34 protein-coding genes, 2 tRNA genes, 3 rRNA genes and 1 riboswitch (2 of these 40 running past the window's edge) are annotated in these 57,671 nt (G+C 32.1%); of the genes, 23 read left to right on the top strand and 16 right to left on the bottom strand.

The window, feature by feature from the left end; genetic code table 11:
- From WHD08_RS09110 to thrS, 7 genes are all read right to left on the bottom strand, one after another.
- A protein-coding gene (locus WHD08_RS09110; RefSeq protein ID WP_165733710.1) for a glucose-1-phosphate adenylyltransferase crosses the window boundary here: on the bottom strand, nt 1–542 show its beginning. It extends 724 nt beyond the left edge of the window; 542 of the gene's 1,266 nt are visible here — the first part of the coding sequence; it begins with the start codon at nt 540–542; the stop codon falls past the left edge of the window.
- A 4-nt stretch (nt 543–546) separates the two neighbouring features.
- Entirely contained in the window at nt 547–1,752 is a 1,206-nt protein-coding gene (gene glgA / locus WHD08_RS09105) for a glycogen synthase (RefSeq protein WP_208891054.1), read from the bottom strand.
- 210 nt (nt 1,753–1,962) lie between these two features.
- On the bottom strand, nt 1,963–2,541 hold the full coding sequence (locus WHD08_RS09100) for a hypothetical protein (protein ID WP_208891055.1): 579 nt from the start codon (nt 2,539–2,541) through the stop codon (nt 1,963–1,965).
- An 86-nt stretch (nt 2,542–2,627) separates the two neighbouring features.
- On the bottom strand, nt 2,628–2,972 hold the full coding sequence (rplT, locus tag WHD08_RS09095) for a 50S ribosomal protein L20 (protein WP_068450935.1): 345 nt from the start codon (nt 2,970–2,972) through the stop codon (nt 2,628–2,630).
- 112 nt (nt 2,973–3,084) lie between these two features.
- Nucleotides 3,085–3,282, bottom strand: coding sequence for a 50S ribosomal protein L35 (rpmI, locus tag WHD08_RS09090; RefSeq protein WP_165733707.1), 198 nt, complete (start codon nt 3,280–3,282; stop codon nt 3,085–3,087).
- A gap of 123 nt (nt 3,283–3,405) precedes the next feature.
- On the bottom strand, nt 3,406–3,924 hold the full coding sequence (gene infC, locus WHD08_RS09085; protein WP_166384504.1) for a translation initiation factor IF-3: 519 nt from the start codon (nt 3,922–3,924) through the stop codon (nt 3,406–3,408).
- A 115-nt stretch (nt 3,925–4,039) separates the two neighbouring features.
- Nucleotides 4,040–5,980 (bottom strand): threonine--tRNA ligase, encoded by a 1,941-nt coding sequence (thrS, locus tag WHD08_RS09080; protein WP_208891056.1) that lies wholly within the window; start codon nt 5,978–5,980, stop codon nt 4,040–4,042.
- Between the two features lie 1,531 nt (nt 5,981–7,511).
- On the opposite strand from thrS, the gene WHD08_RS09075 reads away from it, so the two are divergent.
- From WHD08_RS09075 to WHD08_RS09010, 14 genes are all read left to right on the top strand, one after another.
- Nucleotides 7,512–9,029, top strand: a 16S ribosomal RNA gene (locus WHD08_RS09075).
- A gap of 84 nt (nt 9,030–9,113) precedes the next feature.
- Nucleotides 9,114–9,187, top strand: a tRNA-Ile gene (locus WHD08_RS09070).
- A gap of 84 nt (nt 9,188–9,271) precedes the next feature.
- Nucleotides 9,272–9,348: transfer RNA gene (locus tag WHD08_RS09065), tRNA-Ala, on the top strand.
- Between the two features lie 218 nt (nt 9,349–9,566).
- A 23S ribosomal RNA gene (locus WHD08_RS09060) occupies nt 9,567–12,451 on the top strand.
- A 108-nt stretch (nt 12,452–12,559) separates the two neighbouring features.
- Nucleotides 12,560–12,669, top strand: a 5S ribosomal RNA gene (rrf, locus tag WHD08_RS09055).
- Together the 16S, 23S and 5S rRNA genes with 2 tRNA genes alongside form the textbook arrangement of a ribosomal RNA operon.
- A 1,536-nt stretch (nt 12,670–14,205) precedes the next feature.
- A complete protein-coding gene (locus tag WHD08_RS09050) occupies nt 14,206–16,587 on the top strand; it encodes a polysaccharide lyase 6 family protein (RefSeq protein WP_208891057.1) in 2,382 nt (793 codons plus the stop codon).
- A gap of 15 nt (nt 16,588–16,602) precedes the next feature.
- Nucleotides 16,603–17,676 (top strand): T9SS type A sorting domain-containing protein, encoded by a 1,074-nt coding sequence (locus WHD08_RS09045; protein ID WP_208891058.1) that lies wholly within the window; start codon nt 16,603–16,605, stop codon nt 17,674–17,676.
- A 275-nt stretch (nt 17,677–17,951) separates the two neighbouring features.
- The gene (locus WHD08_RS09040) at nt 17,952–20,261 is read left to right on the top strand and encodes a chondroitinase-B domain-containing protein (protein WP_208891059.1); all 2,310 of its coding nucleotides are present in this window, start codon (nt 17,952–17,954) and stop codon (nt 20,259–20,261) included.
- 382 nt (nt 20,262–20,643) lie between these two features.
- Complete coding sequence (locus WHD08_RS09035) at nt 20,644–22,911, top strand: alginate lyase family protein (protein WP_208891060.1); 2,268 nt, start codon at nt 20,644–20,646, stop codon at nt 22,909–22,911.
- Between the two features lie 27 nt (nt 22,912–22,938).
- Complete coding sequence (locus WHD08_RS09030) at nt 22,939–23,313, top strand: cupin domain-containing protein (protein ID WP_165733157.1); 375 nt, start codon at nt 22,939–22,941, stop codon at nt 23,311–23,313.
- A gap of 132 nt (nt 23,314–23,445) precedes the next feature.
- On the top strand, nt 23,446–26,700 hold the full coding sequence (locus WHD08_RS09025) for a SusC/RagA family TonB-linked outer membrane protein (RefSeq protein WP_208891061.1): 3,255 nt from the start codon (nt 23,446–23,448) through the stop codon (nt 26,698–26,700).
- 6 nt (nt 26,701–26,706) lie between these two features.
- The gene (locus WHD08_RS09020) at nt 26,707–28,278 is read left to right on the top strand and encodes a RagB/SusD family nutrient uptake outer membrane protein (protein WP_165733155.1); all 1,572 of its coding nucleotides are present in this window, start codon (nt 26,707–26,709) and stop codon (nt 28,276–28,278) included.
- A 13-nt stretch (nt 28,279–28,291) separates the two neighbouring features.
- Entirely contained in the window at nt 28,292–29,467 is a 1,176-nt protein-coding gene (locus tag WHD08_RS09015; RefSeq protein WP_240915472.1) for a hypothetical protein, read from the top strand.
- A gap of 21 nt (nt 29,468–29,488) precedes the next feature.
- Nucleotides 29,489–30,982 (top strand): PKD domain-containing protein, encoded by a 1,494-nt coding sequence (locus tag WHD08_RS09010; RefSeq protein ID WP_208891062.1) that lies wholly within the window; start codon nt 29,489–29,491, stop codon nt 30,980–30,982.
- Nucleotides 30,983–31,275: 293 nt separating this feature from the next.
- On the opposite strand, the gene WHD08_RS09005 is transcribed toward WHD08_RS09010, so the two are convergent.
- On the bottom strand, nt 31,276–31,419 hold the full coding sequence (locus WHD08_RS09005; protein ID WP_208891063.1) for a hypothetical protein: 144 nt from the start codon (nt 31,417–31,419) through the stop codon (nt 31,276–31,278).
- Nucleotides 31,420–32,378: 959 nt separating this feature from the next.
- Between WHD08_RS09005 and WHD08_RS09000 the strand changes: the two genes are divergently transcribed.
- The 5 genes from WHD08_RS09000 (at nt 32,379) to WHD08_RS08980 (ending at nt 40,463) form a co-directional block, all read left to right on the top strand.
- Complete coding sequence (locus tag WHD08_RS09000; RefSeq protein ID WP_165733153.1) at nt 32,379–33,080, top strand: FadR/GntR family transcriptional regulator; 702 nt, start codon at nt 32,379–32,381, stop codon at nt 33,078–33,080.
- A gap of 17 nt (nt 33,081–33,097) precedes the next feature.
- On the top strand, nt 33,098–34,399 hold the full coding sequence (locus WHD08_RS08995; RefSeq protein ID WP_165733152.1) for an MFS transporter: 1,302 nt from the start codon (nt 33,098–33,100) through the stop codon (nt 34,397–34,399).
- 26 nt (nt 34,400–34,425) lie between these two features.
- A complete protein-coding gene (locus tag WHD08_RS08990; RefSeq protein ID WP_165733151.1) occupies nt 34,426–35,190 on the top strand; it encodes an SDR family NAD(P)-dependent oxidoreductase in 765 nt (254 codons plus the stop codon).
- Between the two features lie 733 nt (nt 35,191–35,923).
- Nucleotides 35,924–39,115 (top strand): SusC/RagA family TonB-linked outer membrane protein, encoded by a 3,192-nt coding sequence (locus WHD08_RS08985; RefSeq protein ID WP_165733150.1) that lies wholly within the window; start codon nt 35,924–35,926, stop codon nt 39,113–39,115.
- Nucleotides 39,116–39,134: 19 nt separating this feature from the next.
- On the top strand, nt 39,135–40,463 hold the full coding sequence (locus WHD08_RS08980; protein WP_165733149.1) for a RagB/SusD family nutrient uptake outer membrane protein: 1,329 nt from the start codon (nt 39,135–39,137) through the stop codon (nt 40,461–40,463).
- Between the two features lie 579 nt (nt 40,464–41,042).
- Here WHD08_RS08980 and WHD08_RS08975 read toward each other — a convergent pair.
- From WHD08_RS08975 to metK, 8 genes are all read right to left on the bottom strand, one after another.
- Nucleotides 41,043–42,104, bottom strand: coding sequence for a polysaccharide lyase family 7 protein (locus WHD08_RS08975; protein ID WP_208891064.1), 1,062 nt, complete (start codon nt 42,102–42,104; stop codon nt 41,043–41,045).
- A gap of 53 nt (nt 42,105–42,157) precedes the next feature.
- A complete protein-coding gene (locus WHD08_RS08970; RefSeq protein WP_208891065.1) occupies nt 42,158–42,592 on the bottom strand; it encodes an RbsD/FucU domain-containing protein in 435 nt (144 codons plus the stop codon).
- A gap of 72 nt (nt 42,593–42,664) precedes the next feature.
- Nucleotides 42,665–43,435, bottom strand: coding sequence for an SDR family NAD(P)-dependent oxidoreductase (locus WHD08_RS08965; protein ID WP_208891066.1), 771 nt, complete (start codon nt 43,433–43,435; stop codon nt 42,665–42,667).
- Nucleotides 43,436–43,495: 60 nt separating this feature from the next.
- Nucleotides 43,496–44,611 (bottom strand): polysaccharide lyase family 7 protein, encoded by a 1,116-nt coding sequence (locus tag WHD08_RS08960; RefSeq protein WP_244183333.1) that lies wholly within the window; start codon nt 44,609–44,611, stop codon nt 43,496–43,498.
- Nucleotides 44,612–44,640: 29 nt separating this feature from the next.
- Nucleotides 44,641–45,360, bottom strand: coding sequence for a FadR/GntR family transcriptional regulator (locus WHD08_RS08955; protein WP_208891068.1), 720 nt, complete (start codon nt 45,358–45,360; stop codon nt 44,641–44,643).
- A gap of 45 nt (nt 45,361–45,405) precedes the next feature.
- The gene (locus tag WHD08_RS08950; protein ID WP_208891069.1) at nt 45,406–46,680 is read right to left on the bottom strand and encodes an Nramp family divalent metal transporter; all 1,275 of its coding nucleotides are present in this window, start codon (nt 46,678–46,680) and stop codon (nt 45,406–45,408) included.
- A 21-nt stretch (nt 46,681–46,701) separates the two neighbouring features.
- Entirely contained in the window at nt 46,702–48,600 is a 1,899-nt protein-coding gene (gndA, locus tag WHD08_RS08945; RefSeq protein WP_205860262.1) for an NADP-dependent phosphogluconate dehydrogenase, read from the bottom strand.
- A 450-nt stretch (nt 48,601–49,050) separates the two neighbouring features.
- Nucleotides 49,051–50,307, bottom strand: coding sequence for a methionine adenosyltransferase (metK, locus tag WHD08_RS08940; protein WP_208891070.1), 1,257 nt, complete (start codon nt 50,305–50,307; stop codon nt 49,051–49,053).
- Nucleotides 50,308–50,727: 420 nt separating this feature from the next.
- Nucleotides 50,728–50,851: riboswitch (SAM riboswitch) on the top strand.
- Nucleotides 50,852–50,974: 123 nt separating this feature from the next.
- Here metK and WHD08_RS08935 point away from each other — a divergent pair.
- The 4 genes from WHD08_RS08935 to WHD08_RS08920 form a co-directional block, all read left to right on the top strand.
- Nucleotides 50,975–52,249: an O-acetylhomoserine aminocarboxypropyltransferase/cysteine synthase family protein gene (locus WHD08_RS08935; protein WP_165733141.1), complete on the top strand. Its 1,275-nt coding sequence runs from the start codon at nt 50,975–50,977 to the stop codon at nt 52,247–52,249.
- An 88-nt stretch (nt 52,250–52,337) separates the two neighbouring features.
- Nucleotides 52,338–55,742, top strand: coding sequence for a bifunctional aspartate kinase/homoserine dehydrogenase I (thrA, locus tag WHD08_RS08930; protein WP_208891071.1), 3,405 nt, complete (start codon nt 52,338–52,340; stop codon nt 55,740–55,742).
- Nucleotides 55,743–55,909: 167 nt separating this feature from the next.
- The gene (locus tag WHD08_RS08925; RefSeq protein WP_208891072.1) at nt 55,910–57,079 is read left to right on the top strand and encodes an O-succinylhomoserine sulfhydrylase; all 1,170 of its coding nucleotides are present in this window, start codon (nt 55,910–55,912) and stop codon (nt 57,077–57,079) included.
- Nucleotides 57,080–57,216: 137 nt separating this feature from the next.
- Nucleotides 57,217–57,671 carry the beginning of a polysaccharide lyase family 7 protein gene (locus WHD08_RS08920; RefSeq protein ID WP_244183334.1) on the top strand. The gene runs 751 nt beyond the window's last position, so the window shows 455 of its 1,206 coding nt (coding positions 1–455); its start codon is at nt 57,217–57,219; its stop codon lies beyond the right edge, outside the window.

Here is a 57,671-nt window from a genome sequence, read left to right as displayed (position 1 = left end):
GGTTTTTCTATAAATGAAGTAATTATATTTTCTTCATTTGTTTTTAGTAAACCAAATGAGGTTGCATCTTTAGCCTCTACAGGATACGTTGCAATAGATATTTCTGCGCCACTATCTTCGTGCTTTTTAATCATATCATTAAAGTCCATCTGATATAATTGATCACCAGAAAGAATTAAAGCGTATTCAAAATCGTTTGCTAAAAAATGTTGCATACTTTGTCTTACAGCATCAGCAGTCCCTTGAAACCATTTATCACTTTTAATGGTTTGTTCGGCAGCCAATACATCTACAAAAGCAGAACTAAAGAAACTAAAATGATAAGTGTTTTTTATGTGTCTATTTAAAGAAGCAGAATTAAATTGAGTTAATACATACATTCTTTTAATATCAGAATTGATACAATTAGAAATAGGGATATCTACTAGTCTATATTTACCTGCAATTGGTACAGCAGGTTTAGATCTATCCTTTGTTAGTGGGTATAATCTGGAGCCTTGTCCACCTCCTAAAATAATTCCTAATACTTTTTCATTTATCATTGCGTTATTTTTTTAGTGATTTATATAATTCTTCTACTTGCTTAGCGATTGATATCCAATCAAAATGTTCTTCTACTCTTTTTCTTCCTTTTTGAGCCATCGTTTCCCTTAACTCAGGATCTCTAATAACTTTATTAACACCTTCTGCTAAGTCTCTAGCAAATTTATCTGGGTTTATTGGTTCAAAAGGGGCAGCGTCTTGCTGTTCTACAGGAATTAGAAAACCTGTCTCTCCATGAACAACAACTTCTTTAATACCACCAACAGCACTAGCTACAACAGCTGTATTACAAGCCATTGCTTCTATGTTGATAATACCAAAAGGTTCGTAAATAGATGGACAACAGAAAACATCTGCATGAGAATATAATTGAATAATTTCTTCTTTGGTGACCATTTTATCAATCCAGATTACATTTTTACGAGTTTTTTTAACCTCGTTAACGGCATCTTTCATTTCCGCACCAATTTCTGGAGTATCTGGTGCACCAGCACAAAGTACTATTTGAGTATCTGGGTCTATGTATTTTATGGCATTTACCAAATGAATAATTCCTTTTTGTCTTGTTATTCTTCCAACAAAAAGTACATAAGGTTTATTTTTATCTACACCATATTCATCTAAAGTAGCAGTTTCTGCAGTAGTAATGTATTGTTGTAAGTTAATACCGTTGTAAATAACCTTAATTTTAGATTCATCTACATTAAAATGTTTTAAAACATCTTCTTTTGTTTCTTCAGAAACAGCAATTAAGGCATCAGCCATTTCAATAGCTGTTTTCTCTATCCAAGAAGAAGCATCGTAACCACGACCTAGTTGTTCCCTTTTCCAAGGTCTTAATGGTTCTAAAGAGTGTGTAGTAATTACTAAAGGAATACCGTAGCAGAGTTTAGCTACAATCCCTGCAAAGTGCGAATACCAAGTATGGCAATGTACAACATCTGCATCTATAGGATCTGCATTCATATGAAGACCCGTACTTAAAGTTTTAAAGATGGCTTTAAGTTTATCGTCTGAGTTATCGAAAATTGGGTTTTCATAGGGAAAACCCTTTACTGTTGGATTGTTGTTACTGTCGTCCTGGTCTCCAAAACATCTAACTTCTACAGACATAAGCTTCGCTAATTCTGCAGCAAGATATTCTACATGAACACCAGCACCACCATATACATAAGGAGGATATTCTCTAGTATAAAAAAGGGCTTTCATAAAATTTTAGTAATTAAGTTGGTTTAGTTTTTTTTAGAAATTCTAAGTTAACAAAATACTATTTAATGGACTAAATAATTGAGGGTATTTTTATTTCAGTCATAAATATTACGAAAGTGATAATATTAAGGTGTAAATAGTGAGCCTTAATATAAAATTATCATAGATTTTAGAGTTTATGTTTAATTAATGAATTTTTTGTTTATGAAATTAACTATTTCTCTGTTTATTTATTTCATCTTGCAATTGTCTTCTAAGTTTTTGCTCTTTGTCTAATGTGTTTTTTCTGTGTTTTTCAAACTCTTCTTCTATCTCAGCTAAATTATCTTTGGCTTCTCTTGTTAACACGTTACTTCTAGTGAATTTAAATATAAAATAAGATAGTGCTAAAAGCAAGATAATTACAATACTCCAAAGTATAAGATTATACGTTACCTTACTTAATTGTAAACCAGCAACAGATATAGAATTTTCTTTTATTAAAGAAGCTTCTAAATCTAATTTTGTTTTAGATAGAAGAACCTTGTTTTTTTCAATATTCTCTTTTTCTGCATTTAATAATATATCTTTTTTTGATATAATCATTTTTGAAGACTTAAGAGAATCTAAAACATTCGACTTTAAACTCTGGTAACTATCTTTACTAATTACTTTATACGACTGATAAGTTGTAGATACTCTATAAATTTTATCAAACTGGTTTTCAATTGAGTTTGTTTCCTCTACGGTTTCTTGTGAAAAAGAAATAGTAGCAGTAAATATTAGTAAGGTAATTAATAATGATTTCATTTTTTTGTTTTTTGAAATGTAATGTAAGTCTATAAAAAAAACCCAAACGTAACTGTTTGGGTTTTATTATAAGCAAGTATTATTATTTATTTTATTTTTTCTACAACTGCCTTAAAAGCGTCTGGGTTGTTTACAGCTAAATCAGCTAAAACCTTACGGTTTAATTCGATTTGGTTAGCTTTCACTTTCCCCATAAACTGAGAGTAAGACATTCCGTGTAAACGAGCTGCAGCGTTAATACGCACAATCCATAAAGAACGGAAGTTTCTCTTATTGTTTTTACGGTCTCTGTATGCATAAAGCATACCTTTTTCAACTGCATTTTTTGCTACTGTGTAAACGTTTTTTCTACGTCCGAAGTAACCTTTTGCAGCCTTCAAGATTTTTTTTCTTCTTTTTCTTGAGGCTACTGAATTTACTGATCTTGGCATAATTTCAATGTGTTTTGTAAAGAGCGACGCTACTTACGTACTTTTAATTAAAAATGACTTTTAATTGCTACATTACATGGTTAATAATTAAATTTCCTGTTTAAACTTAAATTTACTTTAAGTTTAATTGTTGCTTGATATTCGATTCATCAGCTTTGTGAACTAATGCAGAATGTGTCAAGGCTAGCTTACGTTTTTTAGACTTCTTTGTTAAGATGTGACTTTTAAACGCGTGCTTTCTTTTGATTTTCCCAGTACCAGTAACTTTAAATCGTTTTTTGGCGCTAGATTTGGTTTTCATTTTAGGCATCTCTCCTTCGTTTTTAACTTGCTTATTATCTTTAGTATTAAAGTTATTAGTCCAAAAAGTTTTAAAGTTAAGTAATACCTAACTTTAAAATCTCTAAGAAGCTTTAAACTTTAAAAACTCTTTTTATTTTAGTTTTTTAGGAGCAATAAACATAATCATACGTTTACCTTCTAATTTTGGTAACTGTTCTACTTTACCATACTCTTCTAACTCTTGGGCTAATTTTAATAATAAAATTTGTCCTTGTTCTTTAAATATAATAGAACGCCCTTTAAAGAATACAAATGCTTTTAATTTAGCACCTTCTTGTAAGAACTTAAGAGCATGTTTCTTTTTAAATTCATAATCATGCTCATCAGTTTGAGGTCCAAAACGAATTTCTTTAATCGTCACTTTTGTAGCTTTCGATTTTAAAACTTTTTCACGTTTTTTCTGCTCATACAAGTATTTCTTGTAATCAATAATTTTACAAACAGGTGGCTTAGCTTTTGGTGATATTTCAACCAAATCCAATTCCTGTTCTCTGGCTAATTCTTTAGCTTTATCTAAAGGATATACACCAACTTCTATATTATCGCCCACAAGACGAACTTCGTCAACATATCTTATTTTCTCATTAATTCTATGTTGATCTTCTTTGATTACTCTTAACGGTCTTCTTGACCTGCTTCTACGAATTGCTATGACTTATAAATTTTAAATTTAACTAATGGTTGTTTTCCAACCTTTTTATTTTCTAGACGAATTTCAAAATTAATTAAAATTTCTTCAATGTTTTACTTTCTTCTGCTTTAATTAAAGAAATAAATTCTTCAATTGTAAAGGTACCAAGATCTCCTTCACCATGTCTTCTTACAGAAACTGTGCCATCTTGTTCTTCTTTTTCACCAACAATTACCATAAACGGTACTTTGCTAACTTCTGCATCTCTAATCTTACGACCAGTTTTCTCACTTCGGTTATCTACCAGGGCGCGAATTTCGGAATTTTCTAACGATTTTAAAACTTTTTCTGAATATTTTTCATATTTATCACTGATTGGCAATAAGATAACCTGATCCGGAGTTAACCAAAGAGGGAAGTTACCGCCCGTATGCTCTAGTAATACCGCAATAAAGCGCTCCATAGAACCAAACGGTGCTCTGTGAATCATCACTGGTCTGTGTAGCTGGTTATCGGCTCCTTTGTAGGTTAAATCAAAACGTTTTGGTAAATTATAGTCAACTTGTATCGTTCCAAGTTGCCAACTTCTTCCCAAAGCGTCCTTCACCATAAAGTCTAATTTAGGTCCATAAAAGGCAGCTTCACCTTCTTCAATCACAAAATCTAAACCTTTATCTGTAGCAGCGTTAATAATTGCTTGTTCTGCAGCATCCCAAGTTTCAGCATCTCCTATATACTTGTCAGGGTTACTTTTATCTCTAATAGAAACCTGAGCAGTAAAATCTTCAAAACCTAAAGAACCAAAAACATATAAAACTAAATCTATAACATCTTTAAATTCTTGATCTAATTGTTCTGGTGTGCAAAAAATATGCGCATCATCTTGCGTAAAACCTCTAACTCGTGTTAAGCCGTGTAATTCACCACTTTGTTCATATCTATATACGGTACCAAATTCTGCAAAACGCTTAGGTAAATCTTTATAAGAATAAGGTTTAAAGTTATAAATTTCACAGTGATGTGGACAATTCATTGGTTTTAATAAAAACTCCTCATCCATTTTAGGCGTTTTTATCGGCTGAAAACTATCTGCACCATATTTTTCATAATGACCAGATGTAACATATAGTTCTTTTTGACCAATATGTGGAGTCATTACTTCTTCGTAACCAGCTTTCTTTTGTGCGATTTTTAAGAAATCTTGTAAGCGATTACGTAAAGCAGTACCATTTGGTAACCACAAAGGTAAACCAGCACCAACTTTCTGAGAAAAAGTAAACAATTCTAATTCCTTACCTAGTTTTCTGTGGTCACGTTTTTTAGCTTCTTCTAATAACTCTAAATATTCAGTTAATAACTTTTGTTTTGGGAAACTAATTCCATAAACACGTGTTAACTGATTATTTTTTTCATCACCACGCCAATAAGCACCGGCAACACTCGTTATTTTAATTGCTTTTATAATACCTGTATTAGGTATATGACCTCCTCTACATAAATCTGTAAAATTGCTATGGTCACAAAAAGTAATTTCTCCGTCCGTTAAGTTTTCAATCAACTCAACTTTATATTCGTTATTTTCTGCTTTATATAAAGACAAAGCATCCGCTTTAGAAACGGAACGTAAAGAGAATTCATGTTTTCCACGAGCAATCTCTAAAAATTTCTTTTCTATACTAGGAAAATCCTTGTCAGAAATAACGTCATCACCTAAATCAATATCATAATAGAAACCATTATCAATAGCAGGTCCAATCGTTAATTTAGCCTTCGGATAAAAACTTAAGATTGCTTCTGCTAATACGTGCGCAGATGAATGCCAAAAAGCTTTCTTTCCGCCATTGTCATTAAATGTGTATAAAATTAAAGAACCATCCGTGGTTAATGGGGTAGAGGTTTCAATGGTTACGTCGTTAAAATTTGCAGAGATTACATTTCTAGCAAACCCTTCACTAATGCTTTTTGCAACATCCATCGGAGTGCTATTCTTAGCAAACTCCTTAATAGTTCCGTCAGGTAAAGTTATTTTAATCATTTAATGTCTAATATTTGAGAATGCAAAGATATTAGAAAACAATTTTTCACACAATATATATATGTACTTATTAAAGACTAGTTTTTTTTACGGGTGTTCCTGCGCTGAAAAAGCGCAGTCGGGCTTTACACTATATCTTTTTTGGATGTTATTTTCGCTTCAATAACATCCAAAAAAGGATGTCGCTTCAATCCCTAACACGAGTATTTGTCAACTTAATTCCCATTTTAGAATTGGTACCTTATATATAGATAATAAGTAGGTGTATATAAATGCAAATTTTGAAGTAACTTATTATATTGTCAGTTCGAGTGGAGTGGTGAACGATTAAACTCTAAAATAAGGTTATATTTCTCTCAACTAGATATATTGGTTGTTTTTAAGCTATTCCTATATATTTAAAAGAAACCTAACAATTTCGACTTTCGATAAACATGATTTTTGCATTCTTAAAATATATCCACAACTGCTAGATTTACCTGGTTGGGAGGAGCGAAGCAAAACCAACCCTTTCTTCATCTTAATGCTTAATAATCTTTCTTTTTAAAAACACTCTCTTATATATAAGATACAATAGTATTTATATTGAAAGAGTCTCTTGTTAGAAAAAAATACTTAGCCATTTTTAATATTGTAAATTGTATCAACTATTAGCAAAAGAATGGAACGGTTAGAATGTATAGTGCTTAAAAAGACTTTCTCATAACCAGTGAAGTCTACTTTAATCACACTATTTCTAAGATTCATTCACATTTTATCAAACCTCAAACAACCAAAAGACCTTTTTGAACTAAAATTACCCCTCCAACCAACCTATGATTTCTATGTTTCTATGTGTTAAAAACAAGCATGCACCTCCAAAACCACGACAATTACTAAAACCCAAAAAAAAACCTCAAAAAAACTTCCTTTATAACCCCTTAAAAACAAGCTCATTAAAACGGTATGTAAAATTAAATTAAAATAAAGGTAAAAAAATAGTTGTTAGATTAAAAATGAGTTGTAAGTTTGCACCCGCTAACAGTAATATCACACAGTTAGCAACGTTCATTGAGGAGTTGTAAGTAAGGTGAGGATTAGTCTTTTATCTAAATAAAATGTCAAAATTTTATTAAAAATAAAATAACAATTTCCTTAGGTTTATAATTAAAAAGAGTTGTATGTTTGCAGTCCGAAATTTTCGGCAAAAAAGTTCAGAGATTTTTAGTTTTACAGCAAACAAAAACAAATAAAAAAAAGTTTAATTTTTTTATTGTCAGATTAGAAATAGTTTGTATGTTTGCAGCCGCTAAGAATTACAGCAAAAACGATCAAAGAAAATTTGGAATGACTCTTAAGAAAGTCAGTTAGTTCGAGTCTAACATTTCTACAAAGTTTTAACCGATTAACATCTTTAAGTTGTTAATTAAGATTGAAACAAAGTTCATTGAAAATATTGAAATTGACAGCGTAATTAAAGAGTAGAATAACCATGTTTAGATTTATTTAAACAAATTCTTTTGAAACTTATTCATTAAAATATTTAAAATATACAATGAAGAGTTTGATCCTGGCTCAGGATGAACGCTAGCGGCAGGCTTAACACATGCAAGTCGAGGGGTAACATTGTGCTTGCACAGATGACGACCGGCGCACGGGTGCGTAACGCGTATAGAACCTACCTTTTACTGGGGAATAGCCTTTAGAAATGAAGATTAATGCTCCATGGTATTGAGTTTTGGCATCAAAACTTAATTAAAGATTTATTGGTAAAAGATGGCTATGCGTCCTATTAGTTAGATGGTAAGGTAACGGCTTACCATGACTTTGATAGGTAGGGGTCCTGAGAGGGAGATCCCCCACACTGGTACTGAGACACGGACCAGACTCCTACGGGAGGCAGCAGTGAGGAATATTGGGCAATGGAGGCAACTCTGACCCAGCCATGCCGCGTGAAGGATGACTGCCCTATGGGTTGTAAACTTCTTTTATACAGGAAGAAACACTGGTATGTATACTAGCTTGACGGTACTGTAAGAATAAGGACCGGCTAACTCCGTGCCAGCAGCCGCGGTAATACGGAGGGTCCGAGCGTTATCCGGAATCATTGGGTTTAAAGGGTCCGCAGGCGGTCAATTAAGTCAGAGGTGAAATCCCATAGCTCAACTATGGAACTGCCTTTGATACTGGTTGACTTGAGTCATATGGAAGTAGATAGAATGTGTAGTGTAGCGGTGAAATGCATAGATATTACACAGAATACCGATTGCGAAGGCAGTCTACTACGTATGTACTGACGCTGAGGGACGAAAGCGTGGGGAGCGAACAGGATTAGATACCCTGGTAGTCCACGCCGTAAACGATGGATACTAGTTGTTGGGCATTAGCTCAGTGACTAAGCGAAAGTGATAAGTATCCCACCTGGGGAGTACGGTCGCAAGACTGAAACTCAAAGGAATTGACGGGGGCCCGCACAAGCGGTGGAGCATGTGGTTTAATTCGATGATACGCGAGGAACCTTACCAGGGCTTAAATGTAGTCTGACAGCTTTAGAGATAGAGTTTTCTTCGGACAGATTACAAGGTGCTGCATGGTTGTCGTCAGCTCGTGCCGTGAGGTGTCAGGTTAAGTCCTATAACGAGCGCAACCCCTGTCGTTAGTTGCCAGCAAGTAAAGTTGGGGACTCTAACGAGACTGCCTACGCAAGTAGTGAGGAAGGTGGGGATGACGTCAAATCATCACGGCCCTTACGTCCTGGGCCACACACGTGCTACAATGGTATGGACAATGAGCAGCCATCTGGCAACAGAGAGCGAATCTATAAACCATATCACAGTTCGGATCGGAGTCTGCAACTCGACTCCGTGAAGCTGGAATCGCTAGTAATCGGATATCAGCCATGATCCGGTGAATACGTTCCCGGGCCTTGTACACACCGCCCGTCAAGCCATGGAAGCTGGGAGTGCCTGAAGTCGGTCACCGCAAGGAGCCGCCTAGGGTAAAACTGGTAACTAGGGCTAAGTCGTAACAAGGTAGCCGTACCGGAAGGTGCGGCTGGAACACCTCCTTTCTAGAGAAAGATGGTGAGTTACAAAAAAAGGTCATTTTTACTCTTTGCTGTTAATTTTATAATATAAGTATTTTAAGCTATTATAGTCTCGTAGCTCAGCTGGTTAGAGCGCTACACTGATAATGTAGAGGTCGGCAGTTCGAGTCTGCCCGGGACTACAAAAAGCAAAAAAGTACTAAGGAAATTCTGGAAGTAAGAGGATTCTACATTCATAATTTAGGATTTATTCTGAATTTCATAATGGGGGATTAGCTCAGCTGGCTAGAGCGCTTGCCTTGCACGCAAGAGGTCATCGGTTCGACTCCGATATTCTCCACCAGGTCAATTAACAATGACCATTTAACATTGATCAATTTTGAATTGATAATTGTTAACTGATAATTGTGTAATTGAAAGAAAGTTCATTGACATATTGGTAAAATGATATCGTAAGAATCAAATAGATAGAGAACAATTAGAGCAATCTAATTAAATAATTTTTTTATAAAAATATAAAAGAGTTCATTATAGTATGGAAACATACTGTAGCAAAAAGTACAATAAGTTAAGTAAGGGCGTATGGCGGATGCCTAGGCTCTCAGAGACGACGAAGGACGTGATAAGCTGCGAAAAGCTACGGGGAGGGGCACATACCTTTTGATCCGTAGATATCCGAATGGGGCAACCCGGCATGTTGAAGACATGTCACCACGTAAGTGGGGTAAACCCGGTGAACTGAAACATCTAAGTAACCGGAGGAAGAGAAAACAATAGTGATTCCGTTAGTAGTGGCGAGCGAACGCGGATTAGCCCAAACCTATTTTGTTACGGCAAAATAGGGGTTGTAGGGCCACGATATTCGAAGATAAGTGAATTAGAATTGTTTGGAAAGACAAACCATAGAGGGTGATAGTCCCGTAAAAGTAAGCGAATTTTAGATAGTGGTACCCTGAGTAGTGCGGGACACGAGTAATCCTGTATGAATCCACCGGGACCATCCGGTAAGGCTAAATACTCCTGAGAGACCGATAGTGAACTAGTACCGTGAGGGAAAGGTGAAAAGAACCCTAAGTAAGGGAGTGAAATAGAACCTGAAACCGTACGCCTACAAGCGGTCGGAGCATCATTTATGGTGTGACGGCGTGCCTTTTGCATAATGAGCCTACGAGTTACTGTTTCTAGCAAGGTTAATTGATTAAGTCAAGGAGCCGTAGCGAAAGCGAGTCTGAATAGGGCGATTTAGTTAGTAGTAGTAGACGCGAAACCGAGTGATCTACCCATGGGCAGGTTGAAGCTGTAGTAACATACAGTGGAGGACCGAACCAGTTGACGTTGAAAAGTCTTTGGATGACCTGTGGGTAGGGGTGAAAGGCCAATCAAACTCGGAAATAGCTCGTACTCCCCGAAATGCATTTAGGTGCAGCGTTGAGTAAAAGTTTTATAGAGGTAGAGCTACTGATTGGATGCGGGGGCTTCACCGCCTACCAATTCCTGACAAACTCCGAATGCTATAAAATGTTTCTCAGCAGTGAGGGCATGGGTGCTAAGGTCCATGTCCGAGAGGGAAAGAACCCAGACCATCAGCTAAGGTCCCCAAATATATGTTAAGTTGAAAAAACGAGGTGAAATTGCTTAGACAGCTAGGATGTTGGCTTGGAAGCAGCCATTCATTTAAAGAGTGCGTAACAGCTCACTAGTCGAGCGATTTCGCATGGATAATAATCGGGCATAAACATATTACCGAAGCTATGGATTAACGTTGAAAGACACGTTAGTGGTAGGGGAGCATTGTAATCAGCGTAGAAGGTGTACTGTGAGGTATGCTGGAGTGATTACAAAAGAAAATGTAGGCATAAGTAACGATAATGGGGGCGAGAAACCCCCACACCGAAAGACTAAGGTTTCCTCAGCGATGCTAATCAGCTGAGGGTTAGTCGGGTCCTAAGGCGAATCCGAAGGGAGTAGTCGATGGATAACAGGTTAATATTCCTGTACTTCTTATAATTGCGATGGGGTGACGGAGTAATGAAAGCACCGCGAACTGACGGAATAGTTCGTTGAAACATGTAGCTATTAGAACTGTAGGCAAATCCGCAGATCTAGGTGAAATGTGATAGTACCAAGCGTCTTCGGACAATTGGATAGCGTGCCTAAGGGCTTCCAAGAAAAACCTCTAAGCTTCAGATTATAAGAACCCGTACCGTAAACCGACACAGGTAGTTGGGATGAGAATTCTAAGGTGCTCGAGAGATTCATGGCTAAGGAACTAGGCAAAATAGACCCGTAACTTCGGGAGAAGGGTCGCCCATCTTCGGATGGGCCGCAGTGAAAAGGTCCAGGCGACTGTTTATCAAAAACACAGGGCTTTGCTAAATTGAAAGATGATGTATAAGGCCTGACACCTGCCCGGTGCTGGAAGGTTAAGTGGAGGGTTTAGCTTCGGCGAAGATCTGAAATGAAGCCCCAGTAAACGGCGGCCGTAACTATAACGGTCCTAAGGTAGCGAAATTCCTTGTCGGGTAAGTTCCGACCTGCACGAATGGTGCAACGATCTGGACACTGTCTCAGCCATGAGCTCGGTGAAATTGTAGTATCGGTGAAGATGCCGATTACCCGCAGCGGGACGAAAAGACCCCGTGAACCTTTACTATAGCTTAGTATTGGCTTTGGATAAGTAATGTGTAGGATAGGTGGGAGACATTGAAGCGGCGTCGCTAGGCGTTGTGGAGTCGTCCTTGAAATACCACCCTTTGCTTATCTAGAGTCTAACTCAGAGATGAGGACAGTGCTTGGTGGGTAGTTTGACTGGGGTGGTCGCCTCCAAAAGAGTAACGGAGGCTTCTAAAGGTACCCTCAGTACGCTTGGTAACCGTACGTAGAGTGCAATGGCATAAGGGTGCTTGACTGAGAGACATACAGGTCGATCAGGTTGGAAACAAGAGCATAGTGATCCGGTGGTTCCGCATGGAAGGGCCATCGCTCAAAGGATAAAAGGTACTCCGGGGATAACAGGCTGATCTCCCCCAAGAGCTCATATCGACGGGGGGGTTTGGCACCTCGATGTCGGCTCGTCACATCCTGGGGCTGGAGAAGGTCCCAAGGGTTGGGCTGTTCGCCCATTAAAGTGGCACGCGAGCTGGGTTCAGAACGTCGTGAGACAGTTCGGTCTCTATCTGCTGTGGGCGTTAGAAATTTGCGTGGATCTGACTCTAGTACGAGAGGACCGAGTTGGACTGACCTCTAGTGTACCTGTTGTTTCGCCAGAAGCATAGCAGGGTAGCTACGTCGGGAAGGGATAAGCGCTGAAAGCATATAAGCGCGAAACCCACCACAAGATGAGATTTCTTTAAAGGGTCGTTGGAGATTACAACGTTGATAGGTCATAGGTGTAAAGGCAGTAATGTCATAGCCAAGTGATACTAATAACCCATAGACTTATGTACGCTTCCCGCCGAAAGGCGGGAGCACAGACTCTTTATTTATTACGAAAAAAACGATATTATTTTACCATATGTCAACTTATACAGTTGAAGCAATTTAGCTGAAAATTTTAGGGTGGTTATAGCATTGGGGCTCACCTCTTCCCATCTCGAACAGAGAAGTTAAGCCCAATCGCGCCGATGGTACTGCATTTATGTGGGAGAGTAGGTCGCCGCCTTTCTTTAATACGGAATAAACTCCGTATCTATAAACCTCAATTCTTCGGAATTGAGGTTTTTTTTTGTGATAAACTGAAATTGTGTGTATGATTTTGTGACGGTACTCGTTGCAAACGAGCACTAGCCTTGAAAATATTTATTGTTAAATCTATCCATAAGATAAAGTTATTTAACTTGTCATTTTGACCGTAGGAAAACCTCATATTCTTGATCATAAACTATTTTATATTGTTATGTTATTTCTCCCGAAAAGTCAAAAAGACAAATTGGCGGTAGATATGTTACCCGTAATGGTACTCGTTATAAACGAGCACTAGCCTTACTTAAGTTGTATGGAAGAACAAAATAAGTGACTTAAAAATCATATAATATTTATGTTTATTAATTTTTTTATAAAATCACTTAGTCTAAGTTATTTTTATGATTAGGTTTATTTATGTAACTGAATTGCTATATTTTTTTACGATAAATAATTAAGTTATCATTGTTCAATATACTTAATCAGTATAGAAGTATTTATTTATCAAACTAAAGTATAATATGTATTTATCAGATTAGATATGACATTTACTATAATTATTTAAACCTATTAAGGTATTATCCTTTATTAAATTAGTGTTTAAATTTATCTTTTGTATTGTATTACGTTTTCAATTAATGCTTATTTTTTTTGTTATTCTATTTAATATTGCATCAATAATTTTTTGCTCTTGTCAATTTGTTTAACCAAGTCCTTTATTATTTTTATTATCACTAAATGTATATACTGAAAACTATGTTATCAAATTTTAGTCGCAGTTTGAGGTAAGTTACTTCCTGTATTGTTTCCATGCGCAAATGTATTCAAGTTAATTATAATTAATGGATATGATCATATCTCTGGAGCATACTAATAATACTATGAAAAGTTTCCATGTAAATTATCTCTTACTTTTATATTGGAATTCAATGAATTTGTTTTATCTTTTGTTAGTCCATCATGTTGTATTGAGATTGCTAAGTTTGGATCCTCCACTTCACCTTCATAAATATCATCTATTGCTAGATCATTTCCATCTCTATTACTAGTTTGATATAAAATTATCTTTGACAATTTCTGTTTGCCTCGCAGTTGGATTTGATGGATCCATATTCACATTAATTAATAAACTTGATGTTCCTACCTCTAAAATTACTTATTGCTTTATATCAAAAGTATAATGTTACATATTTTTGAAATTTACAAATAACTTATATGCTTTACCATTCTTTACACCTGTTAAGGCTTATTCTATTCTGTACGTTATATCATTTGTTGATTTTTAGCATTTACCCCATAAATTTGTTGTTACTAGTATGAGTTACAGAATTTGGCATGTTTGTTAACTTTTTTTAATATTCAAAACCACTTATTTAGTTAATCAATTTAGAGTTTTTCTTTATTTAATAAAAAACCGTACATTTGGTAAACCAATTTGGTAAACCAATATTACGTTTAAAATAAAAACGGTTCACTTTTTGATTTAGTTATAACTATAATAAATTATTACTCTCTTTTTATGAAAAACATAGTCTTTACTTTTATCACCTTTTTTACTTTAGGAATCTTTAGTTTTTTTGCACAAGAAAAATTAGTTTCTAATATCACAGAATATAACAAAACTATAAAATCGGCAAAACCAGGTACTATAATTGTATTAAAAAATGGAGTTTGGGAAGATGTAGAGTTACATGCTTATGGACAAGGTGAAGAAGGTAATCCTATTTTAGTAAAAGCAGAAACTCCAGGAGAAGTAATTATTACAGGAAACTCAACTTTAAATATTTATGGAGAATTTATAATTGTAAGTGGTTTGTGGTTTAAAGATGGTAATACAACCTATAAATCGGTTATTCAGTTTAGAAAAGATTCTAAAATATTCGCAAATAACTGTCGCTTAACAAATTCTACAATTTCTTATTTTAAATCTAAAGAAAATTTAAAAGACCATTGGGTAGATATTTGGGGTAAAAATAACCGAGTAGATCATAATAACTTTACAGGTAAAATTAGTGAAGGAACTACTTTGGTGGTTTGGCTTAAAGGAGAAGAACATGTAGAAAATAATCATAGAATAGATAATAACTTTTTTGGTAAAAGACCAGATTTAGGTAAAAACGGAGGAGAAACAATTAGAATTGGTACTAGTACAAACTCTAAAAAATCATCTAAAACTTTAGTAGAAAAAAATATTTTTTCAAGTTGTGACGGTGAAATAGAAATTATTTCTAATAAATCTGGAGATAATATTTATAGAGATAATTTATTTGTAGGTAGCCAAGGTGCGTTAACATTAAGACATGGTGATAATGCGTTGGTAGAAAGAAATGTTTTTTTAGGAAACGGTGTTTCTAAAACAGGTGGAGTTAGGGTAATCAACTCTAATCATATTATCAGAAATAATTTATTTGTTGGTTTGTTAGGAGATGGCTATAGAGGACCAATTGTCGTGATGAATGGAGTCCCAAATTCACCATTAAATAGATATGAACAAGTAAAGAATGTAGATATTCAGAATAATACGATTATCAATTCTGGGCCAATTTCCTTCGGAGAAGGTAAAGATGATGAAAAAACGTTGGCACCTATAAATACTAATTTTTCAAACAATTTAATTTTTAACGACAAGCCAGGGAAAAATATTTTATTTGTTGATGACGTTTCAGGAATCACTTTCAATAATAATTATATAGATGCGGCAACACCACAAGTTATTAATGGTTTTAATGCAACAAAAATAGATTGGAAAGAAATAGGTTCTTTTCCTCTGCCAACTGCTAAAAATAACGATTTGTTAGTGGTTACTAAAAATAGTAAAAGTCTAGAAAAAGATATCAATAATAATATAAGAGAAGTTTTTAATGCAGGCGCTTTTAATTTGGATGCTAACAATTTACCAAGAGCTTTAAAGTTAAGATCTGGTCCGGGGTGGACACCTAATATTGTTGCTCCAATTATTAAAGCTGAAGAAATTACCGTAGAACCTGGTATAGAAACTTTAAGAAAAGCGATTGATAAAGCGTCTCCAGGTTCTGTTTTAAATTTAAAAACAGGAGAGTATATTTTAGAAAAATCAATTAAAGTATCTAAGAATATTACTATTGTTGGAGATAAAGGCGGTGCTACCATTATAGCGGCCAAAAAAGATTTAGAAAAACCAATTAGTTATTTGTTTAGGGTAAATGAAGGGGTAAACCTACATATTAGCAATGCAATTCTAGATGGTGTAAATTCTGAATTAAAATATGCTATTGTTTCTCCTGATAAACAAGAAGGCGGACTTTATAATTTATTTGTAGATAATATTATCTTCCAAAACTTTACGAATAAAAATGGAGGAAGCGTTTTTAAAGCCTATAATGGTACAAAAGCAGACACGTTAAGTTTTATAAATTCTAGATTTGAAAACAACTATAGAGGGCTAAATTTATCTTATGATAAAGATATTATGGAACTATACAATGCGAATACTATTATTATAGACAACACTGTTTTTAAAAATATAGAAGAAGCAGCAATTAATTATTATAGAAAAACGGTATCGACAGAAATTCCTGGTGGAAATTTAATTATAAATAATTCAATATTTAGTAACGTTTTTAATAACGAAAAAGGTGAAATTATTAGAGCAGATGGAATTAGCAATGTTTCCATTACAAATTCTGTGATTGAAGATAGTTATAAGGTTGTAACACCTGTTTCTCTAAAAGGTTCTAATAATAGTATTTCTAATTGTTTAATTCACAAAAGTGGTTTTGTTAAAATAAGTGATAATGCTAAAAAGGAAAATTTAATTTATAAAAACCCTCGATGGGATGATAATTTCCTTTTTATTCCAAGTGATAAATCACCATTATTAAAAGTAAATAATGATGTAGGTAATATTGGTTTAAAGCAATAAATATATTTTCTGATCATGAAAAACTTTCTTTTTGGTATTGCTTTTTTGACTTTAGTATCACAAACAATTTTTAGTCAGGTTGTATTAAGTGCCGATGGTCCTGGAAATACCTATGAGTTGATAAATTCTGTTTTTGCAAATCCAAATAGAAGTGCTGTAGAGGCTCCAGATTGCAATCATGCAGATTTTGGAAATCATATAGATGAAGTTTTTGATACAGAATTAAATAAAAATGTTTTTCGTTTTCATATTCATGTAACTCCAGATAATGATCGTTGTAAAAAGTTTGATAGACAACGTAATGAAATAAAAACGTACGCAGATTCTCCTGAAACTTTAAAGGCGACAAAAGGAGAAACTGTAACATATAAATGGAAATTTAAGTTAAGTGATTCCTTTAAAACTTCAGCAAGTTTTACACATATTCATCAAATAAAAGCTGTTGGTGGCGCTTATGCATCTATACCTATGATTTCTTTTACTTTAAGAAAAGGAAATCCAGATAAATTAGAGTTAAGATATACAGCAACCAATAATCAGACTACTTTAAAAACGGCAAACTTAGATTTATTTAGAGGGAATTGGGTAGAAGTAACAGAGCATATTAAATTTGATGATGTAGGGAGCTATTCTTTAGAAATAAGAAAGGTTTCTAATAATGAAGAAATATTTAGTTATTCTAATAGCCCATTAGATACATGGCAAGATGGTGCAGAATTTGCAAGACCAAAATGGGGTATTTATAGAAGTTTAAATAATAAACAAGATCTGCAAGATGAAATAGTAAAATATGCAGATTTTAGTATTGAAGAAATTACAGGATTACTTTCTGTTGATGATTTAAAAGCGAAAGCAGAAAGTATTTTATTATTTCCAAATCCAGCGTCTAATGAGATAGAATTTAAAAATGCAGATTCAGATACGTATGATAAAGTTGCGTTGTTTGATAACACTGGTAGAAAAATTTCTATAGAAAAGAGGTTAAATAATAAAAAAATAGATGTTAGTGGTTTTTCTAAAGGATTGTATTTTGTTGTTTTTACAAAAGATTCAATAATAGTAAAAGTATTAAAATGCTATATTAAATAATGCTTTTAAAGCTTAATTAGTTAAACTTAAGTATTTATATTTATTTTTAATTTTTGAAACATAAAATTAATGAGTTCTTAATGAAACTATTAATTCTTCTTAAATAGTTTTAGCATTCCAAAATTAGTAACTATATTTGGTAAACCAATTTGGTAAACCAGTTTTTGTTTTGCCAAATAATTTATGTACTATTTTAAAAACAACATACTTTTTTAGGGTTAGCAGTCTCTAAAAATTTTATAATGGTTTACCCAAAACATATTAACTAAAAGAAAATGAAAAAAACACTTCTAATTATCAGTTTACTATTGCTAATCGTTTCTTGTCAGCAAAAAGTAACTAAAAGTATTGTTGTAACAAATTCATCCGAACTAATAGATGCAGCAAAAAATGCACAGGCAGGAGATAATATTGTTATTAAAGATGGAGTTTATAAAGATGTAGAAATTGTCTTTGAAGGAGAAGGAACAGAAGAAAATCCTATTGTTTTAAAAGCAGAAAATGCAGGTAAAGTTTTTATAGAAGGTGTTTCTAGTTTACAGATAGGTGGTAGTTATTTAGAAGTAAACGGATTGTTTTTTAGAAACGGATATTCTCCGTTTAAAAATGTTATTGGTTTTAGAATTACAGATGAAAATGTAGCAAACTATAGTAAAGTTACCAATTGCGTTATTTTAGATTATAACAGTTTAGAGCGAGATCAAGATAATTTATGGGTGCAACTTTATGGTACGCACAACGAATTAAGTAATAATTATATTGCTGGTAAAACAAATGGAGGACCAACCGTTAGAGTAGATCTAAAAGGAAACCAAAGCATTAGAAATTATCACCAAATTATAAATAATCATTTTGGACCAAGACCTAGAAAAGGTGGTGCAAGAGGAGAAACTATTCAATTAGGAAGTAGTTTTACATCTATGTCTCCAAGTAATACAACCATTGCAAACAATTTATTTGAAGAATGTAATGGAGAAGTTGAAATAATTTCTAGTAAGACAAATTTTAATATCATTAAAAATAACGTTTTTTATAAAAGTGAAGGTTCTGTTGTAACCCGTCATGGAAATTACGTTACTATTGATGGTAATTATTTTATTGGTGATGGTGTAAATAAACAATTTGGTGGAATTAGAATTGTAAATACCGGACACTGGATTATCAATAATTATTTTTATAAAATTATAGGAGAAAATTTTAGAAGTCCATTAGCTATTATGAATGGTATTCCTAAATCGCCATTAAATAGATACAATCAAGTTACCGATGTTGTAGTTGCATATAATACGTATGTAGATTCTAAATCTCCTTGGCAATTTGGTGTAGGTACCAATATTGCTCAAGCAGCTGTATTACCTAAGTCGGAAATTCGTTCTGCAAGAGCGCTTAGAACAGTTGTTGCAAATAACATTATTTACAACAGTGTAGGAGATGAAACTCCAATTATAGAACATGATAAAGCGGATGGAGTAAAATTTAAAAATAATATTATTAATAATCAGGGTGTAGGTTTCGATAATTCAGAAAGAATACAAGCTACCGAATTTGAATTAACAAAATTGAGTGAGCATATTTATATGCCAAAATTAACGAGTGATTTTGATGTTTACAACGGTTTTGGTTTTGAAACTATTAAACATGATATTTTTGGAAACTCTAGAGAAACCTCAAACTCTATAGGAGCAGCAGTTCAAGGATTAATGAAAGATCCCGCAATTTTAGATAAAACAAAATACGGAGCCTCTTGGTATTCTAATGTAGTAGAAGCTGCAACACCAAATGTTTTAGCGGTTACAAATGCTAAAGGTGAATTAGAAGCGGCAATAGCTTCTGCTAAACCAGGTGATGTTATTGCGTTGAGTTCTGGTACATATAAAGTTTCAGCATCTCTTGTTATTAATAAATCAATAACAATTCAATCTAAGGATGATGAAAAAGCGGAAATTGTTTTTGAGGGAGCAGATAATACGCCTTTATTTAACTTGAATCCGTACGGAATTTTAACCATTAATAACATTGTGCTTTCTGGAAACGGAAAACAGCAAGCTTTTGCAAACTTAAATAAAAACATGTCTAACCATTTTGGATTGACAGTTTCTGGATGTGATATTAATAATTTTGATTATGTGTTAAAAGCATACAAACAGACATTTGCAGAAGAAGTAACCTTTAAAAATAGCACCATTACCAATTGTGAAAACGGTATTGAGTTATCTGAAGAAACAAATGATAGAGGAGACTATAATACAGAGTATTTAACGGTAGATAACTGTCAGTTTACAAATGTTAAGCAAAATGTGATAGACTATTACAGAGGTGGTTATGATGAGTCTACTATTGGCGGAAACTTATTGGTTTCTAATAGTACTTTTACAGAATGTGGAAGTAAAGAAGAAAATGGTATGTTGTTAAATCATAGAGGTATTGTGAATGTAAACATTACTAAGAATGTATTTAAAAACAATAAAGTGGAGTTTGTTTCTATTTTATGGGGAGCAAAAAACAACATTGAATCTAATAATACATTAATCAATTCTGGTAAAATTAAAACTGAAGAGAATTTAGTGATGAAATTAATGTATTAATAAAATATATTATACCTCTAATCGTTCTTTTAATTTTTTTTCAATATCCGTTTACGAAGAATATATACAGACAAAAAAACAATTGAATTGTCTGATTTTCTAAATGAGTTTATGTTTTAAAGGTTATAAGTAATGACTTAGTAGGTTCTATAAAAATAATTATTGAGTAGTTTTTTGAATTATTACTTTAAAGGCCCATTTATTTAATATAAATGGGCCTTTTTTTTTGGTTTTTTATAACATCAATAATGTAAAAAGATGAAATTCTGCCTGTAAATTATGTTAAATTCACTATTTTATATACTATTATTTTGTTAAAATACTAATTAGCCATATATTTGGTACACCAATCTGGTTAACCAATTTTAATTTCAATTTATATATGAAAAAATTTAGCATACAATTAATAGCTCTTTTTTTTATTAGTTTTATTGCGATCTCTTGTAATAAAACAACAGAGAATGCTAATGATGACGTAGAAAATGAGGGTTCACATCCTAAATTGATTTTAACCAAACAAGGTGTAGATAACATCAGAAAAAACTTAGGCAATGTGCCTATTTTTGATAAAACGTTAGCAGATACAAAAGCAGAAGTAGATGCCGAAATAGAATTAGGAATATTAGTTCCTATTCCTAAAGATTTATCTGGAGGTTATACGCATGAACGTCACAAGAAAAACTTTATAATTATTCAAAAAGCTGGAGTCTTATTTCAGATTTTGAATGATGAAAAATATGCAAACTATGTTAAAGATATGTTGTTTGCGTATGCAAAATTATATCCAACATTACCTGTACATCCACAAACAAGATCTTATGCAAGAGGTAAAATATTTTGGCAATGTTTAAATGATTCTAATTGGTTAGTGTATTCTGCACAAGCTTATGATTGCGTTTATGATTGGTTATCAAAAGAAGAAAGAGAAACATTAGAAAAAGATTTATTTATTCCGTTTGCTAAATTTATATCAGAAGGTAATCCACAGTTTTTTAACAGAGTACATAACCATAGTACTTGGGGTAATGTAGCTGTTGGAATGATTGCTTTGGTTATGGACAACGATGAATTGTTAGACAATGCATTAAACGGCTTAAAAACGGATAATTTAAATACTGGAATGAGAGACAATGATGGTGGTTTTATTAAGGTTGAAGGATTAAGGTTAGGTTTTTTCGGAAACTTAGACGAACCTTTTTCTCCAGATGGTTATTATAATGAAGGTCCTTATTATCAACGTTATGCCATGTATCCTTTTTTAATTTTTGCAGAAGCATTACACAATGTAAAACCAGAATTAAAAATATTTGAATATAAAGATGGCGTTTTATTAAAAGGAGTAGATGCTTTACTAAACTTATCAGATGCAGATGGAGATTTTTTTCCATTAAATGATGGTCAGAAAGGAATGTCTTATTATACAGCAGCGTTGGTTTCTGCAGTAGACATCGCTTATAAGTTTGGAGGAGAAAACCCTGAGTTGTTAAGCATTGCTAAAAAACAAGATAGAGTTGTTTTAGATGATACGGGTTTAGCAATTGCAATAGGAATTAAAGAGGGCTTAGAAAAACCTTTCACAAAAAAATCTGTTAATTTATCTGACGGTAAAAAAGGAGACGAAGGAGGAGTTGGTATTTTAAGAAGTGATAATTTAGAGTTGGTATATAAATACGCTTCACATGGTTCTAGTCATGGTCATTATGATAAACTATCTTTCTCTTTACATGAAAAGGGGAATGAAGTATTACAAGATTATGGTTTAGCTCGTTTTGTAAATATTGAACAAAAAGGTGGAGGTAATTATTTAAAAGAAAACCAAACATGGGCAAAACAAACCATTGCACATAATACGATTACTGTAAATGAAGAAAGTCATTTTGAAGGAAAGTTTGAGATTGGAACAAAGCACCACTCAGATTTGTACTTTTATGATGATAAAAATCCTAATATACAGATATTAAGTGCAGCAGAGGTAAATGCGTATCCTGGTACGGAAATGCTTAGAACCCTAGCCTTAATTAAAGATGAAGATTTTGAAAGACCATTTACAATAGATCTTTTCAAAATAAAATCAGATAGTAAAAAACAATATGATTTACCTTATTATTATTTAGGTCATATTATGAAAACTAATTTTGAGTTTGAAACGTATGATCAACTAAATCCTTTAGGAAAAAAGAATGGTTATCAGCATTTATGGAAAGAGGCTTCTGGTAAACCGGCAACAGATAATACGGTGTTCTCTTGGAAAAATAAAGATTTATTCTACACATTAACAACCGCTTCCAATGCAAATGATGAGTTAATTTTGGCAAGAATTGGTGCCAACGATCCTGAGTATAATTTACGTAAAGAACCTTCTTTTATTATCCGAAGAAAAAATACTCAAAATACCACTTTTGCTTCTGTAATAGAGTCTCATGGTAGTTATAGTTCTGTTTCTGAACTAGCTTTAAATGCATATAGTAGTATTACAAACTTAAAAATTGTTTTAGATACAGAGGCATATACTGCAGTAGAGATTATTACGAAGAAAAATACAACCAAAATTTTTATAATCTCTAATAAAGATAATTCTACAGATAAAAATCATATAATTAAAATAGGCAATAAGGAGTATAATTGGAAAGGTTCTTATTATTATAAGTAAATAAAAAAAATAAATAAAATGGGAAAAATGAATAGATTTAGTGAAAAGTACGTGATTTCTAAAGATTTAGATTGGGAAGTATTAGGTGGAGGAGTTTCTAGAAAATTTTTAGGTTACGATAATCAAATTATGATGGTAAGCGTAAAATTTGAAGAAGGAGCATTAGGTGCACCACATCAACATTTTCATACGCAAGCTACTTATGTGGTTTCAGGTAAATTCGAATTTGAAATTGACGGTGTAAAGCAAATTGTAGAAGCAGGAGATGGGGTTTATATAGAGCCTAATTTATTGCATAGTGCTGTTTGTTTAGAAGAAGGACAATTAATTGACACATTTAGTCCTGTAAGAGAAGATTTCTTAACTGGAGATGGACCTTCTTATTTTGCAGACAAGAAGTAATACAATAATCTCTTAAGGAAGATTTAATGAGGTGATAGACGTTACTATTACATCAAAATATAGCAGTTTTAATCTTAAAGGACATTTAAGATTAAATGTTTTTTAAAGAAAAATAATTCAAAACAATTAACAATGAACTTAAAAATTAAGTTAGTATTTATTGCAATGCTTCTTTTTAGTGCAATAGGATTTGCGCAGGAAAGTGTTACAGTAACGGGAAATGTTATGTCTAAAACGGATAGTGAGCCTATATTAGGGGCTAATGTTATCCTGGTTGGAACAACAAAAGGAACAAGTACCGATTTTGATGGTAATTATAAAATTACCGTGAAGTCTGGAGATGTTATTCAGTTTTCTTACTTAGGTTTTAAAACGAAAACGGTAACTTTTACAAATCAAAAAACAATTAATGTAGCCTTAGACGAAGATTCTAATATTTTAGATGAAATTGTTGTAGTTGGTTATGGAAATCAAAAACAAAAAAACGTAACAAGTGCTTTAACAAAAGTTTCTGGAGAAGATCTTCAAAACCAAGCAGTAGCACGTGTAGAAGATGCTCTTAAAGGTAGAGTTGCAGGTTTAAGAATTCAAGTAACTTCTTCTGAAGCGGGTGGAGATCCTAAAATTACATTAAGAGGACCTGGTTCTGTTACTGGTTCTTCTTCTCCTTTAATTGTGGTAGATGGAGTAATTCTAGGTACAGATTCAGATATTTTAGGATCTATAGACAATAATAATATTAAATCTATTAGTGTTTTAAAAGATGCATCTTCTGTGGCTATTTATGGTTCTCGTGGTGCAAATGGTGTAATTTTAGTTACTTTAAAAGAAGGGATTTCTGGTCAAACAAGATTTTCTTATAACAGCTTTACAGGATATAAATATTCTGATAACAACAGCAACTTTAATACAACAATAGCGCAAGAAAGAGCAAGGTTAGATGGTTTACAGAGTCAGGTGAGTGCAATATCAGTAAACAGCCCTAATTATGGTAGAATTGTTGGTGATAACGCAAATGCAGATAATGGATCTTATAATAATGCTTACGCTGAGTTAGAAGCTATGGAATTTATTGCTTCATTAGGAGGTGGTGAAACAAATTGGCAAGATGAAATTTTTGATGGTGGTTTTATACAAAGTCATTCTTTTGCTGCCAGAGGTGGTTCTGAGTTAACTAGTTATTCAGCTTCTTTAGGTTATTTAGAAGATGAAGGGATTGTTTTAAATGATGATTTTAAAAAATACAATGCTAGAGTTAAGATTGATAGTAGATCTAAGAATAAAAAAATAAAATATGGTGCAAGTATACGTGTTAATTATAATGACCAAACTAAGGTACCTGCAAGATTTACAGATCCATTAAGACAAATGGGGCATGTGCCATTATATTTAAATGAAGAACATTTAAAATATGTAACTCCATTTTCTACAGAAGTAGGTGTTTCTACAGATGCAGGAAAATTATTTGAAAACCTTGGTGTAGGAAGTTACGGTTTTTCTAGAGCTTTTGATCATACGTTTACTGCAGATCCTAGCAACCCAAGAAGTATTCTTAGAGATCCAGCTACTGGCTTACCAGTTGCTAGTGGTTTAACATCTGGTGGTTTAACATTATCTACCACTAAAAACGTACATCCTTTGGTACATTATATGGAAAGATCTAGAACTAAGAAGAAATTAAGTTTAAATGCATCTTCTTATATCGATTTTAAATTAGCAAAAGGACTTAATTTTAGACAAACTATTTCTGGTGATTTTAGACACAATAAAAGTAACGAAGCAGATTATTTATATGGTCAAGAAAACAGAGATCAAGAATCTTTTAGATTAGAAAGAAGAGATGAGTTAAACCAATACACATTCGAGTCATTACTTAAATATGATACAAGTTATAAAAAACATAACTTTAATTCAGTATTAGGATTTGAGTACATGCAAAGTGATAATTATAGACAAGAATCTGAAGCAGTTGGTTTCTCTAACGACTTTAACAATAATATTGCTATTGCAGATGGAGGAACAACATATACAGATAATGCAAGCGAAAAATTAGTTTCATTTTTTGGTAGGTTAGATTATAACTATGATGAAAAATATTTGTTTCAATTATCTGTACGTAATGATGCAAGTACAAGATTTGGTCCAGATTCTAAAAACGGATTTTTCCCTGCTGCATCTCTTGGTTGGGTTATGTCTAATGAAAAATTCTTATCAGACAGTAATTTAATATCATTCTTAAAAGTAAGAGCAAGTTATGGTCTTTCTGGTTCTAACCAAATTTCTAATAACATATTCGAATCTCTTTACAGGTTTGAAGAAGCATATAGTACAATTAGCTATGATGGAACAACTGGTGTAAAAGCAACAACTTTAGCAAATCAAATTTTAGGTTGGGAAAAACTAAGAGAATTTAACCCAGGTATAGATGTTACTTTTGGTAGAGGTCTTTTTAGCTTAACAGCAGATTACTATATTAGAACAAGTGAAGATTTATTACTTTTTGCTCCATCTGCTGCTGCTTATGGTACAGACAATTGGTTACAAAACCTTGGTGAAGTTAAAAATGAAGGAGTAGAATTTGAGGTTAGTTCTAGATTGATGTCTAAAGAAGACTTCCGTTGGAGTGTTTCTGGTCAGTTTTCTTTAAATAGAAACGAAGTAACAAGCTTAGGAAATAACGAACAAATTATCTCTAGAATTGATCAAGATACAAGACCAACTGAATTTATTGCAAAAGTTGGGCAGCCAATTACTTCTTTTTATGGATGGGTATATGAAAAAGAAATTCCTTTAGAATGGGTAGATAACCCTTTTAATAGATTTAATAATGATTATGCAGATGTATATGTAAAAGATTTAAACGGAGACGGAATTATTGATGATGATGATAGAACAGAATTAGGTAGTCCTTACCCAGATTTTGAATGGGGTTTTAATTCTGATTTTACTTTGTATGATTTCGATTTTTCTTTTCAATTACAAGGTTCTCATGGAGCAGAAGTTAGAGTTGCAGATTTAGACCAATTGTATTACGCAAGTGAGTCTGCCGTTAACGAAGTATCTAATTTTCCGGATAGAGACTTAACAGTTCATAGAAGATTTACTGATGACCACATTCAAGATGCATCTTTTGTAGCTTTAAGAAATGTAACTTTAGGATATACATTACCAGAATCTTTTACATCAAAATATAATTTTGATAAATTAAGATTTTACATAGCAGGAGAAAACTTATTGTTCTTTACAGCTAAAGGTTATGAAGGATTTAATCCAGAAGCAGCAGGTCAAACATCAGACAATGCGAATACGCCTTTAACAGCAGGATACCAAAGAGGAGATGGACCTATAGTTAAAACAATTTCAGCGGGAATTAACTTTCAATTTTAAATAATTATGAAAAATATATATAAAAATATAATAGTTGGTTTTTCTTTTATAGCTTTATTGACAAGTTGTGAAACAGAACTGGACTTAAGTAATCCTACAGCACTTTCGCTAGAGGAGTTACTACAAACAGATGATGGATTTATAGCATTATCTAATGGAGTTTTAGATTCTTATCAAAAAATTCCTGCAAATGAATTCTTATTAACAGAATTAAGGTCAGATAATGTTAGAGCAAATTCAGAAAACGGAAACTTTCCTGCAATTAATGCATTTAATGTAGATGCAAATAATGGAGATGTAGCAACATATTATTCTAATAATATGCATACAATTAAGCATGCAAATACTATTATTGATAATAAGTTTTTAGCACCAGAAAGTCAACAATATACTGTTGGTGAAGCTTACTTTATGAGAGCTTTATGTCACTTTAACTTGGTAAGAGCATATCAAAACATACCTTTTATAGATAAAGTATTAGATGTTACAGAAAAGGAAGCTTTAGATTATCCTCAATTACCAGAAGCAGAAGTGTATGCTAAAATTATTGAAGATTTTAAAACGTCAATTGCTTACTTAAACAATGCAGAACAAAATAGATATCGCCCTTCTAAAGGAGCTGCAATTTCTTTAGCTGCAAAAGCATATTTAAGTCAACCAAACCCGAACTATGTAGAAGCAGAACTTTTATTAGCTTCAGTTGTAGAAAACAATGTTACCTATAAATATGATTTAATGTTTACAGAAAGAGCTGCTGGTTTATCAGATCGTGATTATTATGCAACTTTAGCTGTAGATTATGGGCATATTTTTGGGAATGAATTTACGGGTGATTTTTCTGAATCAAATTTAGAATCAGATCCAGTTCTTGATGGAGATTGGGTTAATAACTCAGGTCTTGAAATTAACAACGAAATTATTTTTTCTATAGCTTACGATCTTGTTAGTAGTGATAACTATGCAACTAGTGATAGTGGTTTAGGTGATCAAGTAGAAACAGATTCAGAATCTCACAGTTTTGCAATGACTTTACAAGGACCTTCTAACGGTGTAAATATTGCAACTTTAGAATTCTTAGAAGTAATGAATCCAACAGCACAACCGGTAAGATTTCCTGCTTCTATTATGTCTTTAGGGTATAGCGCTTTTTTAGCAAATAATACTGTAGATGTCTTTAATGCTAAATATCCTACGGATGGTGAAATTGGAGATAATGATTGGATTGTTTTAAGATATGCCGATGTGTTGTTGTTATATGCAGAAGCTATTCTTGGAAACTCAGATAGTACTACAGACCAAAGAGCTATAGATGCTTTTAATCAAGTGAGACTAAGAGCTGGTTTAGAAGAGGTAGTAAACTTAACAAAACAAGACTTATTAGACGAAAGAAGAGTTGAGTTTGTATATGAAAACCAACGTATGTATGATTTAATAAGATTTGGAGAAGCAGATAATGTGTTGTCTAAATTTTCTACAGACAATAGTTTAAATTATACTAGTGGAAAGAAATACCTTCCATTCCCACAAAGAGAAAGAGATAATTTGCCTAATTTTTATAAACAAAATGATGGATACTAAAAAACACTCAATTATGAAAAAATATTTGTTTAACTTAAAATATATTGTGTTAGGGACAGTAATTTCTCTAACCTCTTGTGTAAGTAACGACTTACCAGAAGTGGGCGATTTAGAAGATTTTACAAGTCCAACACCTTTTTACAATTCAACAGATATTACAACATCTGAGTTTGATTGTAATGATGTGGAATTATGGGCTAATTATGAAGTTAATTTTCAAGCAGGTTCTAATTTAGCTGTAAATGGTACACAGTACGATTGGACAGTAACACCGTCTGAAGGGGTTACTTTAGTAAATAAAGACCTACCAATTCTTAAGCAATCTATAGATGCAGAATTAGCAACTGTGGTAGCATTAGAAAATGAGATAGCTAAAATTGAGTTTAAATTACCATGTGAAGTAAATGAAGACAAAAAAGCGGTCTTAGAAGCTTCTATTGAAAGTTTAAAAGTTCAGTTACAAGCAGCTAAAGATGAGGTTTCTGCAGAAGTTACAGAAAATGTTGCTGCTTTAAATACACAAATTTCAGAATTAGCACCTGCAACATTACAAGATCAAGAATTAATTTTTTCTTTTCCTGGTCCAGGTACATATACTATTGGTTTAACGGTAACAGACAACCTTGGTAAATCTGCTTATACAGAAAAATTAGTAACTGTAAATCAAGCTGTACCAACCATAGCGATACCAGAAATTGGAGAGCCAGGTTTTGATGATGGAACTTTATTTGATGGAACAGGAGACGGTAGAGATTCTTGGAGATCACCTAGTACCGCAAATTGGGGAGGAGTATTTCAAATCAACTCAAAATCTGAGTTAGGTGTATTGCCTTCTGGTTTACAAGCTGCTAAATTTCCTGCAGATGGTAGTAGAGTAGGGTATCAAGAAATTGAGGTTACTCCTGGAGCAACTTATGTGTTAACTTATTTTAGTGAGTTAGATACCAATAATGCAGGAGACGTAACGGTTTCTTTAATCAGTCCAAATGCTACAACACTTGCGGAGTCTAAATTAGAAGCTAACATTATTGCATCTAGAACAGATAGTAGTGACGGACGTGTAGATGATGTATTTAAAAAACATGCTATTACGTTTGAAGCAGGTCTTAATGAATCAGTAATTATTTTACTTACTAATTCTGGTACAGAGTGCAGGCTAGATGCTTTTGATATAATAGTTAAACAATAATAGATTCTAAAATTTAATATTATGAATTATAAAAAAAATAAAAAATTCAATAGCAGTATTTTTGCACTGTTTTTTGTGTTTCTAGGTCTTGTTTCTTGTTATGACAACGGGTATGAAGAGTTTGTGCCACCAACAGGTAATGTAAATGATATACAACCATCTACACTTTTTACAACAAGTACAAGTGCAGATGATACCATGTCTATTGTATTTAGAAGTTATTCTACAGATGCTGCTTCTTATTTATGGGATTTTGGTGATGGAACAACTTCTTCGGAAGCAAATCCAGATTATAAATATACCAATGGTGGAGAGTATAAAGTAAAACTTACTACTACAAGTTCAGATGGTTTAATAGCTGTAGATTCAGCAACAGTAGCTCCTGTTTTTGTTGATTTTAATTTTACTTCTATAGATTCTAAGGTAACTTTCGAAAATTTAACTTCTGGTGCAAAATCTTTAGTTTGGAATTTTGGAGACGGAGAAACTTTAACATGGGACTCTGAAGAAGATACGGAATTAGATTCAGATTTTAATCCTTCTCATATTTATAAAACAGCAGATATTTTTGAAGCAACTTTAACAGTAACTAATTTTTTAGATGCTGAGGTTTCAGTTTCAAAAAATATTGAAGGATTGGTTTTATCTACAGTACCAGATTTTACTTTTGATGTAAATGGTCTTACTGTTCAGTTTACAGACGCTTCTCTTTTAGCAACTACACATAGTTGGGATTTTGGAGACGGAACTACATCAACAGAAGTGAGTCCATTACACACTTTTCCGGCAGAAGCTACGTATGATGTAACTTTAACAACAACTAACGAAGCAGGTGTTTCTAAAAGTGAAACAAAAGCGGTTCCTGTAGGGGCTGTAAAACCTACTTTTAAAGCAATTGTTCAAAACGGTACTGCCGATGATTTTCAGGGAGTAACAGGTGATAATGCCGATGCTTGGGATATGACTCCAGGTAAAACAGTTGTAGACGATGTTGCTGGTGAAATAGATAGCCCTTATAGAGCATTATGGAATAATACCGCTCTAAATGCTTATATAGATGGAGCTTTTGGTACAAATGAACAACCAGGTTCTTCTAGTGATGGTTCTTATGTGAACGGAGAAAAAACAAGAGCTGTTAAACTTTCTAATGATTCTAGACGTTTATACCAACTTGTAGAAGTAGAAGCAGGTGTTGTGTATTCTTTTACTATTGATACTCGTTCTGAAGCAGAAGGAATCAATACCGAAGTATTCATTTTAAATAATGAAATTACTACGGAAGAAGATATCAATACAGACCCAGCAAATAATAGTAATGTTGATGCCTATTTTGATATTACTAATGATTTTAATTCAAGTAAAGGATCTTCATCTGAGAATACATTTACTACTACAACATTTACTTTTAAGGCTACATCAAATATTGTTGTAATTTATGCGAGAGCATTAAAAGCGGTAGATAGTAGCAATGAGGTATTTATAGATAATATTGATATTATAACTCCTGGCTTTTAATTAATAAGGACTATATCACAATGAAATAACACTTGTTTTATTTCATTCGAAGGTAAAGAAGTAGACAATTTTGTAAGTCTATCATAGAATAAATAACACACATTATAGTTTTTAAATAATGTGTGTTATTTTTTTTTTGTACTAATTTTTAACCATTAATGCGCTTATAAAATCATGAAATTTAATTTTTAAACTTGTAATTATTCAAATTTAGGAGCATATTTAAGTATGATATCAATGGTGGTTTTTTACCTATATTTTAGTTTTAAAAATCAATATATTAAGGATGATTTTTATGTAGAGTAATAATATTTCACTTCTTTTTTTGACTTTTTTTTTATTGAAATAGGTGTTTTAATATTTACATATCTAAATAAATCAGGTTGAAGTTTGACTGATAAGTAGCCTTTATCAGAAAATAATACCCATTCTTTCATTTTAATCTTTTAAATGATAAATATCTTACCGATTTATTCCTAATAAATCACTCTATTTGTTAAGTATAAATGCTAAATAAAACAACACTTAATTTACCTCTTAAATACTTGTAAAAAGACTTATAAAAAATACTTCGATTAAGGTTTTTTTGAATCTCTACTAAATTTTAGTTCTTCTTTTTTTTGATAATTTATAAGCTTTAAAAGTGATGTTATTGACAATAAAATAATACTGAAATTTAAGTAAATAGTTAACTCGTTTTAAGTCAGTTTCATTTTGAATAAAAAACAAATAGTTGCTTTTTTATTGTAAATATAGTTTTCTAATTGATGTATTGTGTGTGGTTTTAATTGGTTGATTTTCAAGTATATTGTTTTGTTTTTTTAATGTTTAAGATAGAAGGTTAGCTGTTTTTTTAAACATTTTATTTTTGGTTTTATTGACTTTTAAAATTAAAATTATTTATAATAATTTACTTTAATATTATGTTGTTTTTAGCTTTTTTATTTATACCTACAAGAGGATAAATTAATTGGTAATTAACGATTAACTTCTTAGTGAAAATAATTATTATCAAGTGAACAGTTTGTTTAGAATCTTAAGTAGAATAATCTTCAATAAAACATAATTTGTCATTTTAATTAAATTACAATAGTTTAGTGAATTAATTAATAAAGTGTTTTATAGGTAAAAAAAATAGTATATCTTTGAAAAACTGAAACTGGTAAACCAATTTGGTAAACCAGAAGTAAGCTTATTTTAGATGTTCTTTAAAAACCAATTTATTTTAACTATAAAGTAGCAGTATTTAAAGTTTAAAAGGTTAATTAAAGTTTCTAGAATTATAATAAATAATTCAAAACAATTAACAATAAGTGTAACGGTTAATTTAATTTTTATGACAACGTTTCTTTTAAAATTAATGTTAGTAAGTCATAAAACTATAAAATTTGAATAAATGAAATTAGAAGTGCTTACAAAAAATGAAAATCAGAAAATCCAGGATTTAATAATTAAAGGAATTAAAGAACTTATTAATTATAAAAATTTAGAACCTGGAGATAAATTACCTTCTGAAAGAATGCTTTCAGAAAAGTTTGTAGTGAGTAGAAGTAACGTAAGAGAAGCGATTCAGAAATTAGAATTTTATGGCCTTCTAAAATCCATCCCACAAAGTGGAACATTTGTAGCTAACATTGGTGTTATTGCTATGAATGGTATGATAGACGATATTTTAAGATTAGAAAAATCTGGTTTTAAATCACTCGTAGAAACTAGAATACTATTAGAATTAAAGACTGTAAGATTAGCTGCTTTAAGGAGAACGGATGATGATTTACAAAAAATAGAGGAAGCACTACAAGCACACAAAGAAAAGGTGCTTAATGGAGAAGACGCTGTACAAGAAGATTTGCTATTTCATTTAGCAATAGCAAAGGCTTGTGGTAATAGTACTATGAATACATTTATGTTGATTATTACTCCAGAAATTATCACGAACTTTAAGGAGCACCATGTTTGTGATGCAGACTTAGCACATAGAGGAATAGCGGATCACCAGGCTATTTTTGAAGCTATTAAAGCTAAAGACCCTCAAATGGCAAAACTAAAAATGAAAGAGCATTTTAGAGAGCTCTATACATATTGTTATAATGTTTAATTAAATAAGTATATAAAATGAAAGTAAAAGGATTACGTTGGTGGGTCGTCGCATTGATTGCTATAGCTACTATTATTAATTACATTGACCGAACATCATTAAGTGTCCTTTGGCCAGAAATAGCCAAGGATTTATATCCCGGGCATACAGCTGATGAAACGAAAGCAATTTATGCTCTTATTTCAATTATTTTCGTATTTTCTTATGCTTTCGGACAAGCAATATTTGGAAAAATATTTGATTGGGTAGGTACACGATTCGGGTTTGTTTTGTCTATTGGTGTGTGGTCTGTTGCTACAGCATTACACGCATTGGCTCAAGGAGTTTTAAGTTTTGGTATATTCCGTGCAATCTTAGGAGTTTCTGAAGCAGGAAACTGGCCAGGTGCTACAAAGGGAAATGCAGAATGGTTTCCTACTAAAGAACGTGCGCTTGCACAAGGTATCTTTAACTCAGGTGCTGCGATAGGTGGAATTATTTCCATTCCGTTAATTGCTTTTTTAACAGTGTATTTTAGCTGGAAAGGTATATTTATTTTAATTGGTTTAGCAGGTTTACTATGGTTGGTGCCTTGGTTAATTTTAGTAAAAGCACCACCAATAAATCACCCATGGATTACAGATGAAGAGCGTGATTATATTTTAACAGGTCAAAAGAATGAAGATTTTGATGGAGATGGTGTAAATGATCAAGAGTACAATCCTGATACAAAAGAGTTATTAGGTCACAAAGAAAGTTGGGGTGTAATATTAGCATCAGCATTTATTGATCCTATCTGGTGGTTGTTTGTTTTTTGGATACCAATCTATTTAAATGAAGTGTATGGTATGGATGTGAAATCTATAGGACTTTATGGTTGGGTACCTTATGCAGGAGCTATGTTAGGAGCTTGGTTTGGTGGTCTATTGGCCCAAAACAGACTTAAAAAAGGATGGTCTATAAATAAGACCAGAAAAATGGTAATTACATTAGGTTGTTTAATAATGTTACCAGCATTATTAGCTATGGCTAGTCCTGGAGGACCAACAACTGCAGTAATTATTATGGCTGTTATTTTATTCGGATTTCAAACAGCAATTGGAAATGTTCAAACTTTAACAAGTGATTTATTTAGTGGAAAAACAGTAGGTACATTATCTGGACTTTCTGGTATGGCTGCTAAACTTACTGCTGCTGGTTTAACATATCTAGTACCTTGGTTAACAAGTGGAGGTAATTATACACCAGCATTTATTATTGGTGCAGCATTAGCTATTTTAACTTTAGCAAGTGTTTGGATATTTATACCAAAAGTTAAGTCTATCTCAAAAATAGTATAACATAATTAATTTTTAAAATAATTTAAATGAGTACATTAAACAACAAAGTTGCTGTAATTACTGGAGCAACAGGAGGAATTGGTTTTGCAGTAGCAAAAAGATTAGGAAAAGATGGTTATACTGTTATATTAAACGGTATAGAAGATGAAGCAGGAGCTAAAAGAGTAGAAGAGTTAACTGCAGAAGGAATTACTGCAGAGTACTATGGTTTTGATGTTACTAAAGAAGAAGAAGTAACAGCTAACATCAATAAAATTGGTGAAAAGTTTGGTAAAATTGATGTGTTAGTAAATAACGCAGGTGGTTTAGGTGGTAGATCTAGATTTGAAGAAATGACAACTGAATTTTACAGATTTGTAATGGCTTTAAACTTAGACTCAGCATTTTTTGCTTCTAGAGCAGCAATTCCTTTTCTTAAGAAAAGTGACAATGCTTCAATCGTTAACTATACTTCTAACGCTGGTTGGAACGCAGGTGGACCAGGAGCAGGAATCTATGGTACTTCTAAAGCAGGTGTTCATGCAATTACAAGAGCATTAGCAAAAGATTTAGCAGAATATGGTATTAGAGTAAATGCAGTATCTCCAGGTACTATTGATACTCCTTTCCATGCTCAAATTAAAGCTACTAAGCCAGAAGTTTTTGCTTCTTGGGCAAATAGTATTATGTTAGGAAGATTAGGTCAGCCAGAAGATGTGGCAGGTGTAGTTGCTTTCTTAGCGAGTAAAGATGCAGCTTTTATTACTGCAGAAACTATCCAAATTGGTGGTGGTCAAGCATTAGGGATCTAATTAAATATTTTTTTTATACAGAACTCCTTTACATTATATGTAAAGGAGTTTTTTTTGTTCTAATTTTTTGAATCAATAATTATTGTAAATACTTGTTTGTATTTAATCATAAATAATTTAGTACAATTTTTAGTTTACCCTTCTAGTGAATTTTAGATGTAAAAGTTTAAGAAAATTATTACTTTATTTTTTGTAATTCTAATTACGCTTCAGTCTAGAAATATGTTTGCCTCACAAAATCAAATGACTGTTGTGTATTTCTCATTCTTTAAAAGTTGTTTGTACTTAATGAACAATTTATGTTATCTACAATGTGGTTATTAGGATTAGTTTTTAATAAAACAATCATAAAAATTACATAATCATATTATTTCTTAGGATAATTAAGCTCAGTCTGCAAGCTTAATTCTTTTAATTATGCGTTCAACTGATCATCAACAGAACTCTTAAATGGTCTTAAAAACGTTGATATTGGTTAAAATTACCTCAATAATAGCTTGCTTTTTTATTTGTTCAAATTAATGTCATCTCTTTGTAATAGTGGGGTTTATGTGTTTCTTTGAAAGTGATTAGAGTTTTTAGAGGTTAATTTAGAATATTTTAGAGTTAATATATTGTTAATTCAAATATAATTGTATATTTGGAAAACCATATTGGTTAACCAGTTTGGGTGACCAAATTGGATTACCAATTAAAAATATAACTCTTTAATTAATTAAAATTAAATTTTATTATGTCGAAACACAACATTATTAAAAAATTAAGTACATGCTTCTTTTTGTTAGCATCGCTTTTTGCTTTTTCTCAGCAAAAAGTAACGGGTACTGTAACAGGAGGTGTAAGTGAAGGCTTGCTACCTGGGGTTAGTATTCAAGAGAAAGGAACAACAAATGGTACTTCAACAGATTTTGATGGAAACTATTCTTTAACAGTTTCTAATGGAGATGCTACTTTAGTTTTTAGCTATTTAGGTTTTGCACCGCTAGAAGTAAAAGTAGACAACAGAAATAATATCAGTGTAAATTTAGTAGAAGATGCTAGTGCACTTGATGAAATTATTGTGGTAGGTTATGGTACTAGTAAAAAATCTCACCTTACGGGTTCAATTTCTAAAATTGGAGGAGAAGATCTTGCATCTGTTCAGGTTGCACGTGTAGATGAGGCTTTAACAGGTAAGTTATCTGGTGTTTTAATTCAAAACCAAAGTGGAGAGCCAGGTTCAGATCCAAAAATTCAAATTAGAACAGGATCATCTCTTTCAAGCAATTCAGATCCGTTAATTGTTGTAGATGGATTTCCTATTTCTGGAAATTTAGCAACAGTTAATCCAAATGATATTGAAAGTATGGAAGTATTAAAAGATGCTGCTTCTGCTGCTATTTATGGTTCTTTGGGTGCAAATGGTGTAATTTTAATTACTACTAAAAAAGGGAAGACAGGGAAATTAAATTTCAGTTATAATGCCTATACAAGTGTTTCTAGAAAATATGTGAAAGACATTGATATGCTTAAAACTTCTGGAGAATGGGCAAAAGAATTGCAAACAGATGCTTATGATCTTACACAAACAGATGCTGGATTATTAGAGTATAGGTTATGGGGTTATGAAAATGCACCAGATGTGGTGAGTATGGAAGATTGGCTTTTTCAAGATGGTTCTACAACAAGTCACGATTTTAGTGTGAGTGGTGGATCAGAAAATATAAAAGCATTTGCTTCTGTAGGATATTTAAATACTGAAGGTATTGTTAAAGGACAAGGTTATGAAAGATTTAACGGACGTATGAATATTGATGCTAATTTGAACGATAAGTTTAAGGCAGGATTAAGTATGAATGGGTTTTATGGTAACCAAGATATTGTGCCTTGGGAAATGAGAGACCTTTTAAGAGCATATAGTATTAGTCCTATTTATCATACACAAGCTTCAATAGATTTTGTTCAAGAATTAGATACTAGAAGACAAGCATTAGCTGACTCTGGTTTTACAGGTAATAATATTGGTCGTTCATTTGACCAAGATTATAGAGGTATAGGTTTAGATGCTACAAGTATTTATGATTTACAGCCAGGTGATGTTGCTCATGATTGGCAATATGGTAGAAATCAGAATGGTATTGGAGGAACTGGTGATGCAGGTGTAGCTGCTAAATTTGACAATTCAGAAAGAACTAAAAAAACATTTTATGGTAATGTAAGTTCTTATTTACAATATGAAATAGCTGATGGGTTAAATATCAAAACCATTTTTGGAGCAGATGTACAAGATGTACAGTTGTATTATTATAGAGGAATATTATCAGATGGTCAACAACGTTCTAATCAGACTGCTTTAGACATCTCAGATATTAAAAAATCTACCATTTTAAGTACAACTACTTTAGATTACGCAACAGTAATAGCTGATAAGCATGATCTTTCTGCTGTAGTTGGAGTTGAACTTGTAAGTACAAAATTTAAAGGTTTAGAATCTTATGGATCAAATGTGCCGATTAGTTTACCTTTAAATTACTCTTTATTTAATGCGGAAGATGTAGTGTCTAACAGAATTGATGAAGTGCAAGCAAGAAGAGGTATTTTTGGTAGAGTTGCTTATGCATATGACGATAAATATTTAGTATCTGCATCAATTAGAAGAGATGGTGATTCTCGTTTTGGAGCAAATGAAAAATATGCAGTATTTCCAGCAGTTTCTTTAGGTTGGAATGTACATAAAGAAGATTTTTTACAAGACAATGAAACATTAAGTACATTAAAACTTAGATTTAGTATGGGATCTTTAGGGACTTCATCTGATTTAGGATCTTACAGTTCATTAAGTGTTTTAGGAACTTCTTCAACTGCTTTTGGTACAGGGTTCTTAATTCCTGATGAAGTTGCAAATGCTGATTTAACTTGGCAAACAAATAAAGAAACTAATTATGGTGTTGATACTGGATTTTTAGATAACCGTTTAAAATTTAGTGTAGATTATTATACATCAGATGTGAATAACATGTTGATTCAACAAAGTGTTTCTGAAGTTCTTGGTACAGATCAGGTTAGACTTAACCGTGGAGATATTACTAGTTCTGGTTTAGAGTTAGAATTAAATGCTAGAATTATCCAAAATGATGAGTTTACTTGGAGCATGGGAGCGAATTTATCTACTGTTAATTCAGAAATTACAAGTTTAGGAGCTGTAGACGAATTACCTCGTCAAATATATGGAGGTCCTAGTGGTAGAGGTGTTGAGTTTAGAAATTATGTTGGTGGAGAACTTGGTGAAATGTGGGGATATGAAAGCGCAGGTCAAGTAGAATCTATTTATATAGAAGACCCAACAAGATCTATTGGTTATACTAGTGGTGTACAATACGTAGTAGATCAAAATAATGATGGTCAAATCACATATGAAGATGATTACGTAAAGTTAGGTTCTGCTACTCCAGATTTTTATTGGGGAGTATCAAGTAATATGAATTATAAAGATTTTGATTTATCATTCCAGTTGCAAGGATCTCAAGGAGCAGAATTATATAATATCGATCCTATCTATTGGCAATCTCAATTCCGTGATGCAACAAACACTGCTTTTGATGCTAATAGTGACGGTATTGCTGATAATAATGGTAAACATTATTTACAAACTAGAGATGTACATGGAGCTTTAATTCAAGATGCATCATACATCGCACTAAGAAACCTTACTATTGGTTATACTCTTAATTCAGATTTTACAAGTAAAATGGGTATTGGCTCATTGAGATTATATCTTGCAGGTACAAATTTGTTATATATAATGGGTAATGATTATACTTCATTTAATCCTGAAGGGATTGAGACCGAAAATAGTAACTACGGAGGTCCAACAACTTACGGATACCAAGAAGGTGCAAGTCCAATTGTTAGAAGTTTTACTTTTGGATTAAATGTTAATTTTTAATTAAGAAAAAATGAGAAAAATGAAAACTATATATATAGTATTAACGGCAATGATGTTATTTACATCATGCGATAATGACTTAGAACAAACACCCGCTTTAGATTTAGAATCAAGTAATTTAGAGGTATATGGTCCTGTTTTAAATGCAGCATATTATTATCATACAGGAGTTGCAATGTCACAAATAGTTTTAGGTGATTTTAGAGCAGATAACATGTTAATGTTAGAGGATCCATTTACATCTTTAGATACCTATGATCCAGATTTATCAGGTGGAGATATGACAGAAGCCTTTTTTAATCCAATTTATACCAACCTGTACAAGTCAATCTTAAGTGCAAACAATGTAATAGAAAACTCATCGGAGTCTACAGAGGTAGCAGAAGCAAAGTTTTTAAGAGGTTTATCTTATTTTAAACTTGTAACAATTTTTGGTGATGTTGCAGTAAATTTATCTGCTACACCAAGTACTTCAGATTTATCTATTTTGGAGAGACAACCAGCTGAAGACATTTATAATAATGTAATTATTCCAGATTTTCAAGCTGCTATAGCTGGTTTAGACAATTCTGGATTAGAAGAAGGTAGAGCAACACAAATTGCTGCACGTGCATTTCTAGGAAAAGTTTATATGCACAGAGGTAATTTTCCGAGTGCAGTAACAGAGCTTGCTTCTGTTGTAAATGGAGCTGCTGCTGCAGGTGTTAGTTTAGAAGCTAACTTTGAGGATGTTGTAACTGATTTAAGTTCAGAAAGATTATTTGCAACTCAATTATCTACATCGGTTTCAAATGCTGAAGGTTCTTCTATATCTTCTACATTTGTAGGATGGTTTGAAGGAGCTGATACAAAATCTCTTACTCCGTTAGACCCTCGCTTAACTGCTGCATTTGACGCTAGTACTGATACTGCTGCAAATACAGATTTAAGAAAAGCGTTAACAGTTGATGCCGTTAATGGAGTAGGTGTAAAATACACTGGAGGTCTAGAACAAGATTTTATTGAAATGAGATTGTCTGATGTTATTTTAATGTATGCAGAGGCTTTAAACGAAACTAGTTCTCCTGCAAGCACTGTACTTCCTATGTTAGATGATATAAGAAGTAGAGCAGGTTTAAATAGTTTAACAGGTACAATAAGCTCTCAAGCAGATGTTAGAGAAGCAATTGCTAAAGAAAGAAGATTAGAGTTAGCTTTAGAAGGACATAGATGGTTTGATTTGGTTAGAACAGGTACAGTTGATGCTGAAATGGGATTATCAGTTAATCCTAACTATTATGTATTTCCAATTCCAACATCAGAAATAACAGCAACCAATGGAGTAATTACTCAGAACGCTGGTTACTAATAATTAAGTTTTTAAATTGGTTTTTTACTAAGGGTTGTAACTTTAAAAAGTTGCAACCCTTTTTTTGTATTCTAATAAAATTATTTTGCAATAGTATTAATACAACACATGGTTTGTTTTATTCTTTATTTTTAACCGTGTAGTAAAGTATTTTAGAAGGTGTTATTGGTTTTGTTATCTGTTTATGATTGTACATGGTTTTACTGATAACATATAGTAGTTAACCTATGATTTTAGGTGTTGAGCATTCAAGAAAGTTGAAAACTAAAGAGGATTTATTAATTGGTTTGCCCTTAATAAAAGATGATTACCAAGTAAGACTGTATTCTATTTAATAGTTTGAAGACGTTTTATATTCGAGAGTATTAGATATTAAGATGACTATATTCTTTTCTATTAAAAATAAGGTAATGATATCTATCAGAGTAATTTGTTGTAATTGGTGAAGGTTTAATTGTATTTATACTTTATTTTTAATCATAAAAAAAGCTCAAAATACCAATGAAGTGTATTTTGAGCTTTAAATAAATATAATAAGTATATCCTTTTTTATAATAAAATCATTAATTAAAATTGATATTATTCTTCATCAGGCAATGTACCTTCTCCCACAGTTCCTTCTCTAAACCAAACTTCTGCATAGCATCCGTTGGCATATTGTTTAGCGATATCTCCATTGTAAGTTTCAGATCCAGTACTCCAAACAATATTATCTTCAGGGTTTTTACCGTTTGTTTGATTGTAAGCTCCTTGTTTAAAATAATTAATTTCTCCAGCATAGGCGTTTTCACGTTCTACACCATCGCGACCAATTGCTACATAAAGAGATCGTATTTGTTGAGGAATATCTGCTTTTGTTGAAAATTCAGATTTTAATAAATTTTTAGTAAACTTAATTGTTTCATGTCCTTCGCTTGTAAAAGTTAAATACATGATACCTTTATATACATTAATTTCATAACTAAATTCCTCACCTAATTCAATTCCATCTTTAGGTTCTTCAGGGTATGTGGTAGCATCAGGTCCAACAACAGACATGTCATTTCCCCAAACGGCTGATGAATAATCCCATCTCCCAGAATTATCTCCTTCTGTATTAATTTCATAATTCCAGAAAACAGATCCTTTTGTATGACCAGGAAATTTTTTATAAAATATTTTGATTGGTTCATTTTCATGACCTTCATCACTATGAATTTGTCCAACTACAACAGAGTAAGAAGCGGCTACTCTAGCGTCACCAGAAGTAGAAACATGTTGTACTTTTAAGGTACCCGTTAATTTACCACCTGTTTCTGGTATCCAATGTTTTTTCTGACCTAGTTCTGTTCTTGTATTACTAGATGTTCTAGAAGTAATACCAGCGTTAGGTGTTTTATAAACCACCCAATCAGTTCCTTCTTCATTTTCTACATAAAAAAAGTCTTTATGTTCTACGTCTACTAATTCTTTATACTTTGTACCGTCTCCGCAAAGAATACTCCATTCATTTAAAAAGGGTAAAACATCACTAGGATAAGTGACTGCTTTTAGTTCTTTAGAAGGCTCTTTTTTCTTTGGATTAGAACAACCAATTAACAATAAACCTAAGCTTATCATTAAAAAGGACTGTAAAGATGATTTAGTGATTGTTATTTTCATTTTGTTTCTATTTTAGATATATAATTCTTATAAATGCACTCGGTATTTTGTTTTTAAAAGTTGCTTTCTTCTGCCATTTTAACAACACCAACAGTTAAAATTAAATTTGCAAAACGACGTTGTTCTCCAGTTTGAATAATTAAGGTTGTATTTTGATCTCTAATTTTATCATAAAAAGCATAACGCTCCATTTCATCCCAAGTTACATCACCCAATAAATTTTTATATTCATTATGAATTTCTGCATTTGCTTCTGCTGGCTTTTCCATAACGATGGCACCTTGAACAGGACAAACTTCTAGAATTCCTTCTAGTACGGTAAGCGCATCTAAAAGACCCGGACGAAAATTAAGGTGAACAGTAGTTGAATTAGGCCCTGTCATTGCTCCAACAGGTAAATTACCATCAGCGATAACAACTTGTGCAAAGTGACCGGATCTTGCAAGCACTTCCATTATTGTAGGGTGTATTACTGCCGTTTTTAACATAATTTAATTTTTTTAGTAATTGATTAAATACAAAACACTAGAAAATTTGAACCTTCTAGTGTTTTTATGCTGTTACATATTGTAAACACCACCATTAATATCTAAGGTTGCACCTGTAATAAATCCATCGTACTCAGATGCTAAAAATAAAACAGCACGAGCAACGTCCGCAGCATTACCAGCTCTTTGAATTGGAATTCCTGCTGTAGTTTCTGCTGCAGATTCCTTTGTAGTGTGTGTATTATGAAAAGAAGTACCAAGAATTAAACCCGGTGCAACTGCATTAACTCTTGTTCCTTGAGGTCCTAATTCTGTAGACAAGGCTCTTGTAAATGTTAAGATAGCACCTTTACTTGTAGCATATACTAAAGATCCTGGATGTCCACCTTTACGTCCTGCAAGTGATGCCAAATTAACAATACTACTATTGTCATTTTTTGCAAGATGAGGTGCTGCTGCTTTTGTTACAAACATCATAGAAGTCATGTTAATGTCCATAACTTTATGCCAAAATTCTGCTTCCATTTCCCCTAACATTTTTCTTGCAACAAGAGATCCTGCATTGTTAATAAGGATATCTAAACCGCCTAAAGCTTCTATTGTTTTTTCTACTACTGTTTTAGCATCTGCCTCTTTGGTTAAATCTCCTGCAATAGCAATTGCTTTCTGTCCTTTACTCGTTGCATATTCTACTAATTGATTTGCAGTGTCTGCACTAGAAAAATAATGAATTGCTACATGCGCACCATTATCTATAAAATGTTTGGTGATAGATTCTCCAATTCCTTGTGCACCAGCAGTGACTAATATGTTTTTTCCAACTAATTTATTATTGTTCTTCATGATATTTTTGTGTCTGTTAGATTTTTTATTTTAAAAAATGTAATGTGTAAAATATTTCTTTTAGTGTTTTGCTTCTTTTTGATACAATAAATCATTTTTAGAAAAATAACCATCGTTAGAAACTGAATTACTACTTATAGTAATGCTCGCAGTTTTAAACCAAACTTCAGCATAGTTTCCATCTGCATATTGTTTTTTGACATCTCCACCATGTGTTTCTGCACCAGAACACCAGTTTCTGTTTACTTCTGGAGATTTTCCGTTAGTTTGATTGTAAGTTCCAAGCTTAAAAAAACAACCTTCTCCTGCGTAAGCTTCTTTACGTTCTACACCATCTTGACCAAGTGGTCCAAATAATTTTCTTGTTTGTTCAGGAATATCATCTTTTGTTGTGTATTCAGATTCAATTAAGTTTTTTGTAAACGTTTTAGTTTCGTGTCCTTCACTTGTAAATTTCAAGTTCATGATTCCGTCTTTAACTTCAATTTCATAACTAAATTCTTCATCCAATGCAATTCCGTCTTTTGGTTCTTCTGGCGGTGTGTTTGCATCTGTACCAACAACAGAAAAGTCATCACCCCAAACAGCATAAGAATAATCCCATCTTCCAGAGTTATCTTCTCCAGCTGTATTTATTTCATAATGCCAAAACACAGAACCTTTTGTGTGTCCTGGATATTTCTTGTAAAATATTTTAAGAGGTTCGTTTTCGTGCTTATCTGCACTATGAATTTGACCAACAACAACGGCGTGTGAAGCGGCTACACGAGCATCTCCAGTTGCAGATACATTCATGACTTTAAGTGTAGCTGTTAATTTGTCGTTGGCAGTTTTAGGATACCATTTTTTTACTTGCGCTAATTCTGTTCTTGTATTGTTTGAAGTTCCGTGTGTGTTTCCACCGTTAGGTGATTTAAAAACAACCCAATCTTCTTTTTTATCGTTTGTAGCGTAAAAGAAATCTTTATTTTCAAAATTATTTGCAATTCCAGCATTAGTACCGTCTCCTAATATTAATTTCCAATGATCGAAAAAAGGAATAACGTCACTTGGATACACTGTTTTTGCAACTTCTTTCTCAGCTTCTTTTTTATCAGCCTTTTTAGGCTTGTTATCGCAACTACTTAATATTAATAGAATGCTAAATATAAAGATGGTTGATACCGATTTAATCATTTTTTTGTTCATTTTATTTTTATTTAAGTTTATTTTTTTGAATCATTTATATCACTACTTGTAATATGTTTAGATAATTTATTAAAATGATGTTTCATCATGTCCGTTGCCAGTTCAGTGTCTTGAGATTCTATGGCTAAATAAATATCTTCGTGTTTTTTTATTTCAGAAATTAATTTATCTCCTTCACACACCGATTTTCTGTCGTAAGTAGCAAGAATAGGCGGTGTAATCAAAAGCATTAACGAAATCATTGTATTGTTTTTACTTGCTTTAGCGATGGCTAAATGAAATAATAAATCCTCTTCTAAATAATCATCTCCCTCAGTAATTTTAGCTTTAAAATCATTTAAGGTGTCCTTTATTCGCTTTAAATCAGACTCTGTTCTTCTTTGAGCCGCTAAACTAACAGTCTTTAATTCTAATGATATTCTCGTTTCTACCAGTTCATTAAAAGTTGGAGTGTTCAAAGAAATAATTTCATCTACCATTCCGTTAAAACCTGTTAACCCAATATTTAAAATAGTACCGCTTTGAGACATAGATTTTATGATTCCATAAAACTCTAATTTCCTGATAGCCTCTCTAATGTGATTTCTTTTGACATCAAACTTTTCAGACATAATTCTTTCTGAAGGTAGTTTGTCTCCTCGTTCTAAATTTTTAGAGTTAATTAAATCTCTAATCATGCAAATCACACTGTTTTCTGAGGTTTTCTTTGCGTTCGTATCTATCAGACTTATTTTCATGAAATTGATTATTCTTTTGTGTTAAAGGGATTTATGTTTTTTTTATTAAAAATATTCTATAAGAGCTAATATTCCATTATAAGAAATGATGCATGCAAAAAGGAGTGAAGCAAACAATCCTATATTTACAAATAGACTTGTTTCGTAACCCTGCATTATTTTTTTATTATTTACGATTAAAATGATTCCAAGAATAACAATTGGTAAAACAAACACATTAAAAACTTGCGATAAAATTTGAATTTCTATTGGATTTGCTCCAAAAGCAGGACCTATTAATGCAACCAAACACGCAATTGCAGTTATGATTCTAAACTGACGCGAATTGGTGTCTAGTTTTCCTGATTGATAATCGGCAATTAATAAAGGAGCAATTAGTAAACACGGGAAAATAGAAGATAAACCAGCACTTAATGCTCCAAAAAAGAAAATTGAAACTGCCCAACTCCCTGCAACAGGTTCTAAAGTATTTGCCATATCTAAAACTTGGGTAACTTCTTTCCCTTGGTAATACAATGCACCTGCAGCGACTGCCATAATAACACCACTAATAATAAAGATTAAAATTGCTGCTGTTATAGAATCCTTTTTTTGTTGATCTAAATTTTTAATAGTCCATCCTTTTCCTTTTACAAACAAAGGCCTTGATAAAAAGGTAGCTGATGCCATTGTAGTACCAACAAAGGCTGCAACTAACATTTTACCACCTGCTACGTCTGGTATTGTTGGTATTAAACCTTTAACTACATCCATAGAAAGTGGCTGTACAAAACATAAAGAAAGTATAAATGAAAGCCCCATTAAGCTTACAAAAATGACAAGTATTTTTTCGAAAAAGGTGTATTTACCTACCAACATTAATAAGTAAAAAGTAATAATTATTACAATTGCAGTAATTAAAACGGTTTCATATTTATAGGCGATTAAACCTTCGAAGTTCATGGCTAATATTTCAAAAATAATATTGGCAGAAATACCTAAAATTCCCATTAAAGAGTTCCATTGGCCAAACGTAATACCAACAATGATTAAAATGGCGAATATTTTACCATATTTAAAATGTTTTTTAAAGCCATAAAGAGCTGTTTCTCCTGTTATTAAAGCATAATTTCCATAAGTAAACATTAGTACACCAGAGAAAAGGCAACTTATTAAAAGTACCCATAAGAGTTGCATGTTAAATTTACTACCTGCAACAATCATAGAAGTTACACTACCTGTACCAATGGTATATCCAATGGCGAAAATCCCAGGGCCAAATCCTAAAATAACTGCTATTATTTTTTGTAGGAATGACTTTTTATTTTGGGGTGTTGTCATAGTTAATTGTTTTTTATTTAGTTAATTATTCCATTCTGTATGATAGAATTTATTTGATTCGTCATTAATTCTTTGGTAGGTATGAGCCCCAAAATAATCACGTTGTGCTTGTATTAAATTTGCTGATGAATTTGCGATGGCAAAACTGTTTAAGAAATTAATAGATTCACTAAAGTTAGGAATCGGTAATTCATTTAAAATACATTCAGAAACTGCTTTTTTAACACTAGGTTTTAGCGTTTTTATTTTATCAATGATGGTTTCATCAGTTAAAATATTGTCTGTAGATTTAAATATGGTAACCAATTCTACCATTAATTCAGATCTAATAATACAACCGTTTGTCCAAACTCTAGCCAATTCACTTAAGTTCAAATTCCATTGGTAGTTTTTAGACGCTTCTTGTATCAATTTAAAACCTTGATAATGATTCACTATTCTTGCAAATTGATATGCTTTTAAAATATCATCAATGGCAACGTTAAAATTAGTGTTGATTTTTGTTGCTAAATTTTTGCTTGCAGCAATTCTTTCATCCTTATAAAAAGAAGTATAACGAGCAAATAGAGCAGTAGCAATCATAGAACTTGGCACTCCTAATTGAGCGGTAGTTATGGTAGTCCAGTTTCCTGTTCCTTTATTTCCTGCCTTATCCATTATTTGGTTCACTAACCAATCATCACCTTCTTTTTTTCTTAAAATATCGATGGTGATTTCTAATAAATAGCTGTTTGTTGTTTCTTTCCAAGATTCTAGAATATCTGCTATTTCATCCGGATTATGCCCTAATGCTTTTAACATTACAAACACTTCTGCTAACAATTGCATTTCTACATATTCAATTCCATTGTGTACCATTTTCACAAAATGACCACTGCCTTCTGTACCTATATAGGTGCAACAAGGTAAGTTGTTGGCATCTTTAGCAGCGATAGCTTCTAAAAAAGGTTGCACGCCTTTATAACTTTCTTTGCTTCCTCCGGGCATAATAGATGGACCTTTTAAAGCACCTTCTTCTCCACCAGAAACCCCAGCGCCAACAAAATGAATGTTTTTACCTTTTAGATAATCAAAGCGTTCTTTGGTTTTATTGTAGTTTGAATTTCCTCCGTCTATTAAGATATCTCCATCTTCTAAAAAAGGCAATAGATCTTCAATAACATTATCTACAATTTTACCAGCATTCACCATTAACATGATTTTTCTTGGCGTCTCTAGAGAATTTACAAAAGATTCGATATGGTCAAACGGAAGACTTGTTGCTAATTCTTTAAATTCATTTTTAAAATTTTTAGCAACATCTTCTTCTATACCTGGAACATGTCTGTTGAATAGAGATATATGAAACCCTTTATTAGCTAAATTTCGAGCAAGGCTTTTCCCCATAACTCCTAATCCGAATAATCCAAATTCCGATTTTTTTGATAATTCCTTACTAATCACTTTTACAATATTTTTAGGCGTTAAACTTATATCGACTTTAATAGCGTTTTTTGGTGCTTCTAAAATGTCAAATTGAGATTTCAATAAATCAGCACTCATAAAATGACCTTCACGTTGATTTATTCTTTCTTTAATTTGATTGAAAGAACCATCAAGAAAAACCCACTTTACACTATCTTTTATGTTTGTGTTTAAAATATCACGATATTTCTCTTTCAATGCAGAACAAACTATAATGCAACCTTTATCCTTTAATTGTTCTATTGCTAATTTGTTTAATGTTTGTAACCAACCGAATCTATCATCATCATTTAAGGCCTCTCCATTAGACATTTTTAAAATGTTTTTCTTCGGATGAAAATCATCTCCATCAAAAAAAGGAACATTTAATTCTTTAGATAATAAGTGACCGATGGTGCTTTTTCCACAACCAGAAACTCCCATAATAAATGTAATGTTTGTTTTAAAATTGCTCATATTTTTTTGGTTAACCAGTTTGGGCACCCAAATATATGTTTTTTAAATTAAAAGTACCTGTATCCTGTTCTTTTTTTTGAAAACAGATAATTGCTTGAAAATTAGTTTAAAAGATGTTTTTTTCTGTAACATAATTCTAATGTGTATAATTTATTAGAATATGGTTTTAAAGGAGTTTAATTTTAGAGGTAGAAAAAAAATGATAAAATATCTATTCGTATAAAGTTTTATCGATGGATTATTTATCAAAAATAAAAGAGTAAAAATATCTTTTGTTGATTAAGTGAGTGTCCATTTATTTGAACGAAATATAAATGAACTTTGTTTTTTAGAATACATTTTAGCTTTCTAATTTCTGATACTATTTTAAGTGTAGTTAAATATATTCAGCATAAAAAAAGCCTCTAGAAAATAAATTCTAAAGGCTTTTTTTAATTATATTTTTAAGTTTTACAACTTAAAAGCTTCTTTAATTGCATCTACATAGTCTAATTTTTCCCAAGTAAAAGTTTCTACTTCTTCGCTCGTAGTTTCTCCCATAGGATTTGTAAATGTAACTGTTTTTACTTCTGGAGTTCTTCCCATGTGACCATAAGCAGCAGTTTCAGAATAAATAGGGCTTCTTAATTTTAAACGTTTTTCTATAAAATAAGGACGCATATCAAAAAGAGACTCTACTTTTTTACTGATTTCTCCATCAGTTAAATCTACAGTAGCTGTACCATACGTTTCAACATTTATACTTGTTGGTTTAGCAACACCAATTGCATAAGAAACTTGTACCAAAACTTCTTTACAAAGTCCGGCAGCAACTAAATTTTTAGCAATATGTCTTGTTGCATATGCTCCAGATCTATCAACTTTAGAAGGATCTTTTCCAGAGAAAGCACCACCACCGTGAGCTCCTTTTCCTCCGTAGGTATCAACAATAATTTTTCTACCTGTTAAACCAGTATCACCGTGAGGTCCACCAATTACAAAAACACCTGTTGGGTTAATGTGATAGGTAATGTTATCTGTAAATAATTTCTGAAGATGAGCAGGTAATTTTGCAACAACTCTAGGAATTAAAATTTCAACAATATCTTTTTTAATTTTTGCTAACATCACATCATCAGACTTGTCAAAATCATCATGTTGTGTAGAAATTACAATAGCATCAATTCTTTGCGGTACATTGTCATCAGAATACTCAATAGTAACTTGACTCTTAGCATCTGGACGTAAATAAGGAATATCTTTATTTTCTCTACGTAAGGCAGCTAATTCAATTAATAATCTATGAGATAATTCTAATGCTAAAGGCATATAGTTCTCTGTTTCATCAGTAGCATAACCAAACATCATTCCTTGGTCTCCTGCTCCTTGTTCTTCTGGGTTTGCTCTATCAACACCTTGGTTAATATCTGGAGATTGTTCGTGGATTGCAGATAAAACTCCACAAGAGTTTCCATCAAACATATAAGCTCCTTTGGTATAACCAATTTTGTTAATTACATCTCTAGCAATTTTCTGTACATCTAAATACGTTTTAGATTTTACTTCTCCTGCTAAAAATACTTGACCGGTTGTAACCATGGTCTCGCAAGCAACTTTACTAGATTTGTCGAATGCTAAAAAGTTATCGATTAAAGCATCAGAAATTTGATCAGCAATTTTGTCTGGGTGTCCTTCAGAAACACTTTCTGAGGTAAATAAATATGACATAATAAATCTTTTTTAATATTAAAAATTGATTTTTTTTAAACGTGTTCTTCCTATTGGAAATCAAGAAAAATAAAAAGAGATTGCATAAGTCGCTGAAAGTAGTAGAATATTACTGCTTTAGCATTTTTTGTTTCAGCAGATATAAATATCAGCGTCAGAGGTTGCAATCAGTTCAAATTTTTCCTCTAAAATTCTTTGCAAAGTTACAGCTTAAATTCTAATAACATAATTTTTAAGCATAATATTTTATTATGGTATCATCAATAAAACAAACTTCATTGTTTGTTATTTGTTTGATACTTATTAAACAAGGGGTTTTAATGTGATATTTATATTTCTAAAAAATAAATTGGTTTTTTCTTGGTTATTAAATTTTTCTAAACATATATTTGCATTCAGAAAGTTCAATAACTTATCGAAATGTTATCAAGAAAGGTGGAGGGAAAGACCCGTTGAAACCTTAGCAACCCTTTTCGTGAGGAAAAGAAGGTGCTAAATTCTACTTAATTTCAGATTCATTTATCAGAAATTGGATAGATAACCCATAAACAATTACACTTCCGTGTATTTGTAAAATTCTTAATAACATTTTTCTAGTAAGTACATCAAATTTTTGATGCATTCGACTTTTGGTTTAATCATTTATTAACTCAAAAAAAATAGAAAAATGAGTACGCACAAATTAGCAACAAACGCACTACACGCAGGGCATGATGTAACACAAAATGGAGGAACAAGAGCAGTTCCTATTTATCAAACATCATCTTATGTTTTTAACAACTCAGAACATGCTGCAAACCTTTTTTCATTAAAAGAATTAGGTTTTATTTATACCCGTTTAAACAATCCAACAAACCAAATTTTACAAGATCGTTTAGCGGCTGTAGAAGGCGGAATTGGAGCCGTAGTTTTTGCCTCTGGTACAGGTGCAATTGCAACTGGTTTATTAACACTTTTAAAAGCAGGAGATCATATTGTAGCTTCAAGTAGCTTATACGGTGGAACCTACAATTTATTAAGTGTAACTTTACCAAGATTAGGTATTACAACTACGTTTGTAGATGCTGATAATCCAGATAATTTTGCAGCTGCAGTTCAAGAGAACACAAGAGCATTTTTTGTAGAATCTTTAGGGAACCCAAAGTTAGATGTGTTAGATTTAGAGGCAATTGCTGAACATTCTAAAGCAGCAGAAGTTCCTTTTATAGTTGATAATACAGTGGCAACACCAGCATTATTAAATCCTATTAAGCATGGAGCAAATCTTGTAATTCATTCTTTAACAAAATATATTGGCGGACAAGGAACTTCTTTAGGAGGAGCAATTATTGATGCTGGAACTTTTAACTGGGCAAACGGAAAATTCCCTGAATTTACAGAGCCTTCTGCAGGGTACCATGGTTTAAAATATCATGAAGCTTTAGGTGCAGCAGCATTTACTTTTAAATTAATTTTAGAAGGGTTACGTGATTTTGGTGCAGCTTTAAGTCCAACAAACGCATTTAATATTATTCAAGGTTTAGAAACTTTACCAGTTAGAATTAAGCAACATTCTAAAAACGCATTGGCTTTGGCAACTTGGTTAGAAGCACAAGAAGAGGTTACTTGGGTAAACTATCCTGGTTTAGAAAGTAATAAATACAAAACGTTAGCAGATAAGTATTTGCCAAAAGGGCAAAGTGGTTTGGTAACTTTTGGAGTAAAAGGTGGTTTTGAAGCAGCAAAAACAATCGCAGATAATACCAAGTTATTCTCTTTATTAGCAAATATTGGTGATACCAAATCATTAATAATTCACCCTGCAAGTACAACGCATCAACAATTAGATGAAGCAGCACAAGCAAGTGCAGGTGTAAGTCAAGATTTAATTAGATTGTCTGTTGGTATTGAAGATTTAGAAGATTTAAAAGCAGATTTAACAGCAGCTTTTTCAAAAATATAATAAGTGTGTTTCTTTGAACGCAGTCGAGAACTATTATTATTTTTCGACTGCGCTTAAATAGACAATAATTTAAAATTCAGTAAATAACTTGGAATATCCATTACAACATATCAAAATAAAAGATTTTACTACAGAATCAGGTGCCTTAATTTCGGAAATGAATTTAAGTTACCAGGTTTTTGGTCAAGATTTAGGAACAGCTCCTATCATTTTGGTAAATCATGCACTTACGGGTAATTCTTATGTTGCAGGTAAAGAAGGTTGGTGGCGAGATATTGTTGGAGATGAAAAGGCAATTAATACTAAAACCTATACCATTTTATCCTTTAATATTCCTGGTAATGGTTTCGATGGAATTTTAATTGATAACTATAAAGACTTTATAGCTAGAGATGTTGCAAAGATATTTTTAGAAGGTTTATCAATATTAAAAATTGAGACTTTATTTGCATTGATAGCAGGTTCTTTAGGTGGCGGAATTGCCTGGGAAATGATGGTGTTAAACAATAATTTAACGCAACATTTTTTACCAATTGCAACCGATTGGAAATCTACAGATTGGTTAATTGCCAATTGTCAAATTCAAGAACAATTTTTAGTGAATTCTAGTAATCCTGTTCATGATGCACGTATGCACGCTATGTTGTGTTACAGAACGCCAGAAAGTTTTAAAGAACGTTTTCATCGATCTAAAAAAGAAGATTCAGATATTTTTGATGTAGAAAGTTGGTTGTTGCATCACGGAAAATCATTGCAAGAACGATATCAATTATCTTCTTATAAGTTAATGAATCAATTATTAAAAACGATTGATGTTACTATTGGGGGAAAAAGAGCTATTGAGATTTTAGATAAAATTAATGCCAATATTCATATTATAGGTGTGGATTCAGATTTGTTTTTTACTGCGGAAGAAAATAGAGAAACGCATAAAAAGTTAGCATTAACAAAAGATAATGTTACCTATAATGAAATAAATTCTGTGCATGGTCATGATGCTTTTTTGATGGAATATGACCAGTTGCAAAAAATTATTGAGCCTATTTTTAATAAAGATTATAGAGAAAAGAAGATGAAAGTTTTAAAATTTGGAGGAAAATCTTTAGCCAATGGTGAAGGATTAGAAAATGCAATAGAAATTATTGCAAGTAAATATAAAGCCGGAATAAAAGTAACCGTTGTAGCCTCTGCAAGAGGGAATTCTACAAATGAATTAGAAGCTATTTTAGACAAGGCAGCGTCAAAAAAGGAGTATAAAACTAAGTTTGAAAAGTTTAAAGCATATCAATTAGAACCAAATAGTTCTGTAGACTTTTCTCAAGAATTTTCTAAATTAGAAACTATTTTTGAAGGTGTTTCTTTATTGGGAGATTATAGTCATAAAATTAAAGATGAGGTTTTAGCTCAAGGAGAATTGTTATCTGTAAAATTGGTCGCAAGTTTGTTAGAGAAAGAAAATATTTCTGCCAATGCAGTAGATGCTAGATCTTTAATTATTACTGATGAAAACTTTGGAAATGCACAACCTATTCCTGCGGTTTCTAAAGAAAATGTGATTAATTTTTTCAAAAATAATGACACAACAGTTAATATTGTTACAGGTTTTATAGCCTCCAACAAAAAAGGTGAAACCACTACTTTAGGTAGAAATGGTAGTAATTATACTGCAGCTTTATTAGCTAATTATTTAGATGCGGATGAATTACAGAATTACACACATGTAAGCGGAATTTTTACAGCAAATCCAGATTTGGTTGCAGATGCTAAAAAGATTGAGCAATTATCGTTTTCAGAAGCGAATGAGATGGCCAATTTTGGAGCAACAATCTTACACGCAAAAACTATTATTCCGTTATTAGAGAAAAATATCAATCTTAGAATTTTAAATACATTTCACAAAGAAGATAAAGGAACTTTAATCACCTCAGAATCTTCATCAGCAAAAGGTATTAAATCTATTGCTACCATAGATAATGTTGCTTTACTAAATTTTGAAGGTAGAGGTTTATTAGGTAAAGTAGGTGTTGATGCTCGTATTTTTAAGGTTTTAAGTGATCGTAATATTAGCGTAAGTATTATTGCACAAGGTTCATCAGAAAGAGGTATCGGTTTTATTATTGATGCAGATAGAGCAGTTGAAGCGGTTGCATCGTTAGAAAAAGAATTCGAAAATGATTTTTATTCACAAGATGTAAATCAGATTTCTATTGTAAATAATGTGGCGGTAATTTCTATTATCGGTCAAGATTTAAGCGAATTTCATCATCCTTATAATGCATTAATCAAAAACCAAATAGTACCACTTTTATTCAATAACACGGTTACGGGTAAAAACGTGAGTTTGGTGGTTAAAAAAACCGAATTACACAAAGCAGTAAATGTAATTCATGGTCAGGTATTTGGAGTTACTAAAAAAATAAACATTGCCGTTTTTGGTAAAGGTTTGGTTGGTGGAACTTTAATTGATCAAATTATAGAAAATACACAATCTGTTTTAGAGCGAAGAAAAATTCAGCTAAATGTTTTTGCAGTTGCAAATTCTAAAAAAGTATTGTTAAATAAAAATGGAGTTTCTAAAGATTGGAAGCAAAATCTATTAGAAAACGGTGAAGAAAATGTAACTGTTGATGATATTATCGCTTTTACAAAAGCAAATCATTTTGAAAACTTGATAGCGGTAGATAATACAGCGAGCGTCAATTTTGTAAGTAATTACATTCCGTTTATAGAGGCTGGTTTCGATTTGGTTTCTTGTAATAAAATAGCCAATACATTATCGTTCGAGTTTTATAAAGAAGTAAGAGCGAAGTTGAAAGAATATAAAAAACAATACTTGTACGAAACGAATGTTGGTGCAGGTTTGCCTTTAATAGATACGATTCGTTTATTACATGAATCAGGAGAAAATATTACCAAGATTAGAGGTGTATTTTCAGGGAGTTTAAGTTATTTATTCAATACTTTTTCTGCTAATGATGTTCCTTTTTCTAAAACCTTGCAAGAAGCAATTGATAAAGGATTTACAGAACCAGATCCTCGTGAAGATTTAGGAGGAAACGATGTTGCAAGAAAATTACTAATTTTGGCAAGAGAATTAGAGCTAGAAAATGAATTTAATGAAGTTGAAATTAAGAATTTAATTCCAGAGAATTTAAGAGAAGGTTCTGCAACCGATTTCTTAGGTAAATTAGAATTACTAAATGACGAATATCAAACAATAAAAGAAAACCAAGAGCCGAATCATGTTTTACGTTATATTGGTGAGTTAAGTGGAGATTTATCACAAAATAAAGGGAAATTAGAAGTGAAATTAGTTTCTACGGATAAAAGTACACCTTTAGGTTCTTTAAAAGGTTCTGATGCAATTTTTGAAATTTATACAGAATCTTACGGAGAACAGCCAATTGTAATTCAAGGAGCAGGAGCAGGTGCAAGTGTTACTGCAAGAGGTGTTTTTGGAGATATTTTAAGATTAGCGAAACATAATAATTAAACAGTAGGCCGTTTTCAGTTGACAGTATTTCAGTCAATCACGATTTTAAAAAAAGAAATAAGATTAAAAGAGACAAGAATCAAGACGGAAAAATAAGAGAATTATCATTTTTTGTCTTAATTATTGAATCTAAAAAGCGATAGCGGTCTAACAATACAATACAAGTCATGAGTAAACATTTCGAAACAGAAGCAATTAGAAGTCAAACAGAAAGAAGTCAGTTTTCTGAACATTCTACACCTTTATATTTAACCTCTAGTTTTGTTTTTGACGATGCAGAAGACATGCGTTCATCCTTCGCAGAAGAAAAAGAACGTAACTTATATAGTCGTTTTACAAACCCAAATACAACAGAATTTGTAGATAAAATTGTTGCTATGGAAGGTGCGGAGGCTGGTTATGCTTTTGCAACAGGAATGGCAGCTATATTTTCGTCATTTGCAGCGTTGTTAAGTGCCGGAGATCATATCGTTTCTTGTAGATCTGTATTTGGGTCAACACATGGAATGTTTACTAAATATTTACCAAAATGGAATATTGAAACTTCTTATTTTAAGGTTGATGAGGTAGATTTAATTGAAAGTTTGATAAAAGAAAACACAAAAGTTCTTTATATAGAAACGCCAACAAACCCAGCTGTAGATATTTTAGATTTAGAATTGATTGGTAAAATTGCCAAAAAACACAACCTTATTTTTATTGTTGACAATTGCTTCGCGACACCATACATTCAGCAGCCAATTAAATTCGGAGCAGATTTGGTAATTCATTCTGCAACAAAATTGATTGATGGTCAGGGAAGAGTTTTAGGTGGTGTAACTGTTGGTAGAGCAGATTTATTAAGAGAAATCTATTTGTTTGCAAGAAATACAGGACCAGCAATGTCTCCTTTTAATGCTTGGGTGTTGTCTAAAAGTTTAGAAACCTTATCAATTAGAGTAGAAAAACATTGTGAAAATGCTTTGAAAGTAGCTTCTTTTTTAGAAGAAAATGAAAATGTAGAGCTTGTAAAATATCCATTTTTAAAGTCGCATCCTCAATATGAAGTAGCTAAAAACCAAATGAAATTAGGTGGAAATATTGTTGCTTTTGAAATTAAAGGAGGAATTGAAGCTGGAAGAAAGTTTTTAGATGCGATAAAAATGTGTTCATTATCTGCAAATCTAGGAGATACAAGAACTATTGTTACGCATCCATCTTCTACAACTCACGGACGTTTATCTGAAGAAGATAGATTAGAAGTCGGTATTACAAATGGTTTGGTAAGAGTTTCTGTTGGTTTAGAACATGCAGATGATATTATTGCTGATTTAAAACAAGCTTTAAATAATAATTAATAATAGATGTTTTGGTTGTTTAAAGAGTTGGTTTTAATCTCTTTATTTAATTAAATAATAATTTTATTTAAAATTACGGTAAATTGGTTAACCAATTTTGTACTTTTAAAAATTCAATTATTAATATCATTATTTTTATGAAAATTTCTTTCAGATTATTATTTGTTGGTGCATTATTTTTATCTTATTTTTCTTGTAGCTCTGCAGATTCAGAAGAAGAAATAGTAGGTATTTTGTCTTTATCTACGATTGCTGAATTTTCTGCAAGTCAAGAAACACAATCGGTTACTGTAACTGCTAATGCCTATTGGTACACGAGTAATAATAATGATTGGATTACAATTTCACCAACAAATGGAATTGGTAATAAAACAATAAATATTTCTGTATCATCAAATACGGAATTTAATACTCGTACAGGTAGCATTACTGTAATTAGCGGTGATTTATCGGAGTCTTTAATAATAACTCAAGCTGCAAGAGAAGAAATAACAGGAGATTTAGATCCTAATAAAGTACCTTCTCAAAATTTTGATTTAGCTACATGGAATTTGAGTATTCCTATTAATAATGGAAGTGGTGTCGCAAAAAC

Origin of the sequence: Polaribacter sejongensis, assembly GCF_038024065.1 — a bacterium.
Taxonomy (GTDB): domain Bacteria; phylum Bacteroidota; class Bacteroidia; order Flavobacteriales; family Flavobacteriaceae; genus Polaribacter; species Polaribacter sejongensis.
This window is presented reverse-complemented; position numbering and strand designations above follow the sequence as displayed.

Coding starts and splice junctions, on each gene's coding strand:
- WHD08_RS09035 (WP_208891060.1), top strand. CDS start 20,644: ATGAAAAAATTTAGCATACAATTAATAGCTCTTTTTTTTATTAGTTTT.
- WHD08_RS08990 (WP_165733151.1), top strand. CDS start 34,426: ATGAGTACATTAAACAACAAAGTTGCTGTAATTACTGGAGCAACAGGA.
- glgA (WP_208891054.1), bottom strand. CDS start 1,752: ATGAAAGCCCTTTTTTATACTAGAGAATATCCTCCTTATGTATATGGT.
- WHD08_RS08995 (WP_165733152.1), top strand. CDS start 33,098: ATGAAAGTAAAAGGATTACGTTGGTGGGTCGTCGCATTGATTGCTATA.
- WHD08_RS08955 (WP_208891068.1), bottom strand. CDS start 45,360: ATGAAAATAAGTCTGATAGATACGAACGCAAAGAAAACCTCAGAAAAC.
- metK (WP_208891070.1), bottom strand. CDS start 50,307: ATGTCATATTTATTTACCTCAGAAAGTGTTTCTGAAGGACACCCAGAC.
- WHD08_RS09015 (WP_240915472.1), top strand. CDS start 28,292: ATGAAAAAATATTTGTTTAACTTAAAATATATTGTGTTAGGGACAGTA.
- WHD08_RS08980 (WP_165733149.1), top strand. CDS start 39,135: ATGAAAACTATATATATAGTATTAACGGCAATGATGTTATTTACATCA.
- rplT (WP_068450935.1), bottom strand. CDS start 2,972: ATGCCAAGATCAGTAAATTCAGTAGCCTCAAGAAAAAGAAGAAAAAAA.
- WHD08_RS09005 (WP_208891063.1), bottom strand. CDS start 31,419: ATGAAAGAATGGGTATTATTTTCTGATAAAGGCTACTTATCAGTCAAA.
- WHD08_RS09050 (WP_208891057.1), top strand. CDS start 14,206: ATGAAAAACATAGTCTTTACTTTTATCACCTTTTTTACTTTAGGAATC.
- WHD08_RS09100 (WP_208891055.1), bottom strand. CDS start 2,541: ATGAAATCATTATTAATTACCTTACTAATATTTACTGCTACTATTTCT.
- WHD08_RS08935 (WP_165733141.1), top strand. CDS start 50,975: ATGAGTACGCACAAATTAGCAACAAACGCACTACACGCAGGGCATGAT.
- WHD08_RS08925 (WP_208891072.1), top strand. CDS start 55,910: ATGAGTAAACATTTCGAAACAGAAGCAATTAGAAGTCAAACAGAAAGA.
- WHD08_RS08985 (WP_165733150.1), top strand. CDS start 35,924: ATGTCGAAACACAACATTATTAAAAAATTAAGTACATGCTTCTTTTTG.
- WHD08_RS09025 (WP_208891061.1), top strand. CDS start 23,446: ATGAACTTAAAAATTAAGTTAGTATTTATTGCAATGCTTCTTTTTAGT.
- WHD08_RS09040 (WP_208891059.1), top strand. CDS start 17,952: ATGAAAAAAACACTTCTAATTATCAGTTTACTATTGCTAATCGTTTCT.
- WHD08_RS09010 (WP_208891062.1), top strand. CDS start 29,489: ATGAATTATAAAAAAAATAAAAAATTCAATAGCAGTATTTTTGCACTG.
- gndA (WP_205860262.1), bottom strand. CDS start 48,600: ATGAGCAATTTTAAAACAAACATTACATTTATTATGGGAGTTTCTGGT.
- WHD08_RS08950 (WP_208891069.1), bottom strand. CDS start 46,680: ATGACAACACCCCAAAATAAAAAGTCATTCCTACAAAAAATAATAGCA.
- rpmI (WP_165733707.1), bottom strand. CDS start 3,282: ATGCCTAAAATGAAAACCAAATCTAGCGCCAAAAAACGATTTAAAGTT.
- WHD08_RS09000 (WP_165733153.1), top strand. CDS start 32,379: ATGAAATTAGAAGTGCTTACAAAAAATGAAAATCAGAAAATCCAGGAT.
- WHD08_RS09020 (WP_165733155.1), top strand. CDS start 26,707: ATGAAAAATATATATAAAAATATAATAGTTGGTTTTTCTTTTATAGCT.
- WHD08_RS08965 (WP_208891066.1), bottom strand. CDS start 43,435: ATGAAGAACAATAATAAATTAGTTGGAAAAAACATATTAGTCACTGCT.
- WHD08_RS09045 (WP_208891058.1), top strand. CDS start 16,603: ATGAAAAACTTTCTTTTTGGTATTGCTTTTTTGACTTTAGTATCACAA.
- WHD08_RS08970 (WP_208891065.1), bottom strand. CDS start 42,592: ATGTTAAAAACGGCAGTAATACACCCTACAATAATGGAAGTGCTTGCA.
- WHD08_RS08960 (WP_244183333.1), bottom strand. CDS start 44,611: ATGATTAAATCGGTATCAACCATCTTTATATTTAGCATTCTATTAATA.
- WHD08_RS09030 (WP_165733157.1), top strand. CDS start 22,939: ATGAATAGATTTAGTGAAAAGTACGTGATTTCTAAAGATTTAGATTGG.
- thrS (WP_208891056.1), bottom strand. CDS start 5,980: ATGATTAAAATAACTTTACCTGACGGAACTATTAAGGAGTTTGCTAAG.
- WHD08_RS08975 (WP_208891064.1), bottom strand. CDS start 42,104: ATGAAAATAACAATCACTAAATCATCTTTACAGTCCTTTTTAATGATA.